Origin of the sequence: Rossellomorea oryzaecorticis (assembly GCF_038405515.1) — a bacterium.
GTDB lineage: Bacteria > Bacillota > Bacilli > Bacillales > Bacillaceae_B > Rossellomorea > Rossellomorea oryzaecorticis_A.
In genome coordinates, this window is record NZ_JBBYAF010000025.1 from 1 (window position 1) to 57,671 (window position 57,671).

Here is a 57,671-nt window from a genome sequence, read left to right on the forward strand (position 1 = left end):
TTTCGTTTACTCATTTTGGCTCCTCCTTTGATACTTCTATCTTAATATCTTTAGAAGTAGGTGTCCAAAAGAGTAAAGGGGCTAAATAGATAAAAATGAAAAACGGCAGATATAATGAAATAATGGCAGATATCTCTGCCGCAAAGTGGAGCCAAGCCAAATCAGCCGTGAGCCAGCCAAGCTCAAAAAGCTGAAGTCGGGCAAAGTCGGGCCTGACTCCAATAAAAAGAATCTAGCCAGGCACAAATTCGCGATGATCAAAGCAAGTTCAAGCATCCCGTAATTTAACACGAGTAATCTCACTCAGGTTGGGGTATCACAAGTATAAGAGTTAAAATGGTTTGATGCTTTTGTAATACTGCCCTTTTTCGGCATATTCTCTTGAAATGCGTGTCATTTCACTAATATCATGGTCGTTCAGCTCCCTCACCACTTTTGCGGGGCGGCCAAAGGCAAGGCTGTTTGGAGGGATGATTTTTCCCTGGGGAACAAGGCTTCCGGCTCCGATGAAAGCACCTTCACCGATTTCGGCGTTATCTAGTATGATCGATCCCATCCCTATGAGGGCTTTTTTTCTGATTTTACAGCTGTGTAAGATGACTCCGTGGCCGACCGTTACTTCATCTTCAAGGATAAGGGGATTTTCAGGACTTTGGTGAAGGATGGAATTGTCCTGAACGTTCACTTTCCGGCCAATCCTGGTAGGTGCCACGTCCCCCCTGATGACGGTATTGAACCAGATGCTGGATTCTTCTCCGATTTCGACATCCCCAGAAATCGTTACATAATCGGCGATATAAGCAGATTCTGCAATAATAGGTTTTTTATCATGATATGGATAGAGCATTTTTCACTACCCCTTTCAATATTATTTACTATAATAATGGTAGCAGATGCGGACCATTAGAGAAACATTTAAGGAGGATTTGCCATGTGGAAATGGGAAACAGAGCAAGAGGCAAAGGCAGTCATCGTCATTATTCATGGAGCAATGGAACATCATGGCCGATACGGCTGGCTCATTGAAATGTGGCGTGCATCAGGTTTTCATGTCATCATGGGGGATTTGCCCGGTCAGGGAATGACGTCGAGGAGACAAAGAGGACATATTGATTCGTTTGACGAATATATTATCGAGGTAAAGGACTGGGTTCAGGCTGCCTATCAATTTGAACTGCCTGTATTTGTTCTTGGTCACAGCATGGGCGGCCTGATTGCCGTGCGCATGCTTCAGGAGTCACATGTCAATTTGGCAGGGGTCATTCTGTCTTCTCCCTGCCTGGGGCTGGTGGACGGACCTTCGAAGCCAATCGAATGGCTTTCTTACGGGTTGAATAAAATCGCACCGATGGTCAAGTTCCCTTCAGGATTAACGATCGATATGGCGACCCGTAACGCCGATGTCCGGGAAATCGACAGCAATGATACCCTTTATATTACAAAAGTTTCTGTCCGCTGGTACAGGGAACTTGCGCAGGCAATCAAGCTGGCTACAGTAAATTTAAATAAGCTGCCGGATGTTCCGCTTCTGGTGCTGCAAGCGGGGGATGATCGCATTGTCGATAAAAGTGCGGTAAAGAAATGGTTCAACGAGCTGTCTCTTTCTGAAATGCACTATAAGGAATGGCCGAAATGCTACCATGAGATTTATAACGAACCCGAAAGAGAAGAGATCTTTGAATACTCAAAACTCTTTATAGAGAGCCGGCTGAAGGCGCTGGGATACATTTTATAAACGAGGTGGTTAAGCTTGTCAGTACCTGCAAGTCCTTTTTCATTAATGACAAAAGTATATCGGGATATTTTCCCCCTTGTCCATCAAGAGCTGAATTACTGGAAACAGAGGGCCGATGAGATCCCTAATGAAGAATTAAGAAAACAGGCTTTAGCGAGTATTGAGCATAAAACCTTTCATTGTGAAGGGGGTTCGATTCTTTCGATTCTTTCATTGAAGAAGAAAAAGGAAACGATCCGCTTCACGGTGGCTTATCAAACGATCAGTGACTATCTGGATAATCTTTGTGATCGCAGTACGTCGCTTGACCCTGCCGATTTCGAGCTTCTCCATCAATCGATGAAAGATTCGCTGACCGCAGGGGCTGTCCCTGTTAACTACTATGCTTTGAGGGAAGACCAGGATGACGGCGGGTATTTGCGCGACCTGGTTTTGGCATGTCAGGAATCACTGGCCGGAATTCCCCACTATCAAAGTATTCAAAGAGAGCTTTTGGAACTATGTGCGTATTATTGTGATTTGCAAATACATAAACATGTGAAGGTGGAAGAAAGAGAAAGCAGACTGCAGACATGGTTTGAAGGACACCGCTCGGGACTTCCGGAGATGGATTGGTACGAGTTTTCAGCATGCTCGGGGTCAACACTTGGAATCTTTTGCCTGGTGGCTTACGCAAGCCGCCACGACTTTCATCCAGCTTACACTGAGAAAATCAAGTCGGGGTATTTCCCTTACATACAAGGTCTGCATATTCTGCTCGATTATTTTATCGACCAGGAAGAGGACTTTGATGGAGGGGACTTGAATTTCTGTTTTTATTATGAAAATGATGAACATCTAAAAGAGAGACTCATTCATTTTTTGCGTAAAGCGGATGAACATACGAAGGAACTCCCGCACTCCGGCTTTCACCGGTTGATCAATAAAGGATTGATCGGGGTCTACCTGTCTGATGAAAAAGCCCGCCGACAAAAAAGGGTGCAGGCTTTTTCAAAAGAATTCCTGGGAGAAGCAGGATGGGTGACAAAATTCTTCTTTTGGAACGGAAAAATGTATCGGAAATTGAAAAAATTCAAATAAACAGGGTGGTTATTTCGTACTACGAAATAAAATAGTCCCATCTAAAAAGCTGGACCTATTACCATAGGTCCAGCTTTTTGTCGTTTTTTAACATTTTTTATTAGTTAAATATTCCCTTGTAAAAATTTTTCATAGGAGGAAATAATCGATTTATGTCTGAATATATGGATTTTTCTGAAAAATCTAGTATATTGTAATTAGTTGTAAAAATATAGTACATATTAAGGGGGAATGACGTGTTGAAAACACGTAAAGTATTATCTATGGCTCTTACTGCTGCCTTGGGTATCGGCACATTTGCTGGATCGGCATCAGCGGGGACTGTAGTACCAGAGAATGTGTTGTCAAAGCCAACGGTAAAGCATGAACATCATCACGGTGGTCCATTTGACCTCGGAATCGCAAATGACGAGCGTTTGATCGAGATGTTAAAGAAAGAAGGTAAAATCTCTGAGAATGCGACTCAAGCACAGGCTGAAAAAGCGTTGAATAAGTTTTTACAGGAGAAATCTGAAGCTGCTGAAAAAGTGAGCGGAGATCTTCATGAAGATGAAGCAAAGACGAAGGCAAAGCTGCAAAAGGATATAAAGAATAATGACTTAACAGCCGGTAAAGGAAATAAATTAGGACAGGCGAAGAAGAACTCACCTGGATCTGTAAAAGAGGAAGCCTGGGACGGTGAAAAACGTACGGATAAGGTTTTGGTCCTTCTTGTAGATTATCCGGACAAACCTCATAACTCCATGACGGCAGACGAAACCGATATGTATTACGAAGATGAAGATGCTTACTCCCGTGCACATTATCAAGATATGCTGTTTGGAGATGGCGGCTGGACGGGTCCAGATGGAAAAACGTATGTGTCCATGAAGCAATATTATGAACAGCAATCCGGCGGAAGCTATTCCGTTGAAGGAGATGTTGCGGGCTGGTATACAGCTAGTAAACCTGCTGCAGCTTATGGCGGCAACTATCCAACTGAAGATGGAAGTGATGCAGATGCCAGAGGACTTGTTAAAGAAGCTTTAGCTTTAGCAGCAGCAGATCCGAATGTTAACATTGCTGACTATGATAAGTGGGATCGCTATGACCTTGACGGAGATGGAAATTACCTTGAACCAGATGGACTTGTTGACCACTTGATGGTCATTCATTCCGGAGTAGGGGAAGAAGCAGGGGGAGGTTCTCTTGGCTCTGACGCTATCTGGTCACATCGCTGGAATCTTGGAGGCGTTTTCAAGCTTCCTGGTACGAATGCCACTGTCCCTTATTGGGGAGGAGCAATGGCAGCTTATGACTACACGATTGAGCCAGAAGATGGTGCAGTCGGTGTAATGGCCCATGAATTTGGTCACGACCTTGGATTGCCGGACGAATATGATACTCAATACACTGGTGCTGGTGAGCCGGTCAGTTACTGGTCGATTATGTCAAGCGGAAGCTGGGCTGGTGATATCCCTGGAACGATGCCGACAGGTTTCAGCCCGTATATGAAGGAAATGCTGCAAGCATCTGCTGTCGTTGACAATGAAGGGACTCAAGGGAACTGGTTGACCGGTTCGGAAATCAATGTAGACGAGGTCACTTCAAAAGGTGTTGAAGCCCTTTTAGACCAGGCAAACACAAAAGGAACGAACAATGACGTTGTGAAAGTAACTCTTCCACAAAAAGAGACAGTAATCAATGAACCGGCAAGCGGTGAGTATGAGTACTTCTCAGGAAGTGCTGATGACTTGCACAATGCATTATCCACTACAGTGGACTTGACGAATGCGACGTCTGCAGAGTTTAACTTTAAGGCTTGGTATGATATCGAAGTAGATTGGGATTATGCATATGTAACAGTGAACGGTGACCCAGTTGCAAGTGATATCACTACTGATACGAACCCACATGGTTCTAACCTTGGAAACGGGATTACAGGTTCTTCGAATGGATGGATTGATGCATCATTCGATCTTTCTGAATATGCAGGTCAAGAAGTGGAAGTTGCGATTGAATATGTAACGGATGCTGCAGTATCCAATCCAGGTTTCTATGCTGATGACCTATCTCTTGTAGTCGACGGAGAACAAGTGCTATTTGATGATGCTGAAGGTGACCCTAAATTCACATTAGACGGATTCACGAAAAATGATGGTATTAAACGTTCCGATCACTACTACCTCCTTGAATGGCGCAGCCACAACGGTGTCGATGAAGGTCTTGCCAACATCCGCCGCGGTGCAAGCTTGATGCAATTCAATAAAGGTCTAGTGGTATGGTATGTGGACAAGCAGTTCAGCGAAAACTGGACAGGAATCCATCCGGGAGAAGGATTTGTAGGAGTAGTCGATGCCGATCAAAGCACAAACTACTGGAGTGACGGAGCGGTTGGCTCAACTCGTTACCAGGTACATGATGCGGCATTCAGCCTGAATAAATCAGAAAAAATGTTCCTAGATTATTCTCAGCTGTTAGGCGTGACGATGAAGGATAATCAAACTGCTCAGACACCACTATTTGATGATAGTCTGGACTACAGCAACAAGGGTCTTGTAGATGCAGGACGTGATGTTCCGGACTACGGATTGAAATTCCGTGTGACTGGTGAAAGTGCAGACGGTACTGTAGGTAAGGTATTGATCTTCAAATAAGAATGATTTTGTAAAGGGTGACGGCTTTAGGGCCGTCACCCTTTAAGCATGTTATTGGACATTTTTTATTGAGGAATTGATAATAATACTCACATCAATTAAAGGAGATGTCCAATTTTGGCTATCAAATTAAGTGTGTTAGATCAGTCACCGATTTCAGAAGGAATGAGTCCCCAAGAGGCTTTGAATAATACAGTAGAACTTGCACAGTTTGTTGAAAAGCTTGGTTTCACCCGCTTCTGGGTATCGGAGCACCATGATTCACCGAGCCTTGCCGGATCATCACCGGAGGTATTGATCGCCCATCTGGCGCAGAACACGTCGAAGATCCGTGTCGGGTCAGGCGGGGTTATGCTGCCGCATTACAGTTCGTATAAAGTAGCTGAAAATTTCAGGCTGCTTGAAGGATTGAATCCTGACCGGATTGATTTGGGTCTGGGCAGGGCACCGGGTGGAATGCCAATGGCTTCGATGGCCCTTAGTGAGGGAAAGCACCGCGATGTTCATCGTTATCCCGAGCAGATTGATGAACTGTTGGGATACCTCACAGATTCCCTTCCCGATTCACATCCATACCAGGGATTGACTGCAGCTCCCATGATCGAAACGAAGCCTGATGTTTGGCTGCTTGGATCCAGCCCTTCAAGTGCCATGCTTGCGGCACAAAAAGGACTCCCTTATACGTTTGCACAATTTATCAATGGCGAAGGGGGCCCCCAATATACAGAGGCTTATCGTAATAATTTTGTACCGTCCCAGTATCTGGATAAGCCAAAAAATACGGTGGCAGTCTTCACAATCTGTGCAGAAACGGATGAGGAAGCTGAAAGGGTTGCATCAAGTATAGATTTGTCATTGATCATGCTGGAACAGGGCATGCGTTCTAACGGAACCCCAAGTCCGGAAAAAGCGGCAGCCTATCAATATAGTTCGTTTGAGGCTGCGCGCGTGAGAGAAAATCGAAAACGAATGATTGTCGGAAATCCTGAAAAAGTGAAAAGGGAAATCCTGCAGCTCAGTGAACAATACCAAACCGACGAAATCATGCTCGTCAGCATCACATACGATTTCAAGGACAAACTAAAATCATTCCAGCTCATCGCCGATGCACTGCTTTAAAGCAGTGAGGGACGGGCCTTTAGAATGCTAAAGGCCCGTCCCTGTTATTTTATCTTTTCTCTAATGCAAGGATAAATGGAGGGTTATTGAGTTGGTTCATGAATTGATAGCGCAGGACATGTACGTAATTCTGATCTAATTTCTCTACATAACGGAGCAGATAGTCCCGTTCGACGGCTCCTTCGTGGTGACCGTGGTAAATGACGAGGATAAGGATCCCCTCAGGCGCCAGCATTTCCAGGATTTGATTCATTGCCGATATGGTTGTCCTTGGCCGGGTGACGATTGTTTTGTCCCCGCCGGGAAGGTAACCAAGGTTGAAGATGGCTCCAGTAATCTTTCCGTGATGAACGGGAGGGATTACGTTCATGACCGTCTCGTGTCCCTGATGGAACAGGGTCACCCGGTGAGCGAGATCATGAGTGGAAAGTTGATCTTTAGTATTCTCGACGGCTTCCTCTTGGATATCAAAACCGTAAACCCGTCCGTTTTCTCCGACGAGCTGTGCCAGAAACAATGTATCGTGGCCGTTGCCGAGTGTTGCATCTATTGTAATATCGCCCGGTTTTACCGCATTTTCCAAAAGCTTTCGGGCAAATGGTAAGATTCGTTCCAGTTTCATTCTTTCACATCCACACTATAATATTTTCCTTGCCAGCTGTTTCGATTCTTCAATTCCTGATCAATGGCATTCAACACATTCCACTTATTCACACTCCACATCGGTCCCACCATGATTTCTATCGGACCGTCCCCTGTAATTCTGTGGATGATCATTTCAGGAGGAAGAATCTCCAATTGATCACAGACAAGGTTAACGTATTCATCAAAATCCATAAATTCAAGAAGTCCCTTCTCGTACTGTTTGACCATTGGTGTCCCTTTCAATAAATGAAGAAGATGAATCTTAATTCCCTGTACATCCAGCTTTGCCACCTCACGTGCAGTTTCCATCATCATGGCTGCATTTTCCTGAGGCAGGCCGTTAATAATATGGGAGCATACACGGATCCCGTGTTTTCTAAGCTTGTTTACACCTTCTAGATAGCATTGATAGTCGTGTGCACGATTAATCAAATCCGAGGTCTTTTCATGGATGGTCTGAAGTCCGAGTTCCACCCAGAGGTAAGTCCGCTTATTGAGTTCGGCAAGATACTCGACCACGTCATCCGGGAGGCAGTCAGGACGCGTGGCGATTGAGATCCCGACGACACCTTCCTGTTTTAAAACAGACTCATACTTTTCCCTCAAAACCTCTACAGGCGCATGCGTGTTTGTAAATTCCTGGAAATAGGCCATGTATTTTCCGTCTTTCCACTTATTATGCATTTTGTCTTTAATATCATTGAATTGCTTTTCGAGCGGGTCCACACGTGCGCCTGCGAAATCGCCTGACCCTGCTGCACTGCAGAATGTACAACCGCCATGAGCGACGGTGCCGTCACGATTCGGGCAGTCAAAACCGCCATCAAGTGCGACTTTGAACACTTTATGACCAAAATGATTGCGTAAATGGTAATTCCATGTATGATATCGTTTGTTATCTGCTGCGTACGGGAACGGGTGTGCCACGATGACAAACACCTCCTAATTTCTTTCATCTAAGTATGTATAAACCCTCATCAAAAAGATTTTAACATGAATGGGGACATGAAAGTATCTTCCCTGTGTAAATAGGCGAAGATTACCACTTCTGAATGCGGTCTGGAGGTTAAAACTAATGAAGAAGAAGAGCTGGCATATTCTCTTCTTTAAACAAAAAGAGAGCAGGAGGTAGTCGACATGGCAACAAGACAATCCATTGAAGACTGTATTCAGAAATGTGAAGATGCCATTCGTTACGCTCAAGAGCAATATAAATCAGGTATGGAGCAAGAGCATTATCACGATCAGGAATACACGAAAGCGATGCAGCAGATTGAAGAAGCGGTCAATGATGTCGCTGACCTGGCGCACAGTGCGAATGCCCAGCAGCGTGAACAGCTGCACAGAATGAGACTTCAGCTGCAAAATCTGCAAAATGAGATGATTTTATTAGAACACGATCCGACTGTAGTGGGAGGAAAATTACATTGAAAAAACGTTCTAAACAAAATAATCCTGAACAAAAAACAAGAAGCGACTTCCGTAATCTGGATACAGAATTCGGTGCAGAACAGAACACTGTGAAAACAGCAAAGAAAAAGTATGAAAAACAGGGTCAGCCGGTCAAATCAAAACAGAATAACGGGAAATGATTTTAGAAACTAGGTGCTTTAATGGTGCCTAGTTTTTTTGTTGGTTTGGCTGGTAAGGTGATGGAGAGAGTTCCGAGAAAAATCATAAAAATAGTTCTTGCTACACCAGATTAAAAAGAGTAAAATTCTTTTGGGACTCGAAATAAATGGGTGGAAAGGAAGCAGAAAATGCCTAAATCTTTATGGTTGCTTGTTATCGGGATGATGGTGAATGTCACTGGTTCTTCCTTCTTGTGGCCGCTCAATACGATCTATCTGCATGAACATCTCGATAAGTCATTATCGGTTGCCGGGCTGGTACTGATGATCAATGCAGCGGCAAGTGTCATCGGGAATCTGATCGGCGGAAGCCTTTTTGATAAATTGGGGGGCTACCGCTCCATATTGCTTGGAATCAGTATTACATTAGCAGCGCTGATTGGGATGAATCTGTGGCAGGGCTGGCCTTATTATGTTGTATTTTTGACTGTGATCGGATTTGGTTCGGGGATTGTATTCCCTTCTATGTATGCCATGGCTGGTTCGGTTTGGCCTGAAGGCGGGCGGAAGGCATTCAATTCCGTTTATGTCGCTCAAAACATCGGTGTAGCAGTCGGCGCAGCTTTAGGCGGATTAGTGGCATCTTTTTCATTCAGCTATATATTCCTCGCGAATTTGCTGATGTATATCGTATTTTTCTTCATCGCTCTTTTGGGTTACCGCCATATTTCGGTGGATTCAGGAAGACAGACATCTGTCTTGAACGAGAAAAAAGTGATTCGGAACAAATCAAAGCTTACTGCTCTTCTCATCATCTGTGCGGCATATTTATTATGCTGGGTCGGTTATGTTCAATGGCAGTCGACCATAGCCACCTACACACAGGAAATCAATATCAGTTTGAAGCAGTACAGCCTGCTTTGGACCATTAACGGTGCATTGATCGTGCTCGCTCAGCCAATTTTATCAAAAGCGATCAAACGGTTTGAAGACAATCTTAAGCTGCAGATCATGATTGGAACGGTCATCTTTATGGTTTCATTTGGAGTGGCTTCTGTATCGGGAAATTTTGAGTGGTTTGCCATCTCTATGATTATCCTGACAATCGGGGAAATGCTGATATGGCCGGCAGTGCCAACGATAGCGAATTCTCTTGCACCCAAGGGACGTGAAGGTTTCTATCAAGGGATTGTTAACAGCACCGCAACCGGGGGAAGAATGATTGGGCCATTTATCGGGGGAGTGCTGGTTGATTTGTTCAGCATGCAGGTATTATTCATGACGCTGGTCGGATTCTTCATCGTCTCACTGACGTTAGCAAGCCTTTATGATCGTCCGTTGAAAAAGGAAGCAGCCTTATCATTACCTATACATTAAAAAAGCCAATGACATTGCTTATTGGCTTTTTCTATACGGAAATTGTCCAGCTCCGGCGGCTTTTGAATGGGCCGGGAAGGTGCTTTTTGCCTTCTTGGACCATTTAGCTTATGACCTCGAAGGGCTAGCCTCTTATGCTTGTCGGGGCTGGGCGAGCCGCCTCCGCTTTTCTCTATTGTCCAGCTCCGGCGCCTAGAGGCTCGAGGTCATAAGTTAAACCTACCAAAAAGGCAAAGAGCGCCTTTCCGGTAGGTTCACCTTATGCTTGTCACCTCTGAGCAAGGCGCCTCCGCTTTTCTATATAAAAAGGGCTCCCATTTCCTATGGAAGCCCACTTGCAAAAAATTGAGGCGGATGATCAGCAAACTCCACATAGTCTGTTGCCATTAAGGCATGATCACCGACTTACACAATTCAGCTCATCGCTTGTATAGAATAACACGGAATGAATCCAAACACAATCTTTTCTTTTGTATATGAATTGGAACATTTTTACTCGGTTACTTTTTTAATGTTTTGCAGCCAGTATTTATTAACCGGACCCTTGTCACCATATACAGGATCAAATTCGGGCAGAGGTACATTTTTGATGTCGATGAGGACTTGAGGGCGTTCTTTTATAGACCCTTCCTTCATATTATAATCAGTTCCGTCAGGATAGGCACCGACCACTTTGAAGTCGGAAGTGGAGGATAACTTTTTATGGCCGGTCCCTGCAGGCAGTAAGATGACATCACCTTTTTGAAGGGAGACTTCCATGCCCTTCTTACCGCCAAGTTGAACGTTTCCTTCGCCTTCCATGACCCCAAGCACTTCGTGTGAATTGCTGTGATAATGGTGATAATCATGGATACCGTTCACCCAGCTGTTCAGCCACTTATTATCATTAAAGATTCTTTCCATCTCATCTGTATTTTCCACTGCATTCCGGTAGATGAGAACAGGGAGATCCGGATTGTTTGGGATGATTCCATCATCTTCTAAATAATAGATTTTTAAACGATCAACTTCCATTCCATCACCTCCTCGTATTTATATAGAGAGATTCCCTCTCCCTTCAATTCATAAACCCGATTCTTCCTGTTTTATATATTTTGGAAATACCCCTCGGTTTTCAATCGATATGCTACTATAATAGTAAGGATTATTTTGAATAGATAGACGATTCTATATAGATCATACAGCAAGAAAGCAGGGGATTAGGATGAGCAGTCTGTTAAAAAAAGTTTCTGCCGAGATGATTGAAATCATCTTGGAGAATGCCTTTGAATGGCTGGTTGTAGTCGATAAAGAGGGTCACATCATTTATATCAATGAAAACTATTGCAAGTTTCTCGAAGTGGACAGGGATAAAGCGATCGGTACCCATGTAACCAATGTGATTGAGAATACAAGGATGCATAAGGTCGTGGAGAGCGGAAAAGATGAAGTGGCCGATCTGCAGTACATCAAGGGGAACTATATGATTGCAAACCGTATCCCGATCGTTGTGGACGGGGAAGTGATCGGGGCTTTCGGCAGTGTCATCTTTCGCGATACAAGTGAATGGATGCAAATGAGTTCACATGTAAAAAACATGATGTCCAAGATACAAAGCTACATACAGGATATCAATTCAGGCGTGAAGTACAGTTTGAATGACATTATCGGGGAATCGGAAAGCATCAGGGAACTGAAAGATAAGGCGCAAATGATTGCACCCAGCGATATCTCAATATTGATCAGGGGGGAAAGCGGAACAGGTAAGGAACTATTTGCACACAGCATACACCAGCTTAGTGAAAGAAGCGGTCAGCCCTTCATTAAAGTGAATTGTGCTGCGATTCCGGAACAGCTTCTGGAGTCAGAGTTATTCGGATATGAAGAAGGTGCGTTTACCGGAGCCAAAAAAGGCGGGAAAAAAGGGAAATTTCAGCTTGCGCATAAGGGGACTCTTTTTCTGGATGAAATAGGGGACATGCCGCTTAACATGCAGGCAAAACTTCTGAGGGTACTGCAGGAAGGAGAAGTGGAAGCGGTGGGGTCGTCACGGGTGCACCAAGTGAATGTCAGGATCATTGCTGCCACCAACAGACCACTCGAAAAGATGATGGAAGAAAAAAGATTCAGGAGTGATCTCTATTATCGAATCAATGTCGTGCCATTTGTCATTCCCCCTTTGCGGGAAAGAAAAGATGACATCGCCCCGCTTGCTCAATTCTTTTTAGAAAAATCCACGAAGGCTTCAGGTAAAAGGATTCATGGATTTCAGCAGGAAGTGATGGATGTCTTCACTTCATACAGCTGGCCGGGTAATTTAAGGGAATTAGAGAATATGATAAATGCATCAACTTATTTATCGAACGAAAATCAAATTCCATTGAGTTCCTTACCAGAGTACATGAAGGCGGGTACGCTTTATAATGTAGAATCGAAAACATTGAAAGAAATCATAGATGATACGGAAAGAAGCGTTTTGGAACAAAGTCTGAAAAAATTTCAGTATGACCGGAAAAAGATGGCGGAGGCACTCGGTATAAGCAAATCGACAATGTATGAAAAATTAAATAAATATGAGCTTCTGGATTAGTCCGGAAAACTGGAATTAAGTCCGGCTTTCCGGACTTTTTGTTTCTTGTATTTAATTGTGTACATCCTGTGAATGATTTCTTTGGATAGTCCGAATTTCCGGACTGACGTGCCCCGCAGGATACTGGTTTTATTAATCTGAAAGTTGGCACAATTATTGCATGTCTATTAGTGAACGCTTTGTACAGAAAGGAGCAGACAATTAACAAACATAAAAATGTAAACGATTGCAACAACAGGACAGGAGAAAAATTTCAGTTGAAAAAAGGGGGATAACAATATGTTAAGTATGATTGGTCTCATTGGAGGACTTATATTATTAATCTTTTTAACAATGCGGGGCATGAATATTTTAATTGTCGGACCGATTTCTGCATTATTTGTAGCTGTATTAAGCGGTATGCCGCTATTTCCGCAGCTTGCTGCAGAAGGAGAGGCGAATCTGGTCTCTAACTATATGTCGGGCTTTACCAGCTTCGTAGCCGCATGGTATTTAATGTTCTTGCTTGGAGCCATTTTCGGTAAGGTGATGGAGGATAGCGGGGCGGCAGACAGTGTATCGCGTTTTGTCGTTGATAAATTGGGGATGAAATATGCAGTATTTGCAATTGTTTTGGCCTGTGCCGTTTTGACTTATGGCGGGGTAAGCTTATTCGTCGTAGCATTCTCTGTATATCCAATGGCAGTCAGCCTTTTTAAACAGGCAGATTTGCCCCGGCGATTCATACCGGCTTCACTTGCCTTCGGATCTGTAACTTTTACGATGACGTCAGCCGGATCGCCTGAAATCCAAAACTGGATTCCGATTGAATATTTAGGGACAACGCCATACGCCGGCTGGGAAGTCAGCTTGATTGTCGCAGTGTTCATGGCAGTGTTCGGCTACTGGTGGTTAAAGCGAATGATCGCCAAAGCGGTCAACAAAGGAGAAAGATTCCAATCACGTGAAGAAGACCCTGTCATTGATGAAGGCAGACCTTTGCCAAATCCATTAATGGGTCTGATCCCGTTATTGGTCGTTCTGATTCTTTCGTTTATTTTCCACGATTCTTTAAAGCAGTCGGCACTGATCATTGCGTTATTAGGCGGGGTCATTTCTGCATACGCTTTAAATCGAAAATATTTCAAAGGATTTTGGAGTGCGGTTTCAGAGGGTACGATCGGTGCCCTGATCGCAATCGGGAATACGGCCGCGGTGGTTGGATTCGGAGGAGTGGCGAAAGCTGTTCCGGCATTTGAAACGGCTGTAGCTGTCATGACGAATATTCCAGGATCGCCTCTTATCGGGGGAGCAATTGCAGTAAGTGTCATTGCAGGTATGACAGGATCTGCATCCGGCGGCCAGGCAATCGCCCTGCCTATCCTGGCTCCTCATTATGTCGATATGGGTGTTAATCCTGAAGCCCTTCACCGGACTGTGGCGATTTCTTCAGGTGCATTGGATTCCCTTCCGCATAACGGATATGTTGTAACGACGATCCGGTCGATCTGTAATGAATCCCACGGGGAAGCTTACGGTGCAGTCGGGGCATTGACCGTCATTGTGCCGTTGATCGGATTGGCGATGGCGATCATTTTATTCAGCTTGGGAGTAGGTATATAAGAAAGGAGTATCATCATGGTTGAAAATAAAGTCGTATTTGTAACGGGTGCAGCACAGGGAATCGGTTATGAAATCGGCAAGGAATTCGCTGCGAACGGGGCAAAAGTTGTTCTAACAGATTTGAAAGAAGATGGGGTGCAGGAAGCTGCCCTCGCTTTGAAGAAAGAAGGGTATGACGCTCTTGGCATCCGCTGTGATGTTACTTCAGAGGAAGATTTAAAAGAAGCGATTGCCTCGACGGTGAATCATTATGGCACACTGGATGTCCTGATTAATAATGCAGGCCTTCAGCATGTGTCGCCTATCGAAGATTTCCCGACAGAGAAATTTGAGTTTTTAGTGAAGGTTATGCTCACTGCTCCTTTTGTGGCAATCAAACATGCATTGCCCATCATGAAAGAGCAGGGATTTGGAAGAATCATCAATATGGCGTCCATTAATGGACTGGTGGGATTTGCCGGCAAAGCAGCCTATAATTCCGCAAAACACGGCGTCATCGGCTTGACGAAGGTGGCAGCACTTGAAGGTGCAGCACATGGTGTCACTGTGAATGCTGTGTGCCCGGGTTATGTCGATACTCCGCTGGTGCAGAATCAGCTTGGTGATCTGGCTAAGACGCGAAATGTTCCACTAGAGAAGGTGTTGGAAGAAGTCATCTACCCGCTGGTACCGCAAAAAAGGCTTCTGGAAGTAAAGGAGATCGCGGATTATACAATGTTCCTGTGCAGTGACGCAGCGAAAGGCGTGACTGGGCAGGCAGTGGTGCTGGACGGGGGATATACGGTTCAGTGATGTATGTATGGAGAAAGCTGAGACAAACGTGTTCTAGATAAGGTTGACCCGAATTAATATGCGTTTTCAAAGGCAAATTAGTTCGGGTTTTTGGTTTAATATGCAGTTAGAATTTAGCTGTTTCCAGCGATTGATTGGAGTGCAAGACGAAGACTCCTGCGGGAAGAGTAGCTTATTAGAAAAGCGGAAGGGTTTTGTTCAGAGGCTTATGACATTTGCCTCTAAACCCTGCAGCTAGACATGTGAGACCCCGGAGGCAAAGCCGAGGAGGCTCACGAACTACCCGCGGAAAGCGAAGTCTTGCACGGAAATCAATAGCGGTATTTAGAACCTACTCCTCTTTAGACAGTGGTATTTATAGTTTTTCCCAGCCTTTTCATTTTTATGGTTATCTATTTTAAAATCAAAAATTGAGCTGCTCTGTCAAAAACGGCTTCAAATTTATTAAATTCCTTAACATTAGGCTTGCGCTCCTGAATATTTTCTCCTAAAATAGTGAATATATATAAAGATTCTATATTGTAAACGTTGATCAGGAGTAGTAGTGAATGTTTTCTGTCTTAGAGAGTTGACGGGTGGTGGAAGTCAACCGGAAGCATCATGAACTCGCCTGCTGAGTTGCAAGTGTGAACATCACAGTAAGACTTGCCGTTTTCCGCGTTAAGGATGAATGAAGCTGAGTGCGCGTACACTAATGTGGGTGGTACCGCGGGAGAATGTAAATACAACTCTCGTCCCAAATATTTATTTGGGATGAGAGTTTTTTTATTTTTAAAAAGAAAAGAGGCTGTAACGGTACCTTTTCTACCATCAAGTTAAAGGAGGATCTCAATATGAGTTTTAATCATAGAAGTGTTGAGACGAAATGGCAAAAGTATTGGGAAGAGAATAAAACGTTTAAAACGACCGAAGACGAGTCGAAAAAGAATTTCTACGCGCTGGATATGTTCCCGTATCCATCAGGCGCCGGGCTTCACGTCGGTCATCCTGAAGGATATACAGCGACAGATATCCTTTCAAGAATGAAACGTATGCAGGGCTATAATGTCCTTCATCCGATGGGATGGGATGCGTTCGGTCTTCCTGCTGAGCAATATGCGCTTGATACAGGAAACGATCCTGCAGAATTCACCCAACAAAATATTGATAATTTCCGCCGCCAGATCAAGGCGCTTGGATTCTCTTATGATTGGGACCGTGAAGTGAATACGACAGATCCTGGTTACTACAAATGGACGCAGTGGATTTTCCTTAAGCTTTATGAAAAGGGCCTGGCTTATATTGATGAAGTAGCGGTGAACTGGTGCCCGGCACTTGGGACGGTGCTGGCGAATGAAGAAGTCATCGATGGCAAGAGTGAACGCGGAGGTCATCCGGTCGAGCGCCGCCCGATGAAACAGTGGATGTTGAAGATCACGGCTTATGCGGACCGTCTTCTTGAAGATCTTGAAGATGTCGATTGGCCTGAAAGCATCAAGGATATGCAGCGCAACTGGATCGGCCGTTCTGAAGGGGCGGAGCTCGTCTTTACTATTGACGGACATGACGCCTCATTCGATGTATTCACTACGCGTCCTGACACGATCTTCGGTGCCACGTATGCAGTGCTTGCCCCTGAACATGATCTTGTTGAAAAGATCACAACACCGGAACAAAAAGAGCAGGTAGAAGCGTACCTTGATAAAGTGAAAACCAAGAGCGACCTTGAACGTACCGACCTTGCAAAAGAAAAAACAGGTGTGTTCACTGGGGCCTATGCGATCAACCCGGCAAACGGCAGCAAAATGCCGATCTGGATTGCAGACTACGTTCTTGTAAGCTACGGATCCGGAGCGATCATGGCCGTACCTGCCCATGATGAAAGAGACTACGAATTTGCTAAACAATTCGACCTGCCGATCGTTGAAGTGGTTGCCGGCGGGGACGTTGAAAAAGAAGCATACACCGGTGACGGGGAGCACGTTAACTCTGATTTCCTGAATGGACTTGGAAAAGAAGAAGCAATCACAAAAGCGATCTCCTGGCTTGAAGAAAAAGAAATCGGTACGAAGAAAGTCACATACCGCCTTCGCGACTGGCTGTTCAGCCGTCAGCGCTACTGGGGCGAGCCGATTCCGGTCATTCATTGGGAAGATGGCACGACATCCGGTGTTCCGGAAAGTGAGCTTCCTCTTGTTCTTCCTAAAACAACTGAAATCAAACCGTCCGGTACAGGTGAATCACCACTTGCCAACATCAGCGACTGGGTGAATGTCGAAGACCCTGAAACAGGCAAAAAAGGACGCCGTGAAACAAACACGATGCCGCAATGGGCGGGAAGCTGCTGGTATTACCTTCGCTACATCGATCCTCATAACGAGGAAGCACTTGCAGATGCGAAGAAAATGGATGACTGGCTTCCGGTCGATATGTACATCGGTGGAGCAGAGCACGCGGTACTTCACCTGCTGTACGCACGTTTCTGGCACAAATTCCTTTATGACATCGGGGTAGTCCCTACGAAAGAGCCGTTCCAAAAGCTTTTCAACCAGGGGATGATCCTTGGTGAAAACAATGAGAAGATGAGTAAATCAAAAGGAAACGTCGTAAACCCGGATGAGATTGTAGAGTCTCACGGTGCGGATACGCTTCGCCTGTATGAAATGTTCATGGGGCCGCTTGAAGCATCCGTTGCATGGAGCACAAATGGACTTGATGGAGCCCGTCGCTTCTTGGACCGTGTGTGGCGCCTTCTTGTTGAAGAAGATGGTTCCCTATCTAGCAAAGTCGCAGACACTGCCAACCCCGGCCTTGATAAAATCTACAACCAAACAGTCAAGAAAGTAACTGAAGACTATGAAGGGCTGCGATTCAACACCGGAATCTCCCAGCTGATGGTCTTTATCAATGAAGCGTATAAAGCTGAGACCCTTCCGAAAGCGTACGTGGAAGGTTTCGTGAAGATTCTTGCCCCGATCGCCCCACATACCACAGAAGAGCTGTGGGAGAAGCTTGGACATGAAGATTCCATCACTTACGTGGAGTGGCCGGCATTCGATGAGTCAAAGCTTGTTGATAACGAAGTGGAAATCGTCCTGCAAGTGAACGGTAAAGTGAAAGCGAAAGTGATGATCCCCCGCGATATGAACAAAGATGATCTTGAAAAAACAGCTATGGAAAACGAAGACATCAAGAGTCAAATCGAAGGGAAAACAGTACGCAAAGTGATTGCCGTACCAGGCAAGCTTGTGAATATTGTGGCGAACTGATCGTGAATGAATAAGGGGACGGACCTTTTTAAAGGGTCCGTTCCTTTTTTAATAATTTGAGCCAGGCACAAATGGACTGTATTGAGCCAGGCACAAAAGGACTGTATTGAGCCAGGCACAAAAGGACTGTTTTGAGCCAGGCACAAAAGGACTGTTTTGAGCCAGGCACATCCCGTTTCCCAAATAAAAATACCTGCACACCACAGCCTCTCAAAAAATACCCCTGAGCGTTTAAACTTTTTGTGAATGGGAATACCTTTGATATAATCAATATTGATAATCATGAAAGGGTGAAGTAAATGTCTGAAATCAAAACAATCACAACAGATGAATTGAACACGAAACTTAAAAATGGTGAAGACCTGTTATTAGTCGACGTACGTGAAGATGAAGAAGTAGAAGAGGGTATGATTCCGGGTGCCCGCCACATCAAAATGGGTGATATCCCTGAGTCACTTGACAAATTTGATAAAGATAAAGAATATATTTTTATCTGCCGCTCAGGCAACCGCAGTGGAAATGTAGCGCATTATATGAAGGATCAAGGTTACAAAGTGGTAAACATGGAAGGCGGCATGATGAACTGGGCAGGGGAAACAGCGCCCAAAAAATAATGTCATTGCTAGAAAACACATTCCTGTAGAGGGAGTGTGTTTTTTTTATGGTTAATTGTTTGAAAATTTAAATATCTGACAATACTAGTGATAGTTTCCAGAAAGGCGGGGTTCGGAATGATTCAGGTGAAGGTGTTTGATTATGAGCACGAGAAGGATTTGGAGCAGGATATGAATCAATTTCTGAGTAAAGTGGATGAGAAGAAAATCGTCGATATTAAATATCATATCGCTGCGTTGTCAGAAGAAATGGAAGAGCAGATTTACTGTTTCTCCGCAATGGTCATTTATCGAAAATAAAAAGGTTGATACGTCTCGTGGATAAGACGATCAACCTTTCTTTTTTTATACTTTTGCTGCATTATAGCCTGCAAGACGGCCAGTCACAAGGGCACTCGTGATGTTATAGCCGCCTGTGTATCCGTGGATATCCAGTACTTCCCCGCAGAAAAACAGACCGTGCATCTTTTTTGAAGCCATCGTTTTCGGCTCGATTTCCTTAACCGACACGCCGCCGCCCGTAACGAATGCTTTTTCAATCGACAGGGTGCCGTTCACAGTAAATGTGAATTGCTTTAACAGCTTAACAAACTGGCGGACTTTCTCCGAAGAGAGGTGGTCTCCTTTTTCATCTGGATCCATTCCTGCTTGATCGAGTAAGAATAATAGATACCTTTCCGGCACCAGGCCTTTGAAGATATTTTTGGCCGCTTTCTTTCCTTCTTCTTTTACCTGCTTGTAAAGTGATTGGAAGAGCTGTTCTTCATTTTTATCCGGAAGGGAGTCGACGACCATCGTCACATGGGTCAGGTTCCATTTCTTCATCGCTTTCACGACATACTGACTGGAGCGGAGAACAGCCGGACCTGATATGCCTAAATGAGTGAAAATCATGTCCATCTTATGGGTGATCAGCTTCTTCCCTTTAGGGTTCAGCACGCTCAGTTCAACGTCCCGGAGCGACAATCCCTGTAAGGCTTTCTGCTTGATGAATGGTTCATCGGACGTCAATGGAACCTCAGTCGGGAATAATTCAGTGATCGTGTGGCCGGCTTTTCTGGCCCAGGGGTATCCGTCACCGGTTGAGCCGGTATGAGGGACTGACTTTCCGCCTACTGCAATGACCACGGCTTTTGAATGGATCACTTCTCCATTCATTAATCGGATTCCCTTTGTTTCGCCATCCGCATAAATCACTTCTTCAACCGCCGTACTCGTTCTTGTCTCCACCCGTAATTCTTTCATTCTGTTTAAAAGAGCCTCTACAACATCCAGCGCCCGGTTCGAGACCGGAAACATCCGGCCGTGGTCTTCTTCTTTTAATTGAATTCCCAGGTTTTCAAAGAAAGAAATGATGTCTTCATTATTGAACTCGGAAAAAGCGCTGTACAAGAAGCGGCCGTTGCCGGGGATGTGTTTGATGATCTCATCGATCGGCAGGCGGTTTGTCACATTACACCGGCCGCCACCTGAAATCGCAAGCTTTTTCCCGAGCTTTGTTCCTTTATCTACAAGAAGGACCCTGGCACCGTTCTCGCCGGAAGCGATGCTCGCCATTAATCCCGATGGTCCTCCGCCTATAACAATTACGTCATATGCTGACATTTTTTCACCAACTTTATAGTTTAACTTCTCAACACTTAATATTAACAAAAACGCCCGTACTTAAAAAGTTTATCTTTCTGTGTTAGTTAAGTACGTCTTCAGGGTAGTCTATTTACTACGTCGAAAAAAATTGTCATTCGATACGTACAGTAGTAAACTACTGATAGTGTGTAAATTTTCGAGTAAGATATACAGGTACAATCGCACACTTCTAAATATGGAATTGTGCTTTTCTAGAGAGGGATACTATGTCATCTAAATTGATAAAAGGAACGTTTATCTTAACGTTAGGGACCTTTATTTCTAAGTTTTTGGGTCTTTTTTATGTTATACCGTTTGATGAGTTATTGAAAGGGAATGAAGAAGGGGCATCGCTCTATCAATATGGATATGTGCCATATACGATCTTTTTGACTGTGGCGACCGCAGGGGTTCCACTCGCTGTTTCGAAGTTTGTCTCGAAATATAATGCAATCGGGGAATACGCCGTCGGGCGGAAGCTGTTTAAGTCGGGATTGCTGTTAATGACGTTAACAGGAATTCTCTCATTTCTGGTTATGTACATCTTTGCTCCGGTATTTGCAGAGATGACCATTAAAAGTGATGAACAGGTCATTTCAGTGGCCCAGGTAACGACGGTCATCCGTGCGGTCAGCTTTGCATTGATCATCATTCCTTTCATGAGTCTGATACGCGGGTTTTTCCAGGGACATCAATCGATGGGGCCGACAGCCGTTTCACAGGTGATTGAACAGATAGTCCGAATCGTCTTTTTACTCGGCGGGATTTACGTGGTACTGCATATTATGGACGGATCGGTTACAACTGCGATCAGTGTAGCCACGTTTGCTGCATTTGTCGGAGGAGTCGCCAGTCTGGGTGTGCTCATTTGGTATTGGTTTAAACGGAAGCCTCATCTAGATGAGCTTTTGGAAGAAGACCGGGGGCAAGAAGAGGTTTCCCTGCCAAAGATGTACAAAGAAATCATTGCTTATTCGATTCCATTCATTTTTGTGGGACTGGCCAATCCATTGTTCCAACTTGTGGATCAAATCACCTTTAACACAGCAATGGCTGAAATTGGAAACGCTAAGATTTCCGACCATGCTTTCGCAATATTAAACTTTTATACTCATAAGCTTGTGATTATTCCGGTATCTTTGGCAACAGCTTTTTCCATGACCTTGATTCCGCTTATCACGACTTCGTACACAAGCGGTGACAGGAAAACAATGCGCCGGAATATCGACCAATCTTTTCAGATTCTGCTGTTTCTAACCGTTCCTGCATCTATCGGAATCGCCCTTTTGGCAGAACCTACTTACACAATGTTTTATCATAGTGACGACCTAGGTACTTCGATTCTTAGAACATATGCGCCGGTGGCAATATTATTTGCTCTTTATGCTGTAACGGCAGCGATCCTTCAAGGAATCGATGAGCAGAAATTCACGATCTTCGGTTTGCTTGTCGGCCTTTTGGTGAAGATGGTGCTGAACATTCCACTGATCAAGCTTTTTGAAACACAGGGAGCTGTCATTGCAACAACGATCGGTTATGCGGCTGCAATCGCCATTAACCTTTATGTTATTAAAAAATATGCCCGTTACAAATTCGAGCTTATCATCAGGAGAACGGTGGCCATCGGTATCATGAATGCAGTGATGGCCGCGGTTGTGCTGATTTTGTACGGCATTCTAAAACAATTCTTAAATCCTGCTTCCGGTTTCCAATCGGTCATCCTCGTAGCAGTCTGCGGCGGAGCGGGGGCCCTTGTCTATTTTTACTTGAGCCTGAGAAGCAAGCTAGCAGATAAGTTGTTTGGAGAAAGAGTCAATAAGATTCGGAGCCGATTGCGGATAGGATAATAAAAAAGGGGATGACGCATCGAGTCCATCCCCTTTTTTCTTTTACTGATTATAGTAACCAAGCTGCCTTTCAAGCCTTTCCACTTGTCTTTGAAGGCGGTCCACCCTGCGGTCCAAACGCTGATATTGTCTTTCTAAACGATCCAGACGGTCGTTGAAGCCTCCGCCACCGCCTCCCGGATAACCTGGATAACCGGGATATTGCTGTCCGCCGCCGGGAAAGGGAATCGGAATTAAAATGCCGCCGCTTCCTTGTTGTCGATAAGGATACATTCTTTTCACCTCGAGTTTAAGATAGGTTTCTTGCTTATCGTTAATAGCCTATGTATAAAATAGGATAATGAATGGGCGGTTTGCCTAAGTGGAATAAACGAATTATTGAACGGCATTTATTAAACACAATAGGAGTGTAATCATGAGAATTGATAAATTACTTGCAAACATGGGCTATGGAAGCCGAAAAGAAGTGAAGAAACTGCTGAAGGATGGAGGTCTGCAGGTGAACGGGGAGGTCGTCAAGGATGGAAAAGTCCACGTCGACACGGAAAAGGATACCGTTATGCTGTACGGTGATAAGGTGGAATATCGTGAATTCATCTATCTGATGATGAACAAGCCGCCTGGCCTGATTTCAGCGACAGAGGATGCCAATGAAGAAACCGTCATCGATATCCTTCAGATGGAAGACCAGATCTTCAATCCATTTCCTGTAGGAAGGCTCGACAAAGATACGGAAGGCTTGCTGCTTATCACAAACGATGGGCAATTGTCACACCAGCTCCTTTCTCCAAAACGGCATGTGCCGAAAACTTATTTTGCGGTGATTGAGGGAGAAGTGACTGAACGTGATATAGAAGCCTTTAAAGAGGGTGTGACGCTCGAGGACGGATATCATACAAAGCCGGGTAACCTTGTGATTTTAAAATCGGGCATTACATCTGATATCGAGTTGACGATCACGGAAGGCAAGTTCCATCAGGTGAAGCGGATGTTTGAAAGTGTAGGGAAGCGCGTTGTTTATTTGAAGCGTTTGTCGATGGGGCCTTTAAAGCTGGATGAGGACCTGGAACTTGGAGAATATCGTGAGTTGACGGATGAAGAAGTGGAGATGCTGAAGGAGTATCGTCCTTGATTTAGTAAATTAGTTAGAAAAAGCCTGGAACTACTATTAAAAGTTGGTTTTCAGGTTTTTTATGAAAAGTGGCAGCCTGGTTTTTGAGCATAGGGCGGATTTTTGCTCGAAATCTATAAATATATGCTCGATTTCTCTGTTTTTTTGCGCGGAAACTCTTAATTAGTGCTCGAAATTCTGGATATATGCTCGTTTTGTCGAATTTTCTACATAGAGGAATCAGCCCTCTTGATATTAGCAAGAGGTTATAACTGAAAAATCCCCAAAGGCAAAAAGCCGCCTTTCCGGCCGACTCGTCTTATGCTTGTCGGGCCAGAGCAGTCGGCTCCGCTTTTCTCTTGTCCAGCTACAGCGCCTAGAGGCTCGAGGTCATAAGTTAAACCTACCAAAAAGGCAAAGAGCGCCTTTCCGGTAGGTTTATCTTATGCTTGTCGCCTCTAAGCAAGGCGCTTCCGCTTTTCTTTCTATGAAGACATCTTTACTTTCTTCTCTGTTGTTGTCCATTGGCCGCGACTTGGGCTTTGTACCAAGTCATTATACGCTAACACGTTGAGATCCCTTTGAATGGTGCGAGGAGTAATGCCAAATTCGTCAACGAGATCTTGAGTTGTTACAGTACCTTTCTTGTTAATGTACATGTATACAGCTTTTATTCTTGTTAGCATACGATTGGTTGAAGGTTTCAAAGAACCACTCCCTCATCATTTTTCCAAAGTCAAAGACTACATCGTCATTTGTGCACCTCACGTGCCCTTATGTACCATGCGCTTTAGACAACCCTTTTCCTTTTTGATTGTTTACTCATAAGATGTCTGACAATTATATTGTACCCTTAATTCTACAAAAATTCTATAATATTGTCTAAATTTACAAACAATTAACGTTAGGCACTTTTGTTATCCCTATTTTTATGAGGTTTCACAGAAAAAAATGAATAATTCCAAAAATTAAACACGCAAACATTTTTTATAGGTCCCCCCTCCTTGTTTGGATTTCACCAGCAAACAGTATAAAATGGAGGGGAATGAGATTAAATACATAATGAGCAGGTGTTAGAGATGAATTGGACCCAGGAAGTAGAGAAGCGAAAAGATGATTTACTAAAAGATTTACAGAATTTCTTGAAAATTAAAAGTGTGTTGGATGAAGAAAATGCAACAGAAGATGCCCCGCTTGGAAAAGGGGTAAAGGAAGCTCTGGATTATTTATTGATGCTTGGTGAAAAAGATGGCTTTACCCCTAAGAATGTCGACCATCTTGCGGGTCATCTTGAATTCGGTGAAGGAGAAGATCTTCTTGGTATTCTTTGCCACGTGGATGTCGTTCCTGAAGGCGACGGCTGGAGTGTGGATCCATACGGCGGGGAAATCAAGGACGGAAAGATTTATGCGCGCGGAGCGATTGATGATAAGGGACCAACGATGGCTGCTTATTATGCCATGAAAATCGTAAAAGAACTGAAGCCGGATTTCACGAAACGAGTACGTATGATCATCGGAACGGATGAAGAAAGTGATTGGAGATGTGTCGATCACTATTTCAAGAAAGAGGAAATGCCTTCGATGGGATTTGCCCCTGACGCTGACTTCCCTATCATTTATGCAGAGAAAGGGATTGCCGACTATGATCTTGTTCAGAAAATGAAAAGGGAAGGGAACGAAGAAGGCAATATAGTGGTTTCCTTCGAATCAGGGCGCCGTTATAACATGGTTCCGGACTATGCAAAGGCTGTTGTCCATCTGGAGGAAGATCATACGAAATGGGTACAGCAATTTGAAATATTCACGAAAAAAGAAGAAATCAAGGGCAGCTACTACATTGAAAATGGAGACGTGATTTTTGAAGTCGAAGGTGTCTCAGCTCATGGGATGGAACCTGATAACGGAAAAAATGCCGGGTTATATCTTGCCTCTTTCTTGACAGAGCTTCCTCTGGATTCACAGGCAGAAGCATTCTTTGCTTTTACGAAAGAGAACTTCTTCAAAGATTCCCGCGGAGTAAAGCTTGGTGTGAGCCATTGTGATGAAATCACAGGTGACCTGACGATTAACGTAGGGAAACTGCGTTATTCGAAAGATGAAGGAGGTCGTCTGGGTCTCAATATGCGTTACGGGGTCCATTACGAAATAGAACAAGCGAAGAAGACTCTTCAGGCCATTGAAGGATTTACGGTTGAAAAATTCACCGACAGCAAGCCGCACCATGTATCAGCGGATGATGAGCTGGTGCAAACACTGAAAAAAGTATATGAAGAGCAGACAGGAGAAAAAGGTGAGCTCATCACAATCGGGGGCGGAACCTATGCAAGAAGCCTTGAAGCAGGGGTCGCATTTGGACCGTTATTCCCGGGAAGAGAAGATATTGCCCACCAAAAGGATGAATATATGTATATAGAGGATCTCCTCAAAGCGACGGCGATTTACGCTCAGGCCATTTATGAATTAGCATGTAAATCATAAGAATCAGGAGGAGAGAGGGAAATGACGAATGAAACGGTTTTTCTTAATGGGGAATTTGTAAAGAGAAAACATGCAAAAGTAGATATTGAAGACCGCGGCTATCAATTCGGAGATGGAATCTATGAAGTCATCCGTGTGTACGGCGGGGATGTTTTTACAATGAACGAACACATGGAGCGACTGTATCAAAGTGCAGAGAAGATGAAGCTGAAGATTCCATTTGACCTTCAGGAACTCACTTCCATCGTATTCAAGCTGATTGAAGCGAATGAGGTAAATGAGGGCATTGTCTATATGCAGGTTTCAAGAGGAATTTCACCGAGGCAGCACCACTTTCCGGGAGAAGACGTATCCGGCAGTGTGATCGCTTATACAAAAGAAATCCCCCGTCCGTTAAAGGAAATGCAAGAAGGGGTAACAGCCACGCTTGTAGAGGATATCAGATGGCTGCGCTGTGATATTAAGAGTTTGAATCTCTTAGGAAATATCCTGGCGAAAGAAGAAGCGTCTTCCAAAGGACATTTCGAAGCGATCCAGCATCGCGGGGAAACGGTGACGGAAGGGTCTTCTTCAAACGCCTTTATCGTAAAAGATGGCACGGTCTTTACACATCCTGCCACGAACCTTATTCTAAATGGCATTACGAGAAGGGTCATCAAGGATATGGCAGATAAAAATGGGGTACCATTTGTAGAACAGATATTCACGGTGGATGAGCTGCTTTCAGCAGATGAAATCTTCATTGCGAGCACAACGTCAGAAGTGATGCCGGTCATAAAGGTGAATGATGTGACAATCGGCCAAGGCATGCCGGGACCTGTAACAACGAAATTACAAGAATGGTTTACTGCCAGCATCAAGTCAGAGTGCAAGATTCAACAAGGTTAACGGAGGAAGCGGGATGAAATTGATCTGTTCACAAGCTTACATGAAACAGGAACGTCTCATTGAAGACAATCAGCAGTATACGGTGGAAACGGAAGAATATTTATACTTGTATACTGATAAAATCGTGACGCCAAAACGGAGCTTTACAATGCAGCAGGTGTGGGATGTAACGAAAAAACATCTTTCTTCTCACTACACGTTTCTCTACCTTCACACCATTGAAGGGGTCCTGACGTTCATAGTGAAGTCTTCACCCGATCATTTCATCTCGAATTACCGCAAAGTTAAAGAAAAAATATAAAAGAAGGCCCGTCACTTCACTGCATTAAAGCAGCGAGGGACGGGCCTTCTGATGTTAGAATCGGAATAAATCACTAGAGAGGTATCTTTCCCCGGTATCACATGCAATGCATACAACTACATCGTCTGGGGATAATGTTTTGGCGACTTCAATGGCTGCGTAGCATGCCGCACCCGATGACGGGCCGACAAGGATTCCTTCTTCGCTTGCCATTCTTCTTGCGATATCATAAGCCTGTTCATCTTCTATCTTGTGAATTTTATCGTAGACCTCAGTATTAAGCGTATCCGGAACAAAGCCGGGACTTGTGCCGACCAGTTTATGCTTTCCTGGTTTTCCCCCGGATAGGACAGGCGATCCTGCCGGTTCCACGACATGCACCTGAATGTCAGGATAATGCTCCTTCAAAACTTCTCCTGTTCCAGTAATCGTTCCGCCTGTACCGGCCGTTGCGACGAAAGCTGAGAGGGGCTTGCCGATTTGCTCCATGGCTTCCACAATTTCAAGTGCCGTTGTTTTTCGATGGGCGTTTGGATTGGCTGCATTTTCGAACTGCATCGGCATAAAGCTGTTTGGGATCTCTTTTGTCAGTTCTTTTGCTTTATTGATCGCACCTGGCATCTTCTCATCGCCGGGAGTCAATACGACCTCTGCTCCGTATGCTTTCAGCAGGTTAATCCGCTCCTGGGTCATCGTGTCAGGCATGACGAGAATGGAGCGGTAACCTCTTGCTGCAGCATTCATGGCAAGTCCGATTCCTGTATTTCCGCTCGTCGGTTCAATGATCGTCGAACCTTCTTTCAGCAGCCCTTCTTTCTCAGCTTCCACGATCATCTGGAAAGCTGCACGATCTTTTACACTCTTGCTTGGGTTATAAAATTCAAGTTTTACATATACATCCGCGCCATCAGAAGGATTCAGGCGATTTAGTTTAACAAGGGGCGTGTCCCCGATCAATTCAGCGATATTCTGTACTACTTTCATGGTCAACTTCCTTTCCTTCACTGTCTAATTCTATGGTACTCATTCATATAAATCTTATCAACTAAATTGGCTTTGTATTTCATTTTTATTGCATTTTCCATCAGTGATTCTTTCTCTTAGCACATTTTGCTAAAATAGAGATAAATAAGTCAAAGTTAGTTCCTTTGAATACCGCTGTTGATTTCCGAGCAAGACTTCGCTTTCCGCGGGCGGTTGGTGAGCCTCCTCGTCGCTCTGCTCCTGCAGGGTCTCACCTAACACAATCAACAGCTGGAACAAGCTGAATGAACAATCACCATACTCTCTAACAAAGCCAAACACAAAGGAATGGGATGTTATGTTAAAGACACACTATTTTTTTGCATTATCATTACCAAAAGAATTGAAGAATGAAATACATGAGTTGACCGCCACTTTCAGGGAGGAGGGGTCTTTTAAAAAGTGGGTTCATCCAGAAGACTACCATATTACCCTGGCCTTTTTAGGTGATGCTTCACAAGAAGATCTGGATGTGGCAATTGATACTGTCACACATTCTTTACATAACCTTGGCAGTTTTCCGTTATCACTCAAGCAATTTGGCACGTTCGGGAAAAGTGATGAACCAAGGATTTTCTGGATGGGTGTGAACCCGTCATCAAGTCTTCACCAAATTCGAGAGAAAGTATACGAAGCCTGCGAGGAAGCGGGATTTCGTCTGGAATCAAGGCCTTTCACCCCTCATATTACGATTGGGCGCAAGTGGAACAAGAACTATTCATTTTCGAAGGAATGGCTGAATGAATTCAATCCCTGCGAAACTCCAAGCCACCGCATATCAGAAGTCGTTTTGTATCAAACGCACATGGACCGTTCTCCGAAATATGAAGCGATCCACACCATACAATTGAATGACCTGCCCTAAACCATACTTGAAAGGAAGGACTCCGGATGGCGCAGTTAATTAAACTCCAAGATTATGTTTCAAGGTATGAAACCGATTTATATAGATATCCTTCCCAATTTGTAAGATTAAAAAAGCAGCAATGGGAAAAAATGAAACTTCATTGGGAAAGCGGAGATACGTTTGCCTCTCTTGAAAAAGAAGAAGTAGAAGAAAAAGAAAAACCATCTGTGACCAATAAGTTTATGTCTTTTTTTAAAAAGAAAGATGATGGTGGACCGGCAGAGAGCGAGTTTCTCAATCAGAAAGATGATGACGAAATCGAGATTGAAATGAGCTCGCACTCTGATATTTCAACAGAAGAAGAGCTGAAGAAGCATTTCCTGGATTCCATCTTCGGTTTTCAATTAAGGTGGGCGAGTTCGACGATTTCAGAAAAGTCCTATGTGGATAACAGTTACTATTATGATGAGCGTCTGAAATATTTGCTGCAGCGATTTCCTGATAACACACTGGTTCTATATTACCCGGTTCTTAAAATAAAGAATGCACCTGTTGAGTTGGAGGTTGTCCTTATAACGCCGACAGGTATATGGTGCTTATCATTTCTTGAATTTGAGGATGGGACGGCCTATATAGGTTCCGGGGATCGTTTCTGGGAGAAAAAATGGGGAGAGACCGAAACAAGAGTTCTGAACCCGTTGATTTCCTTAAGAAGAATGGAACGCATCATTCAGCAAATTGTTGAATATGCGGGGATTGAATTGCCGGTCCATAAAGCTGTCATCTCGAGAAACGGCTATATCGATTACCCTCAGGCACCTGCCGGATATCGATTTATTGATAAGCGGATGCATGAGAGCTGGTTCAATCAGCAGCGTTCAATCCGTTCACCGATTAAAAGTGTCCAATTGAAAGCAGCGAAAGTCATTTTGGATTTTTGTCAGACGACTTCCTTCAAGCGGATGCATTATCAGCATGAGACATTAAAGGAGTGGAATCAAGCAGCTGAAGAGGACTCTCAATGAAGACAATCTTCATCGTGAATCCATCTGCAAGGAACGATCATTCAATTTCTTCCTGGAGAAGGTTTCAGAAGAACATCACCATTCCCCACATGCTGTATATCACAGAGCATCCTGACGATGTGAAAGGCATCGTGGGGGAGCTTGTCCGAAATCATCCCCATGAGACGTTATACATAATCGGAGTAGGCGGTGATGGGACGATGAACTCCATCATCACAGGCACGGCGGGTTTCGAAAATATTGCCATTGGGTATATGCCGGGAGGAAGCGGAAATGATTTTGCACGGGGGTTTCATTGGCCCGCCAATCAAAATGAAGCATACAACCTGATTAAAGAAACAGCATCTTCCCAAGAGCCGATTTCACTGGATGCAGGACTTTTCTCTATCGGAGAAGGACCAAAGCGATATTTTGTGAATAATATAGGTGTAGGTTTCGATGCTTTAATCGCCAAAAAGGCAAATGCATCCCTTCTAAAGAAAAAACTTAACCGATGGTCATTGGGGAAGTTGATCTATCCAATCCTTCTTTGCAGGGAAACATTGAGCTTCACCCCATTTCAAATGACGATCGAGGCTGACGGTGCAACTCAGACCCTGGATCGGGTATGGTTTATCACGATTTCGAATCAGCCGTATTTCGGCGGAGGGATGAAAATAGCGCCAGAAGCATGTCCGAATGATGGAGAGCTTGATTTGACCATTGTATCGGGACTTTCAAAATGGAAACTTTTGTTTTTGTTTATTTCCGTCTTTTTCGGTAAACATACTGAATTAAAAGAAGTCCATACATTAAGAGGAAGAAGTATCACAATCAGAAGCGGGGAGGGGGTTCCTGTCCATGCAGATGGCGATTTTACAGGAGTCATCGATGGAGACAGAGAACTGTACATAAAGGTTCTTCCCGACAGCTGGAAAATGTTAAATAGAAGCAGGTGGCAGAAGTGTTAGTCATTAGTCGGCAGTACGAAGCATTCCTGGATACATTTCATACAATTACATTCATTCTCCCTTATACGTATCATGGCGGTCAGTCCAATCGATTTTCCTTAATTAAAGACGGGAACGAAATTGCACTCGAACTGAAGGAAAAGATCCCGTTGGATGATGCAATGAAATACACTGCATCCCTGCCGGAGAGACTGGAGCTTGGAAAAACCTACACCATCGTTGACGAACACAATACGGAAACGGACCTGCAAATCGGTGCAGTCATCCGGACAGAAGAATTCGATCAGCATTTTTATTATGAGGGGGATGACCTTGGAGTCACCTTTCTTGAAGATGCTGCCGTTTTTAAAGTGTGGTCCCCGACCTCTACCGAAGTGAAGCTTAAATTAAAGTCCCCCCATGAAGAAAAGGCCGTTCAATATCCTATGAAAAGAAACGGGAACGGAGTCTGGGAGCTGACGATCGCTGCAGACATTGAAGGGTATTATTATACATTTCTGACATGCATCAATTTGATCTGGAATGAGCTTGTCGATCCATATGCGAAAGCTGTTTCCTATAACAGTGAATGGGGATGCGCTGTGAATCCGGATCGAATCAAACCGGGATGTTCTTCATTGGAACCTCTGCCGTCCCCAACGGATGCAGTCATCTATGAATTGAATATAAGGGACTTTTCGAATGCCAGGGAAAGCGGCATGAAGTTCAAAGGAAAGTATCTTGCTTTTACGGAGAAAGATACCCGCACGCCGAATGGATTTTCAAGCGGCATTCAATACTTGAAGGAACTGGGTATCACACATGTGGAACTGCTTCCCGTGAATGATTTCGACGGTGTATCGGACGATCCGGCTGATAACCGTTATAACTGGGGATACAACCCTTTATACTTTAACGCTCCTGAAGGCAGCTACAGTATGAAGCCCGATGATCCTGCAGAACGGATACACGAACTGAAATCTGTGATTCACTCCCTGCATGAAGAAAATATAAGGGTCATTCTGGATGTCGTCTATAACCACGTTTATATTAGGGAAACATCGTCTTTTGAAAAACTTGTCCCTGGATATTTTTTCAGACATGATGAAAACGGACTGCCCTCAAATGGAACAGGAGTCGGGAATGATTTTGCTTCTGAGCGTTTGATGGCAAGGAAATTCATCAAGGATTCAATTCTATACTGGATGAGAACCTACGGAGTGGACGGATTCAGGTTCGATCTGATGGGTATCCTGGATATCGCGACGATGAACGAAATCCGTGAAGAAGTAAACAGAGTCCTGCCTGATGCAATCCTGATCGGTGAAGGGTGGGATCTGAACACACCTCTCCCGTTCAATAGTAAAGCAAACCTTCGAAATGCAAACAGTCTTATTGGAATCGGGCAGTTCAATGATTGTTTCCGCGATACCATCAAGGGGAGTACTTTCAATCTGCACGATAAAGGGTTTGCACTCGGCCACGGGAAATTGGAGGAGAAAGTGGAACAGGTGCTCACGGGAAGCGTGGGCACCCCTAACGGAGAACGGGGCATTTTCATTGAGCCGGTTCAATCCGTCAACTATGTCGAGTCACATGATAATCATACGCTTTGGGATAAAATGAAAGCCTGCCTTGAGGAAGACGATGAAATCTTAAAGAAAAGGCAGAAGCTTGCAACTTCGATGGTGCTGCTTTCTCAAGGTATCCCATTCATCCATGCTGGCCAGGAATTTTTCCGGACAAAGCAGGGAATCGAAAACAGCTATAATTCGCCCGCAGCAATAAACCAGCTTGATTGGCTGAAAAGAGAAAAGCATGATGAAGATATCGAATATGTCAGGGGCTTGATTGCAATCAGGAAAAGTCACGGGGCATTTCGTTTCAGGCAATCAAACCTCATCCGGAAATATGCTTCTGTCTCACATCCAGCAGAAAATCTGGTAATGGTCCATTATCAAGATGTTCATCCGTACGGTCCCTGGAATGAGCTTATTCTGCTTTTCCATTCGGGAAGCAGCGATAAGGTGAGAGTTCCCTTGCCAAAAGGAAAGACTTGGATTATCCTGGCAGACGGAAATCAGGCGAATGTGAATGGATTATGTGAGCTGAACGGAGGCTCCATAGAGGTTGAAGGACTATCCTCCTATTTGATTGTCCGCTGACACATCGTTCCAATGCTTGACGAAATGAGAAGATGACGATAAAATCAAAAACAGATGGCTATTGATTGATCTGCCCAATAGCTGTCTTTTTTGTTTTATGAAGACTTTTAATTGATAAAATGTGTTTAAAGAATAACTTTAATTGACGATAACAAAAGTACGTACGATAGAAACGAACATGACTAAGGACCAATAGAAGGTGAATATATTGGAACACTTATTTGACCAAGATTGGGAAATAGTCCCCGCAGGCGGCGCTACCGGAGAAGCTTTTTTTGCTCAGTATCAGGAGCAGAAGCTATTTCTGAAACGCAACTCTTCTCCATTTGTAGCCGTATTATCGGCAGAAGGCATCGTGCCAAAGCTGGTATGGACAAAGCGAATGGAAAATGGGGACGTTATAACAGCACAGCACTGGTTAAATGGAAGAGAATTAGATCCTGAAGAAATGAAGAATGAACGGGTAGCCAGACTGCTCAAGAAAATACACTCTTCAAAGCCTCTGTCCACGATGCTTGAGAGATTGGGTCAAGAACCTTTTCAACCGGAGCATATGCTGACAGAAGTAGAAACAGGGCTCGAATTCGATCTTCTATCACTGCCGGTTGTCAGGCAAGCGTTATTATTTCTCCAAAAAGAACTGGAAGATGTGCGCCAGGATGAATATGTGGTCTGTCACGGAGATGTCAACCATAACAACTGGCTGCTTTCTGACTTCAACCAGCTGTACTTAATTGATTGGGACGGTGCAATGATAGCCGACCCCGCTTTCGATGTCGGAATGCTGTTATACTGGTACATTCCCGAAGAAGAGTGGACTGAATGGCTCACCCAATATGGCGTGGAGTTAACAGACAATTTAAGATTGAGAATGAAGTGGTATGTAGTGGCTCAAACAATCCTTTCCATTCAATGGCATAAAGGGAAAGGACGTTTTCATGAAATGAACCACTGGATCGAGTATTTGCATAAGATTGTTTGATCAGGAGAACTGATCCATATCCGTCACCCATTGGGACAGGTTCTGTCTATTGCTCGTAATATGAGAGCCAAGGTCAGAGCTGCCTGCTCCACTTTGACTGTATTGATAAATTTCCTGCAGGACCGGCTTAATGTTTTCATTAATATCGGCATTGACCATCAACGATTTCACTAATCGTTCGACTTGCTCACATTCAGATACTGAACCGCAGCAATCTGTTTGATGATTCGATAATATATCTTTCAATAACTGCATTTGATAATGGGAATCCAACGGCATACCGTAACACCCTTTCATATAAAGATCTTACATCGTTTTCATTCTTGAAAACAAAAAAGGAATTCACATTTAGTGTGTGAATTCCTTTTTTTATTATTCGTGTGATTTTTTTGAATGCGTCTATTAAACACCGCTGTTGATTTCCGTGCAAGACTTCGCTTTCCGCGGGCGGCCGGTGAGCCTCCTCGTCGCTCTGCTCCTGCGGGTCAGAAAAGCGGAGGCGGCTTGTTCAAAGGCGACAAGCATAAGCCAGGGTAGCCATAAAGGCGTTTTTTGCCTTTTTGGATGGCATGGCTTATGTCTCGAGCCTTTAGCCGCCAGAGCTAGACAAGTCACTCCTGTCTCGCTTTTCCCGCAGGAGTCTTCGTCTTGCACTCCAATCAACAGCTAGATTCGGTTAGCATTAAGAATTAAATTTATTGTTGCAGTGAGTTCTCACATCTGTTATTGTTTTTTTCGGTAGAGCTGTTTTCATATGAATTGTTTATGAAAAAACGTCTTATATGAAAACCGCTTTAAAATTATCAAATGAGGTGTCACATCATGCGTTTAAGACATAAACCATGGGCTTCTGAAAAAATCAGCGAAAATCCACAGTATGTGGTTGCCCAGCCCGAAGAGAAAAAAGGAAAATGGGATAAGGAATTTGGAAATGACAATCCGATTCATATAGAAGTTGGAACTGGAAAAGGTCAATTCGTCACGGAAATGGCAAGAGCGAATCCAGATGTCAATTACATCGGGATCGAATTATATGAAAGTGTCATCGTAACGGCTCTGGATCGATTGATTGAAGCAGAGCTCCCTAATGTGAAGCTGCTGAACGTAGATGCGCGCAACTTAACAGACTTCTTCGCGAGTGGGGAAGTGGGCAGAGTATATCTCAACTTCTCTGATCCTTGGCCGAAGAACCGTCACGAAAAGCGCCGTCTCACATACGAAAATTTCCTTAAGCTTTATGAGGATATCTTGATCAAGGGTGGAGAAATCCACTTTAAGACCGACAACCAGGGCTTGTTCGAATACTCCTTGAAGAGTTTTTCATGGTACGGTTTGCATTTGAAATTCTTGAGCCTCGACCTTCATAACAGTGATTTTGAAGGAAATATCATGACCGAATACGAAGAAAAGTTTTCTGCTAAAGGCCAGCGTATTTATAGGGTGGAAGCACAGTATCAGAATCAATAATATTATAGTAGAAGTGTCCTGGATTGATGATTCGGGACGCTTTTTTTTGTTGGAATAGAGGTTAAGCGGGAGAGAGCTGTGGAATGCGGGGGGTTTTTTGAATAATAAATTGGTATTTGAAAAAATATCACAGGTTTTTGAAAAAAAAGTGATGGATTTTGAAAAAAATATCACTCTGGAGGCATGTTTGATAAGGATTTTTTTAATTTCGTACTTTAGATTAATCACTCCAAAGGTCATCCCCACAATAATTGCGCCGGTTTCCAAGTAATTGCGCCACTTTTTCAATAATCGTGCCACTTACAAAATAATTGCGCAAGAATATCAGTAATTGCGCCTGTTGTCGAATTTTCTTTCTTTCTTTATTTATAAACGTGGTTAAGCAATCACAGCTGTTTATCGGGGTACAAGACGAAGACTACATCTCTTAATATCACCTCATGCTTATCTGTGTAAGTTGTCCATAAATTCTGATAAAATAAAAATCGTACGAACAAAGGAGGAATAAGACATGAAGGAATCATTGAAGATAGGGGACTTAACAATCCATTGGCTTAATGGGGGAGTCACGCACATGGACGGGGGAGCGATGTTTGGAGTCGTTCCGAGACCTCTTTGGTCAAAAAAATATGCAGTCAATGAATTGAACCAAATCGAGCTGAGAACCGATCCTCTCTTTTTTCAATATCAAGGGAAAAACGTTTTGATTGAATCAGGTATCGGAAAAGGGAAACTTAATGATAAGCAAAAACGTAACTATGGTGTTCATGAGGAATCATCGGTAGAATCATCGTTAGAACAGCTTGGATTGACCACTTCAGATATTGATGTCGTTTTAATGACTCATATGCATTTCGATCATGCATGCGGATTGACCAAGTATGAGGGTGAGAGCCTTGTTCCAGTGTTTCCAAATGCAAAGATCTATACTTCGAAGGTCGAATGGGATGAAATGAGAGAGCCGAATATCAGGTCTCGTAATACATATTGGAAAGAAAACTGGGAAAGCATCACTCATCAGGTGGAAACATTTGAAGAGGAATTGGAGGTGCTGCCGGGACTTCGCATGATTCATACAGGGGGCCACAGTGACGGTCATTCAATCATTGTCCTCGAGCATGCTGGTGAGACGTTCATTCACATGGCAGATATCATGCCGACCCACGCTCATAAAAATCCGCTATGGGTCCTTGCTTATGACGATTATCCAATGACATCCATCCAAGCAAAACACAAGTGGATCAATCAGGCGTTAGACAATGAGTATTGGTTCCTCTTCTATCACGATGCCGTATACAGAGCGCTTAAATGGAACAAGAACGGAGAAATCATTGAAGAGGTGCCGAGAATTTTATAAATGAAAAAGGACGGCACCTGGGTGCTATCCATTTTACCGCCCTATTCGAACTGGACATAAATGAAAAAGGATGGCACCTGGGTGCCATCCTATTAATACCGTTATTGAGAAAGTGGATAAACATCGATCACGGTGCCGGTATATGCATCAGCCAAAAATTCATACTGTTCCAATCGGCCTGCACTCCGGCGGGAAACTCCGCCTTTATAAACTTTGGTGGATAAGGAATGCTTCTGATAATCTTCTGGTTTCATGGCGATCCAAGAGCCATCTACTCTTCCTTCTTTCTTAAATGAGAGCTTTACATCCTTTAACACTTTTTCGGCAGATACAAAGCTTGCATCTTTCAGCTTATCACTTAGTAATATGCCGCCTGCAGCACCGATTCCGATTCCCAAAATGAATGACTTCCAATTCATATTAATCCCTCCACAGCCATGATTACAAACAAGTATATAGGTACATTCTAACAAAGATTCAGAAAAAAAGAGAACTGCTTTTGCCTTAATTGGTGGTAAGACGTGAGAAAGTTCTGTAAAATAAAAACTATACATAAACAGATACTAAATAAAAAGGGGAAGAATATATGAAACAAGATACAATGGATTTATTTAAAACGTTAACAGAGTTGCCTGGAGCACCAGGGAATGAACATGCTGTACGTCAATTCATGAAGGAACAACTGGCTGAGTATTCCGATGAAGTGGTCCAGGACCGTCTTGGTGGAGTATTCGGTGTTAGAAGGGGTAAATCGGAAGATCCGGTTGTCATGGTTGCAGGGCACATGGATGAAGTAGGCTTCATGGTCACTTCCATCACAGACAATGGAATGCTTCGTTTTCAAACGCTTGGAGGCTGGTGGAGTCAGGTCCTCCTTGCTCAGCGTGTACAAATCATTACCGACAACGGACCTGTAATCGGAGTCATCGGCAGTATCCCTCCGCACCTCCTAGGCGAGGAACAGCGCAGAAAGCCGATGGATATGAAAAATATGCTCATCGATATCGGTGCAGATAATAAGGAAAATGCACTGGAAATCGGAATCAAGCCAGGTCAGCAGATCGTTCCGATTTGTCCGTTTACTCCAATGGCTAATGAAAAGAAGATTCTTGCCAAAGCTTGGGATAACCGCTATGGCTGCGGATTAGCCATTGAGCTTTTAAAAGAACTTCAAGGTACAGAATTGTCGAGCACCCTTTATTCAGGTGCTACTGTGCAGGAGGAAGTTGGTCTTCGTGGAGCCCAGACCGCTGCAAATATGATCAACCCTGACGTTTTCTTTGCGTTAGATGCAAGTCCTGCGAATGATATGTCCGGTGATAAAAATGAGTTTGGTCAATTAGGCAAAGGGGCACTCCTTCGCATTCTTGACCGTTCCATGGTAACGCATAAAGGAATCAGGGAATTCATCCTGGATACTGCAGAGTCCAATGACATCCCTTATCAATACTTTGTATCTCAAGGCGGGACGGATGCAGGAAGGGTGCATATCTCGAATGAAGGTGTACCAAGTGCGGTAGTTGGAATCTGTTCACGCTACATCCATACACATGCATCCATGATCCATGTGGACGATTATGCAGCTGCTAAAGAGCTTATTGTAAAATTGGTCAAACAATGTGACCGCTCCACAATCGAAACCATCAAACATAACGGATAGTCGATTATTTGAGCTAAGATAGAGAAAACATAGTAATTGAGAACTGTCTCCCCGGAGGCAGTTTTTTTAGGGAACAGACTTAAAGCAAAGAGGATGGAGTCAAGCTAATCCTCAATACCATGCACTGTTGGAAAAGAGGTATTCAATTTGTTGAAAATAACAATCGGGACACAGAACAAAGCAAAAGTTGAGGCTATACAAAAGGGGTTTCAGGAGCATTATGAGAATATACGTTTCGAATGCCTGAAAACCGAATCAAATGTGAGTGAACAGCCTTTTTCAGATCAGGAAACGATTGAAGGGGCTTTAAATCGGGCAAAAAACGTATTAAGGATGACGGAAGCCGACATTGGAATCGGTCTTGAAGGTGGCGTGACAGAAACTCTTTACGGTATGTTTTTATGCAACTGGGGAGGGCTCGTAGATCGAAAAGGCAATGAAATTATCGCCGGAGGGGCGAGAATATCGCTGCCTGCAGAAATTGGCAGGGGTTTACGGCAAGGCAGGGAACTTGGCCCGCTCATGGATGAATACACCCACAGGACAGGCATCAGGCAAAGTGAAGGGGCTGTAGGGATTTTTACCGATGGGGTTGTCACCCGGGATGCCATGTTCCATCATGTTGTACAGTTATTGATCGGACAGCTGAAATATAGAGAAAAACAAAACGGATAGGAAGCATTTATTCATCTTCCTCCTACTTGGCCCATACCAAACTAACTGCCTCTTCATACGATAAACTATATCAGAGTTTAGTATCTGATAATTTATTGCAGGGAGGTTTGGTAAATGGGATGCAGAAATGATGATCGTGTTGGCGGGCGTCGTGACGACTGTTGGGACGACCTTTTATTTGGCAGCCGCAGAAGACGTCGCAGAAGAGATGACGACGTTCTTGGTGCAGGAGACGACCGCAGAAGAAAACGCAGAAGAGATGACGATGTTCTTGGAGCGGGGGACAATCACTGTGGATGCCGCCATAGGAGAGATGACAATGTCCTTGGTGCAAGAGACGACCGCAGAGGATGCCGTAGAGATGGTGTCCTTGGAGCGGAAGATAATCGCAGAAGAAGACGCAGAAACTGCTGCTGGTTCTGGTAAAGGGGGAAAAGGCTCCGCGTGTATGCGCGGGTCTTTTTTTGCATAAAAAAACCCTCTGAACTTCATCAGAGGGTCATGAACTTATTTATTTTATACCTTTCATAAACACTTGAATCTTCGGTGCAAGAAGGAAAAGGATGATACTTAATACGATTGCAGCTCCTCCAATGGAACCAAAGTAAAGCATTTCTGAATCAGCTGAATAGAATCTTACAAGCTGTGCATTCAAGGCCTGAGCTCCGGCAGATGCAAGGAACCAAAGACTCATTGTCTGAGCTGAGAATGCTTCTGGTGCAAGTTTGGTTGTTGCTGACAGACCTACCGGTGAAATCATCAATTCACCAAGTACTACGATAAAGTAACTTAGTACTAACCACAGCGGACTTACTAATGCATCTTCTCCTGTGAAATAACCAGGCAGCAGGATGACAAGGAATGATAAACCTGCAAATAGAAGACCAAGAGAGAATTTTTGAGGGATCGTCGGCTGACGATCGCCCAGTTTTACCCACATACCGGCAAACATCGGTGCTAAGATGATAATGAATAGCGGGTTAAGAGATTGGAACCATGCAGGTGAAATCTCAAGTCCTAAAAAGTCCAGTTGAGTACGTTTATCTGCATAAGCAGCCAGGATTGTTGAACCTTGTTCCTGGATGGCCCAGAACATGACTGCAGCAATGAATAATGGAATATAAGCAATGACACGTGAACGTTCTGTTGCTGTTGTTTTAGGACTCTTGTACATGACGATGAAATAAATCGTTGGTGCCAAGATACCGAAGATTCCGACTAGATTGATAAATAAATCCAAGGTGAACCAGCCGTTAGGAATCGTAATTCCAAGTACGATGGCAACTGCAACCAAAACAAGTGCAGCGATGGAACCGTATTTTTTCTTTTCAGCAGCATTAAGCGGGTTTGGCACATATGTACCAGCTAGACCCAGGCTCTTCTTCTTTGTCACCATGAAGACGACTAGTCCGAAGAACATACCGATTGCAGCAAGTGCGAATCCCCAGTGGAATCCGTAGCTTTTCATAAGAGCGCCTGTAAGGAGTGGTGCAAGGAATGCTCCTAAGTTGATACCCATATAGAAGATACTGAATGCAGCATCGCGGCGAGTATCATTTTCTGCGTACATTTCACCGACTACAGTCGATACGTTTGGTTTTAATAAACCAGTACCGATAACGATTAATACCATTGAAACGAAAAACATGGACAAGCTGCCCGGGAATGATAAAGCGATATGCCCGAACATGATCAATATTCCTCCGTAGAAAACGGCTTTTGATGTACCGAATAATCTATCTGCGAGCCAGCCTCCGATGACACCGGACATATAAACTAGTGATCCATAAATAGACATGATTGCTAAAGCTGTGCCTTCTTCTAGTCCAAGACCGCCTTTTGAAACCTCGTAGTACATATAGTACACAAGGATTGCGCGCATTCCGTAGTAAGAAAAGCGCTCCCAAAATTCTGTGAAGAATAGCGTGAATAGTCCCTTAGGGTGTCCAAAAAATCCCTTCTGGGGCACACTATCCACAATTTTCTGTTTATTGATTGACGACATATTACAACCTCCTTAGTTCTTTTACTATAATATTTTAATATTTTCATAAAGTCAAAAAAACTTTAAAAACTAGTAATTATATCATAAAATATTTTTATTTTGACAACATTTTATTATTTTAGAATAGTAAGACAATTCAGGTATGATGGCTGTGTTTACATACAAAAAAACATGCCGAGGATTATTATACCGGCATGTTTAAATTAAATTAAAGATTAAATTACTGTCAGTAAAAGAATAATCTGGTTATTTCGATTCGAAAATGTACGAAAGCACTTTCGTTGCCTGCTCGATCGTTGTACAGGTTACATTCGCTTTATTCGACAGTTCTTTTAGAGGGTGGTGCAGTTCTTCCGGGCGGATGAGGATCACTGGTTTATTCATGGCAAGGGCAGTACTTGCATCCATGGCTGTATTCCATTGTTTATACTTCTCTCCAAATAATGCAACGACCAGGTCTGATTTCTTCATAAGCAATTCGGTGCGAAGGTTATTGATGGCGGACGCAGCTTCATCACGCAGGATCTTATCAGGTTGTCCGCCGAGGATTTCTTCCCCGACGAAATCAGAGCGGTCATGATTTTCCATGGGTCCGACAAAGGATAAAGGCAAGTCCATCTGTTTCGCTTGCTGCTTTATTTCTTCTCTCCAGCTGCTATGTATTTCCCCTGCAAGGTATACAGTAAATTCCATACGGCATCTCTCCTTTTTTTAGTCATTTTATCATATATACCCTGCGCTGGTGAAAAGTAACCTGAATTGCCATGAAGTTAATGTTTTTTCTTGATGAAAGGGTTGTCAATGGTACTTTGTGACGGTATTATTAGCATAGGTCCAAAGTGAGGAAATGAAGGCGGATCTCCGCCTAAGCCGGAAAAGGGAGGATAAGCAAGGATGAAAACAAAGATTTCGATCGTTTTCTTCTTTCTTGTGCTTATATTGGCTGGATGCAATACAACCATTGATGAAGAGAAAGAACAGACAGCCAAAACCGTGGAAGAAACGTTCAAAAAAACAAAGAAGGACGATAAAGAAGAAGCTGGGAACTTAAGCTTTTATCTTCCGTTTGGAGCCAAGATTGAAAAGGAATCTTCCAATAATATTATTATTACAGAAGGCTCAGATACGTTTATTCTTTTTGCAAACACTGAAGAAGAAAAGAACAGTGAGCTTCTATATAAAATGGCAATCAGCGATGATAAAAACATTGTTCAGCACAATACGTTCAAAGAAGACAATCGTTTAGGATATTATGTCATAAAGAAATTACCTGATACAGAAGAATATGAATTGATCGTAGGGGTGGGAGGAACTAAGTTGACCACTCAGTCCCATTTAGAAGATCTTTCTGATAATGCCGAAATGATGATGGAAATAGCCAGCTCGGTAAAACATAAATAACGATATCGACCGATTTTTTACTTAATAGTAGAAAATCGGTTTTTTTTATTCCCATGGGAGCCCCTTTGTCCATGAATCCTGCAGTATCCACATGGACAGATTATTAGTCAAAGGCAGTTTGGAAATTAAATATAGACAAAATCAACATGTGTCTTTACACTAGTAAATGTGAGTTCCTTAGTATAGAGAAAAGGGGAATGTAAATGAAAAACTATATGGAGAGTAAAGGGGTCAAGTTCTCTGCAAAAGTTTATTTTATAGATGCTCTAAGTTATATGGCATTAGGTCTTTTCAGCTCGTTGATTATCGGGTTGATCATTAAGACAATCGGAGAGCAGGCGACATTTCTGCCAATGCCGGTGCAAACCTTTTTTATCGATATGGGTGCCCTTGCCATCAGTCTGATGGGTCCCGCCATAGGTGCCGCCATTGCATACGGCCTGGGTGCCCCGCCGCTTGTTTTATTCGCTGCAGTCGTGACGGGTGCGGCAGGTGCATCACTCGGAGGGCCGGCAGGTGCCTATCTGGCAGCAGTGGTATCCACTGAAATTGGAAAGCTTGTGAGTAAAACGACGAAAGTGGATATTATCGTCACTCCATTTATGACGATTTTGGCTGGTTTTTCTGTGGCTTATTTTGTGGGTCCGCAAATAGGGGACTTTATGACAATGTTCGGAAGCTGGATCAGCTGGGCGACGGAACAGAGGCCGGTCATTATGGGAATCCTGGTAGCGGCGCTCATGGGGCTTGCTTTAACGGCACCTATATCCAGTGCTGCCATTGCGCTGATGCTTGATTTGAGCGGCGTGGCTGCAGGGGCTGCAACGATCGGATGCGCTGCTCAAATGGTTGGATTTGCCGTGATCAGCTACCGGGAGAACAAAGTGGGCGGCCTTCTTGCTCAAGGAATCGGAACGTCCATGCTGCAAGTGCCGAATATTGTCCGGAACCCTCGCATTTTGCTTCCGCCAACGATAGCAGGGATGGTGCTTGCACCGATCGGAACAACGCTTTGGATAATGGAAAACAATGCTGCCGGAGCTGGAATGGGAACGAGCGGCCTCGTCGGTCAGATCATGACATTTAAAACGATGGGCTTCACTTGGGATACGGCACTCAAAGTTCTGCTGTTGCATTTCGTTGGACCTGCATTCATCTCCCTGTTACTATCTGAATATATGCGTAAGATAGGTTGGATCAAACCAAACCAAATGACGATTGATACAGGAGGAAAATAAAATGCGTAAGCTTGAGACGATGGAAGAATTTCATGAGTTGAAAAATAACGGGAAACATGTATTCATGTTTTCAGCCGACTGGTGTCCCGACTGCCGGGTGATCGAACCAATCCTGCCTGAAATAGAAAGTGAATTCAGCGATTACACCTTCCTATATGTGGATCGCGACCAGTTCATCGATATATGCATTGAACATGATATCTTTGGAATTCCAAGTTTCCTGGCGTATCATGACGGGCAGGAAACTGGCCGCTTTGTAAGCAAGGACCGGAAAACAAAAGAAGAGATTCAAAAGTTCATGAACAGCTTATCTAAATAATGCAAAAGGGATATTCTTTCGGGGTATCCCTTTTTCTATGAATGAGTTCTTTTGTATTCTTGTGATTTTATTGTAAAATGTTATAGGTTGCAGTTTTAATTAAAATGAACGGGAATAAACAGTTTTAAGAAGGAGGGGAACCATGGATATCAAAAAACTAAAAGGCATCCTTCAGGAACGGTTGGACAAACCGAATCGCACATTTACATATGATCGGGAAAAGGATTCCCTGCGTATAGAGAATACCGAGACAAAAAAAGGAATCACTGTTGCACTTCCGCCCATTGTCTCAAAATGGAAAGAAAATAATAAGTCGATCATCGATGAAGTCGTTTATTATGTAGAAGAAGCATTGAATGTAATGGGTACCAAATCGGACATGGGAAGCAAGGAGAAAAACGTATTCCCGGTCATCAGATCCACATCATTTGCAACCGAATCAAATGACGGCATCCCGCTCGTGACCGACGATCATACAGCTGAAACCAGAATTTATTATGCAATTGATCTGGGTTCTACCTATCGTTTAATAGATGAGAATATGTTGAAAGAAGAAGGCTGGTCCCATGAGCAGATGAAAGAAACAGCCTTATTCAACGTAAGGGGTTTACCGACACAGATGAAGAAAGATGAAGTGGCCGGCAATATTTATTATTTCTTGAATAATAATGACGGCTACGATGCAAGCCGGATATTAAATGATGCTTTCTTAAAGAAGATGAGCGCTGATATACAAGGTGAAATGACAGTTTCCGTTCCGCATCAGGACGTGCTTGTGATAGGTGATATCCGCAACGAAACGGGCTATGATGTCCTGGCGCAGTTAACGATGAGTTTTTTCACCACAGGCAATGTTCCAATTACAGCCTTATCATTTGTTTATGAAGATGGAGAACTGGAACCAGTCTTCATCCTCGCTAAAAACCGTAAAAAGTGAAGGGAGAAAAAGAAATGAACGTATTTTACAATCTTGAAGGGATCGGGGATACCCTTATCATCACGCTACAACCTGGATTTGAAGGGAAAGTGGAGCATGAAGGAAAAGGAGACGCTGTCCGCATCTTCGATAAAGAATCGGGAAAAACAGTCGGCTTTAATTTGTTCTGTGCCTCAAATTATATGGAGTTGAATGAAAAAGGGCAGGTTGAAATGAATGACGACAAGCTGGGGCAAATCAATGAAGCCCTTAAGAAAAACGGGTTTGAAGTAGTATTGGAAGCAGACTTCTCCCCTAAATTTGTTGTAGGGTTTGTTGCGGAAAAAGAAAAGCATCCTAACGCCGACAAACTAAATATCTGTAAAGTGGATGTAGGCGGAGAAACTCTGCAAATCGTATGCGGTGCACCGAATGTCGACCAGGGACAGAAAGTGGTCGTTGCAAAAGTGGGAGCCGTCATGCCAAGCGGAATGCTCATCAAAGACGCCGAACTGCGCGGAGTCCCTTCATCAGGCATGATCTGCTCAGCAAAAGAACTCGACCTGCCGGATGCTCCAAAAGAAAAAGGAATATTAGTACTTGAAGACAGCTATGAAGTTGGACAGCCATTTAAAGGATAAATTTACAAAAGATAAGCCTGGAGTCAAATGACTTCGGGTTTTTTAATGTTTTAATTAGAGGGTGATTTCTCTACGACCAGTATTTTTAGAATGAAAGATCTGAGAATGGACGAGTTTTTTTAGGAGGAATCCAAAGTTTCAGTCCGTCTCCATCAGGTGATTGGAATGAAACAAGAAGAATGGAGAAGTGTTGATGTGAAGGTTTTCGAAGTGTGTCCAAGTTTTATGGATGAAAATAGCTCTTTACCTTAATATCGAAAGTTGAATTAGTATAAGCCTATTCTTATTCAAAAACGTTTCCAGCGGTTGATTGGAGTGCAAGACGAAGACTCCTGCGGGAAAAGCTTGTTAGGTGAGACCCCGCAGGAGCTTTAGCGACGAGGAGGCTCACCAACCGCCCGCGGAAAGCGAAGTCTTCCACGGAAATCAACAGCGGTAATGAAAGACAGTTCTAATTCTTTATTCTAACTTTTCCCACCAAAACAATATTACACCAATGTTGCTTTCGACACATTTCTTTAACAATTCTCTAATTCTAGCGAAATAACTCGAATTTTTCTCTTTACCTGCTAAAATAAAAGATAAGTATCAAGGAAAGAGTGATAATTGTGAGTTGGATTAAAAAAATAATGAACAAACTATCCGATCAAGATGAGCCGATTGAAGAATATCTTGAAGAAGAAGTGGAAGAGAGAGAGAAAGAGCCACGGTCTGAAAAACGTATATTTAATAATAGAGTCTTAAATCATTCAAGAGACGTAGAAGCGAGAATGACCTATCAATATCCAAAAGGGAACTTCCGATTCCCGCTCATCTCCGACGGGGAAAACGTGAATGACACCCGCCCGCAGAGAAAACGGAGAGAGCCCGAACAAAAAGACAAACAAGAGCCGCATCGCGACGAAGTGCGAGGAATCGAACGGAAATCGCGTAAAACCCAGCTGCAAAAGGCATCTTATTCAGAAACCGTATCGTCTGAGCTCCAAAGTGAAAAAGGTGACAAAAAGCCGAAGACAAAGAAAGTTGGAAAAGGAAACAGCCGGCCGTTTCGTCCGACAGAAATCCCTTCCCCGATATACGGTTTCAGAACGAGGCCGGTTAAACCAGCTCTAAAAGGTGAAGTGGAAAATCAACTGAATGAGTTCTTACATAATGGGGAAGCAGTGAAGGAAGAAAAGCTTGATGTGTATCCACCGGAGATCAAAGAAGTCAGAGAAGTGATAGATGAAGAACACAGCCTGAACAAACCAGGTGTAGAAGCTTCTTTGGTGGGGAATGAATTTTCGTTCACGGAAAATGGGTATCAGGAAGAATCAGAGCCTCAGAACAACCAGGAACCTGAGGTGTTAGAAGAATCAAATGAAACGGACATGTATGCAGTTTCACAGCAAGATTATGCAGCTGCTGCATCCGTTGAACCCGGGACTCTTGAAGTGACGGAAGAAGTGACAGAAGAAAATACAGAATCATCATTGCATGAAGAGGGAACACCAGATATATCTTACATCGAAAAAGAAGACATTCAGAATCATGAAGAACCTGCACCTCTTTTGCCGGAAGAAGCAGAAACCAATTCTAAAAATGAACCGGAAGAACCTGTTGAAAAACAAGAATTAAACCAGAAGCTGGAAACGATCCAGAATCGGGAAGTAGAACCAAAGAAGAAAAAAAGATCGCATCTTCCTTTTAATGTTTTGATGTTGAAGCAGGACAAACGGCAGATGAATCAGCGCCACAGAACAAATGGTGCGCCGGAAAGACAACCGGTTTATTCTGCGCCCCAAAATCGTGAGGAAAGAGTGGATGCATCTCCTGTTCAACCGGTACAGCAGCATCATTCAGAAGCACGGGTTGAGTTTAGTCAGTCTGATGCCGTACAGGGGGAAGAAGCCGCTAAAAGCTATAGTGAACTTGCATCTTCGGTGAAAAGTTCTAAAGGATATACGTTTCCGGAAATGGATTATTTGATGCCTCCCGTCTCAAAGAAGCTGAGCGGGGAATGGCTTGAATCCCAACAAAGCCTGCTGGATGAAACGCTTCATAACTTTAATGTAAGGGCGAAAGTGGTCAATGTCACCCAGGGACCGTCTGTTACGCGATTCGAAGTGCAGCCGGAGCCAGGGGTGAAGGTAAACAAAATCACGAATCTAGCAGATGATATTAAGCTCAGCCTTGCAGCGAAAGATATCCGCATCGAGGCGCCTATACCAGGGAAGCATACAATCGGGATCGAGGTGCCGAACCGGGAAAGCCGCCCCGTCTGCATCAGTGAGGTGATTGCAAGTCCTTCATTCCAAGAGTCCGAATCGGCGCTGACTGCCGCACTCGGCCTCGATATATCTGGTCAGCCGATCGTGACGGATTTGAGTAAGATGCCTCATGGGCTGATCGCCGGTGCCACTGGTTCAGGAAAAAGCGTATGCATCAATTCAATCCTGGTAAGTCTTTTGTATAAAGCATCACCGGATGAATTGAAGCTTCTACTCATCGATCCGAAGATGGTGGAACTGGCACCATATAACCGTATCCCGCATCTTGTAAGCCCGGTCATCACTGACGTGAAAGCTGCCACAGCTGCTTTGAAGTGGGCTGTCGAGGAGATGGAAAGACGGTATGAATTGTTTGCCCATACGGGTGTGAGGGATATCAAGCGCTTCAATGAACTGGCGAAGAGGAACAAACAATACAATGATATGCTTCCATACCTTGTCATCGTTATTGATGAGCTGGCGGACCTCATGATGATGTCGCCTGCAGATGTAGAAGAAGCGATCTGCCGTATCGCACAGAAGGCACGTGCCTGCGGAATTCACTTGATCATTGCAACACAGCGGCCATCGGTTGATGTCATCACAGGATTAATTAAAGCGAATGTGCCGACAAGGGTTGCATTCTCCGTTTCCTCAGGTGTTGATTCCAGAACAATCATTGATGGAAGTGGAGCTGAACGTCTGCTGGGGAAAGGGGACATGCTTTTCCTTGAAAATGGATCTTCAAAACCTGTGAGACTGCAGGGCACATTTGTTTCCGATGATGAGATTGATGAAATCATCAATCATGTGCGGGAGCAAAGAGAGCCTGATTATCTTTTTCAGCAGGATGAACTGATCAAGAAAGCTCAGGTCACGGAAGAAGAAGATGAACTGTTCTTCGAAGCATGTGAATTTGTCATCGACCAGGGAGGGGCTTCTGCTTCCAGCCTGCAAAGACGGTTCAGAATCGGTTATAACCGTGCGGCAAGATTGATGGAAATGATGGAAAAGAGTGGGGTCATCTCAGAATCAAGAGGCAGTAAACCAAGGGATGTCCTTATTTCGGAGAGCGAATTGGAGACATTGGCATAGACTAGTACAAACATTTAATACATGGTATTCTGTTTATGATGTAAACAGAATACCTATTTTTTTGGGAAGCCATAAGGAGCTTTATGATGAAAGAAATTGAATTGAAACTTCAAGGGAAAATCAAGCGATTAACGAATCATACATTTAAATTTGACGAACGCATCAAGGAAGGCTGGTTTTCTGCAGTCTACTTTTTAAAAACGAAAGAAATCGCGCGGAAATATAAACCTGACGCCGTCGTGACGATGCAATTTTTCCAAAAGGATCACTCTGTACTATGCGGAACAGATGAAGTCATTGCTCTTCTACATACGTTTGCAGATCAGCCTGAGAATCTTGACATCCACTCTTTGAAGGATGGAGATCAAATTTCTCCATTTGAAACTGTACTGACGATAACAGGGCGTTACCAGGATTTCGGTTACCTGGAGGGGATCATTGATGGGATTCTCGCAAGAAGAACATCCGTTGCAACAAGTGTTTATAACGTGATGAAAGCAGCTGCCCTTTCCGGTGAACAGAAGCCGGTCATTTTCATGGGTGACCGAGATGACCACTACACCCAGCAGGCTGGAGACGGGTATGCCGCCTTTATCGGTGGATCTACCGCCCAGGCAACCCATGCAATGAATGAATGGTGGGGTAAACAGGGGATGGGCACGATGCCTCATGCCTTGATCCAGTTATTTAATGGAGATATCGTGGAAGCAGCCAAGGCTTATCAGGAAACCTTCCCTGAGGATGAGCTGATTGCGCTGGTCGATTACAACAATGATGTGATTACCGATGCATTGAATGTTGCCAGGGAGTTTGGTTCTGATCTAAAAGGGGTACGAGTAGATACGTCCCGGATGATGATCGATAAATACTTCCTTCGCAATCAGCATGTGCTCGGAACGTTCGATCCGCGGGGAGTGAACAGTGAATTGATTTTTGCACTCAGAAAAGCCTTGGATGAAGAAGGATATCAACATGTGAAGATTGTGGTAACGGGAGGCTTCAACGAGAAGAGGATCCGTGAATTTGAAGAGAACAGGGTGCCGGTTGATGTGTATGGGATCGGCAGCAGCCTGCTTAAAATCCACGTCGCCTTTACAGGTGATAACGTCACGCTTGACGGTGTACACCAAGCAAAAGCCGGCAGGAAGCTTCGTCCTAATGCAAGGCTTGAAAAAGTTGAATTCGAATAGGTGAGAGCATGCAGGATAAGGAACTCTTGGATTTAAGTCAATATCGTATAAAGAAACAGCGCATTGCAGAAGAGCAAATCGATGAATTATATCAACAAGCATTTCAATACTCGTTAAAAGAAACCAATATACGTGAAAAAGTACGAGCTAAGATGTTATTTGCAAAACGGTTTCAATTGAAGGAACCATCGATGGTGTCGAAGAAAGCCGAAGATGTTTTTCACCAATGGTTTCTTTTTGATTATAAAACAATTAAAGGACAAACATTATTCTTTCAGTTTTTGCAGTCCCGAAAGCTGAGCGCACCTGTTAAAATGATGGGCGCGCTGCTGCTGACGGCTCCCCCTGAACCATTGATGGTCACGGACATCCATTCAGGAGATAATGAAGTTTTAATCACAGCTGAACACATCATTCATGACCAGAAAGAATGCGTAAAAACAACCGGTGAGCGGGTAAGCGAAGAAATACAGCCTGGTTCCCTTTCTTTTATGAGAAAAGTCCCTCTCGTAACAGATCAGTGGCTCATAGGACCTGTATTTCAGGCAGGAAGCAATGATGTACAGGCAGAGATAAAAAAACATTACCATCAAAAGAATCATGAAACTGGAGTATTATGGAGGACATTTCTAAAAGAAGAAGCTCCGTCATATATCCTTAAGGGTCAATCCTAGGCTGTTCATGGTCAGTGGGGTTAAAAAGTGATATAATGTTCAAGTTGAAAGAAACAAGTAATCTTTCAGAAAGGTTGGCAAAAGTAGCCATTCTCCTTGAACTCCCTTATACTTAGAAAGACAGCGGCAGTCTGCCGCAGGATATTTCAAATTATAAGAAAGTTTACCTGAAATTTGAGGGATGGCCAGCGCCCAGCCCCTCGAGACGTTTCGGTCCGCCCTGAAGCGTTTGTCTGGGCTGAACAAGGCACTTGCGCTTTTCTCGGTATCTCATGTCCATAGCCATACGGATAGCAAAAAAATATACATTTCATATAATGCTTTAGATAGATGATTGTTGGAGGTTCTATTATGACTATATATCATTTCGTAGGAATCAAGGGTTCGGGTATGAGTGCATTAGCCCAAATACTCCACGATATGGACTACGAGGTCCAAGGATCTGATGTAGATAAATATTTCTTTACTCAAAAGTCTTTAGATGAATCAAATATAAAAATCCTTCCTTTCCAGAAAGAAAATATCGGAGGGGATATGCATGTGATAGCAGGAAATGCATTTCCTGATACACATGAGGAAATTGAAGCGGCAATCGAACAAGGAGTGCCGATCACGCGATATCATAAATTCCTTGGGGACTTTATGCAGAAGTTTACAAGCGTAGCGGTGACAGGGGCGCATGGGAAAACATCCACAACAGGCCTTCTGGCGCACGTGATCAGCGGTGCGAAGCCTACTTCGTATCTGATCGGTGACGGTACAGGTAAGGGGGAAGTGGATGCTCAATATTTTGTTTTTGAAGCATGCGAATATCGTCGTCATTTCTTATCCTATTATCCTGACTATGCGATCATGACGAATATCGATTTTGATCACCCTGACTATTTTGCCAATGTCGATGATGTCTTCTCTGCATTCCAGGAGATGGCGATGCAAGTGAAAAAAGGCATTATTGCTTGCGGCGATGATGAACAATTACAGAAGATACAAGCTCAGGTACCGGTCGTCTTTTATGGTTTCGCTGAAGAAAATGATTTTCAGGCAAGAAACGTGAACCGTGACCGCGAAGGTACTTCCTTCGATGTATTTGTACGTAATGAATTCTATGCAAGCTTTAAAATCCCTACATTTGGCGATCACAATATCATGAATGCATTGTCCGTGATTGCGATTTGCCACTACGAAGAGCTTGATACTGCCGTGGTGCAGGAAAGATTGAGCAGCTTCAAAGGTGTAAAACGCCGTTTCTCTGAAAAGGAAATCGGATCTCAAATCCTGATTGATGACTATGCTCATCATCCTACGGAGATCAAGGCTACGGTGGATTCCGCGCGACAAAAATATCCGGAGAAGGATATCATCGCTGTATTCCAGCCGCATACTTTCACCCGTACTCAAACCTTCCTTTCAGAGTTTGCAGAAAGCCTGGATATGGCAGATAAAGTGTATCTATGTGAGATTTTCGGTTCAGCAAGGGAAAATCATGGCAAGCTGTCGATTCAAGATCTGCAAAGTAAAATTGAAGGATCCGAGATTATCGATGAACACGATACTACGCCTCTATTGGTGCATGAGAACAGTGTCCTGATCTTCATGGGAGCGGGAGATGTTCAAAAGTTCCAAGAAGCATACGAAACGACACTAAAAGAGAAATTAGCAGAAAACTAATCATATAAAGCCGGCCCTAATGCGGTCGGCTTCCAATTTAAAGGCCCGTCCCTCATCGCTTTAAACGATGAGGGACGGGCCTTTAATTTTGATTTCTAGCTCCGGTGGCTAGAGGCTCGAGGTCATAAGCTAAATGGTCCATGAAGGCAAAGAGCGCCTTCCCGGCCCATTCATCTTGTGCTTGTCGCCTTTAAGCGAGCCGCCTCCGGATTTCTTGTTACTTCAAGTTTTCCGGATTCAGTACTTCGAGTTCCGGAAGGACGAATTTACCGTCTTTGCGAATCAGTACATCGTCGAAGTAGATTTCTCCTCCTCCGTATTCAGGTCGTTGAATCATGACCATGTCCCAGTGGATATTGGAGTGATTTCCATTATACGCATCTTCATAGCACTCACCCGGAGTGAAGTGGAAGCTCCCGTCGATTTTTTCATCAAACAAGATGTCCTGCATCGGGTGCTGGATATACGGGTTGACCCCGATTGCAAATTCTCCCACATATCTCGCCCCTTCATCCGTATCGAATATTTTATTGATTCTTTCACTATCATTGGCAGACGCTTCGACAATCTTGCCGTCTTTGAATGTAAGCTTTACATTCTCAAACGTAAAGCCATTATATGGTGATGGAGTATTGTAAGAAATGATTCCATTTACAGAATCTTTCACTGGTGCCGAGTAGACTTCCCCGTCCGGGATGTTTAATCGTCCCGCACATTTAACGGCAGGTATATCCTTGATGGAGAATGTAAGGTCTGTACCTTCTCCCGTCATGCGGACTTTGTCCGTTTTATTCATAAGTTCAACGAGGTTGTCCATTGCCTTGTCCATTTTACTGTAATCAAGGTTGCAGACATTAAAGTAAAAGTCTTCAAATGCTTCGGTGCTCATTTTTGCCAGCTGGGCCATTGATGCATTAGGATAGCGCAGGACCACCCATTTCTTCTTAGGAACGCGGATTTCCCTATGTACTTTCTTGCCGATCGTATTTCCATGTATCTTCATTTTTTCATCTGGAACATCCGATTGCTCACTGATATTCTCACCAGAACGGAGTCCGATATATGCGTCCATATCCTTCATGACATTCGCTTCGAAATCAGCCATCATATTGTATTGTTCTTCCTTGGCCCCCATTAATAGTGCGCGGTCCACCGAGTGATCTTTAATCGCTACAAACGGGAAGCCGCCTGCATTATATGCTTCTTTAACGAGTGCAGTGACCAATTCACGCTGTAAACCGAAGTTTTCAATCAGAACTTTTTCACCAGGCTGTAATTGGACTGAATACTGAATTAAATTACGGGCCAGTTTTTCAATACGCGGATCTTTCATTTGTTTAACCCCCTATATATAAATATCAATCCTTATTGTACCCCAAATTTTACCGGGATGATTAAAAAGAAAATTAGAAAAGATAAAAAAGTATTTTTAATATTAAGCAGGAATTTACCTTTCAAAGGAAGAAATCCTAGTATAATGTTTAATTTGTGTATAAGGTGGGTAAAGAATTTTTATATATGGAGGTGTACTATATGGAAATAATTCTTTATCTAAGTGTAGCTGTCATAGCAATTGCTTTCTTCATTTTAGTAATCAGCGTTATGAAAACCTTGAAATCCATGGGAACGACACTCGACAGTGTATCCACTACGCTGAACGGTCTTGAATCCCAGCTTCAGGGAGTGACGAAAGAGTCTACTGAATTACTACATAAAACAAATTTGTTAGCCGAGGATATCCAGCGTAAGTCTGAGGATTTAAACACCGTTGTTTATGCAGTAAAGGATGTAGGTCATTCCATTCAAAATCTTAATAACTCGGTAAAGAAAGTGAGCACATCCATTTCTACTGAACTTGAAAAGAACCAGGGTAAGATTTCACAAGTGGTTCAGTGGGGGAATGCGATTATCGAGCTAAAGGACAAATGGAAGCAAAAAAAGGGACAACAGCAGAGTCTTTCTGATAAAGCTGTTCATAATCAAACCAAAACCACACCAGAAGAAGTTCAATCTCGTGAAAAATTGATTAAAAGAGCAAGATCTTATAACAATTAGGAGAGGGGAATTTTTAAATGACACAAAACCAAAATCAAAACCAAAACCAGCAAACAAACGACAGCAATAACATCAACTCAAAGGACTTTATGATCGGTACATTGATCGGAGGGATTGTCGGAGCGGCAACAGCGCTTTTACTGGCTCCTAAATCTGGTAAGGATTTACGCAACGACCTTAATGAACAGGCTGTTGTGATTAAAGAAAAATCCGGTCAATGGAAAGATACAGCGGTTGAGAAGAGCAATGAGTTAGCTGCTGTAGCCAAGGAAAAATCTGCTGCACTTTCCAAGACTGTGCAGGAACAATCCAATACAGTGAAAGATAAGTTCAATTCTTACCGTTCAAAGAACAATACTGAAAATGTAAATGACGAACTTCAGGAAGTACCTGTGGGAGATGCAACGCCTGTTCAGGAAACTGATAATGTGAACCAAAAGCTTGAGGAAACGAAAAAAGCTTTTGATCAAACAGAAAAAACATATAATCAATAATATTTGTCCTGACGAGCGGTGAAGTGATATGATTACTTCGCCGCTTTTTAGTGCAGGCTATTCTTGACCACAAAAACCAACTGTAAAAGGAATTGTGAAAGAAAGGATGAATATTGAAGATGCAAAAGATCGAAACCGTTCAGCAATTTGAGCAACTTGCAGAAACGAAGCCGCGTTTTTTCTTTATGAAGCACAGTTTAACTTGTCCGATCAGTTCAAATGCATTTACTGATTATCAAGCGTTCCTAAACAATAATAGAGAAGAAGAGGGCTTTTATCTGGCGGTCCAGGAATCCAGGGAACTCTCCAATCACATTGCCGAAAAATACGGAATCAGACACGAATCCCCCCAAGTATTCCTATTCATCGACGGCAAACCAGGCTGGAACGCCTCCCACTGGCATATCACCGAAAAGGAACTTAGTAAATTATAAAAAGAATCTGCAATGTGCAGGTTCTTTTTTATTTCTTTAGATTTTCCTGAACTTTGTTTGGAATTGGTACTTCTATTGAGATGTTAATTGTATTGCTCAGGGAAATAGTAGTGGGTATTTTACATTATTTATTTCAGGTGGTTCCAGCTTTTGATTGGAGTGGAAGACGAAGACTCCTGCGGGAATAGCGAGTTAGGTGAGACCCCGCAGGAGCTTTAGCGACGAGGAGGCTCACCAACCGCCCGCGGAAAGCGGAGTCTTCCACGGAAATCAAAAGCGGTGTTCAAAGTGTATCTCTATACTTATCAGTAAAAAAACAAACCAACATCGGTAATAATAGGAATTTCCCCAATAAAAGTTTATTTGCACCGGGAAGGGGAATTAAACGTAATAACAAACCAATAAAACTATAGGAGGATCAATTAATATGGTACAGTCTTACCAAAGTCAAACTACTGAAACAAACAATGTAAATCAAATCCCTACCGTAAAGGATAAGAGAAGCGGCAAGCTTGTAAAAGGAATCGTACTCGGAGCTGTCGTGGGCGGAGCGGTAGCCATGATGGACAAGAATACAAGAAAGAAGATTTCAACAAATACGAGTTCCGTAAAGGATTCCACAATGGGCATGGTCTCAAAAGTGAAAGAAAATCCCTCAGGAGTCATGAATGACTGGCAGGAGCGAATCAAGTCGGCTTCTTCTGTATTGAAAGAAGCGATCAATGACGCTCAAAAGCTTTACGAAAAAGTAAACGGGGACGTCATCGATCAAGTGAACCAGGTAAAAGATGACTCTTCTGAAATAATCGCGACAACAAAAGAGGCTGCTGAGGATCTTAAGGATATCGGCAGTAAAGTAAAGGAAGCAGGTGAAGAAGTGACGTCTGAACCTTCACAAACTTCATCTACATCGACGTCAACTCCATCCTCGAGCAACGAAAATGTCCACAGTACGAATAAGCCGAGCAGTGTCCCTGGACAGATTGGATCATAACATAAAAAACTGGCGTTTACGCCAGTTTTTTATGTCTTATTTTTTATAAGCATTTGTCCATCGTATTTCGAGACTGTCTCCAGCTTGTATTTCTTCATAAAAAGTTGTTTCTTCTCCATTCCTCACTAGCTGAAAGGAGGCATTTCCGCTTGCAGGCATGGCGACTTCCACATGATTAAAGACATCCTGAAAGATGAAAGAATGACCCGTTTTTTCTTCAATTGTCAGCGTATCTCCAGAATTCACGGTATCATCCGGATTCAATGGCCTGCCTTCTTTGAAAACCTTGGCTTCTTGTTTCAGGATCACCGGAGAGCCGTTGAACATGACCTCGATCGAGCTTTCCCTGAATTCACTTCTTTTCATGAGTAATTGTTTCACTGTAGGCTTCTCAGGATCTTTTAGTGTAATTTTGTCATTATGAGAAAATATTGCAGAAGGTTTAGCTTCCATCCCATTCACAAACACCTTTCCGCTAAATGATGGTATGAATGTTTCTTTTCCGTTGATGGTAAGGCGGAACGGCTTCCATTTATCCAGCCACGTTTCATAACCGAGCTTTTTTAATGCATCTGCAATTGTTTCTCTGGCCTCATAGTGAATGGTGTCGCCATCTAGGATCTTTTCTTCGAGTGAAACATTCTTTCCATTCCTTAATAGCATCGGTGAAATGGTATGCGGTTTATCATTGATTAAGAGATTCTTAACCGGAAGGTCATCCACTAACTCTGCTATTTTTACAGAAGGGGAGGTCCCGTCTTCTCCTTTAATGACGGTTACCCTGTCATGGTTTCTCAGTTTGTCGTCCACCGAGGCTTCTTTCCCGTTTTTAGTAATCACAGGAGGGAGTCCGTAGCCTCCGGGAAGAGTGATTTCCTGGCCATTGACGGTGATGAAATAGGCATTTCCCGGCTTTCCGTAAAGCTT

General features: G+C 43.6%; 55 protein-coding genes and 1 other annotated feature (1 of these 56 running past the window's edge). Of the genes, 41 read left to right on the forward strand and 14 right to left on the reverse strand.

The window, feature by feature from the left end:
* Window positions 1–331: 331 nt before the first annotated feature.
* Window positions 332–847 (reverse strand): gamma carbonic anhydrase family protein, encoded by a 516-nt coding sequence (locus tag AAEO50_RS13070; RefSeq protein ID WP_341984326.1) that lies wholly within the window; start codon window positions 845–847, stop codon window positions 332–334.
* An 84-nt stretch (window positions 848–931) separates the two neighbouring features.
* Here AAEO50_RS13070 and AAEO50_RS13075 point away from each other — a divergent pair, with 84 nt between their 5' ends.
* The 4 genes from AAEO50_RS13075 (at window position 932) to AAEO50_RS13090 (ending at window position 6,570) form a co-directional block, all read left to right on the forward strand.
* Window positions 932–1,735: an alpha/beta hydrolase gene (locus AAEO50_RS13075; RefSeq protein WP_341984328.1), complete on the forward strand. Its 804-nt coding sequence runs from the start codon at window positions 932–934 to the stop codon at window positions 1,733–1,735.
* A 15-nt stretch (window positions 1,736–1,750) separates the two neighbouring features.
* A complete protein-coding gene (locus AAEO50_RS13080) occupies window positions 1,751–2,815 on the forward strand; it encodes a tetraprenyl-beta-curcumene synthase family protein (RefSeq protein ID WP_341984330.1) in 1,065 nt (354 codons plus the stop codon).
* 263 nt (window positions 2,816–3,078) lie between these two features.
* Window positions 3,079–5,451, forward strand: a complete 2,373-nt coding sequence (locus AAEO50_RS13085) for an immune inhibitor A domain-containing protein (RefSeq protein ID WP_425383199.1) — start codon at window positions 3,079–3,081, stop codon at window positions 5,449–5,451.
* A 117-nt stretch (window positions 5,452–5,568) separates the two neighbouring features.
* Window positions 5,569–6,570, forward strand: coding sequence for an LLM class flavin-dependent oxidoreductase (locus tag AAEO50_RS13090; RefSeq protein ID WP_341984334.1), 1,002 nt, complete (start codon window positions 5,569–5,571; stop codon window positions 6,568–6,570).
* A 49-nt stretch (window positions 6,571–6,619) separates the two neighbouring features.
* Here the strand turns inward: AAEO50_RS13090 and AAEO50_RS13095 are convergent, their stop codons facing one another.
* Together AAEO50_RS13095 and AAEO50_RS13100 are read right to left on the reverse strand one after the other, a co-directional pair.
* The gene (locus tag AAEO50_RS13095; RefSeq protein ID WP_341984336.1) at window positions 6,620–7,192 is read right to left on the reverse strand and encodes a class I SAM-dependent methyltransferase; all 573 of its coding nucleotides are present in this window, start codon (window positions 7,190–7,192) and stop codon (window positions 6,620–6,622) included.
* Window positions 7,189–8,154, reverse strand: a complete 966-nt coding sequence (locus AAEO50_RS13100; RefSeq protein WP_341984337.1) for a TIGR01212 family radical SAM protein — start codon at window positions 8,152–8,154, stop codon at window positions 7,189–7,191. The genes AAEO50_RS13095 and AAEO50_RS13100 overlap by 4 nt, the downstream gene beginning before the upstream one ends.
* Window positions 8,155–8,352: 198 nt before the next feature.
* On the opposite strand from AAEO50_RS13100, the gene AAEO50_RS13105 reads away from it, so the two are divergent.
* From AAEO50_RS13105 to AAEO50_RS13115, 3 genes are all read left to right on the forward strand, one after another.
* Window positions 8,353–8,646: a YtzC family protein gene (locus AAEO50_RS13105; RefSeq protein WP_341984339.1), complete on the forward strand. Its 294-nt coding sequence runs from the start codon at window positions 8,353–8,355 to the stop codon at window positions 8,644–8,646.
* The gene (locus tag AAEO50_RS13110; protein WP_341984341.1) at window positions 8,643–8,807 is read left to right on the forward strand and encodes a glycogen biosynthesis protein GlgD; all 165 of its coding nucleotides are present in this window, start codon (window positions 8,643–8,645) and stop codon (window positions 8,805–8,807) included. Before AAEO50_RS13105 ends, AAEO50_RS13110 begins: the two co-directional genes overlap by 4 nt.
* A gap of 168 nt (window positions 8,808–8,975) precedes the next feature.
* Window positions 8,976–10,163 carry an MFS transporter gene (locus AAEO50_RS13115; RefSeq protein WP_341984343.1) on the forward strand — a complete coding sequence of 396 codons (1,188 nt, stop codon included), beginning with the start codon at window positions 8,976–8,978 and terminating at the stop codon, window positions 10,161–10,163.
* Between the two features lie 492 nt (window positions 10,164–10,655).
* Here the strand turns inward: AAEO50_RS13115 and AAEO50_RS13120 are convergent, their stop codons facing one another.
* Window positions 10,656–11,177: a cupin domain-containing protein gene (locus AAEO50_RS13120; protein ID WP_341984346.1), complete on the reverse strand. Its 522-nt coding sequence runs from the start codon at window positions 11,175–11,177 to the stop codon at window positions 10,656–10,658.
* A gap of 190 nt (window positions 11,178–11,367) precedes the next feature.
* Between AAEO50_RS13120 and AAEO50_RS13125 the strand changes: the two genes are divergently transcribed.
* From AAEO50_RS13125 to AAEO50_RS13150, 6 genes are all read left to right on the forward strand, one after another.
* Complete coding sequence (locus AAEO50_RS13125) at window positions 11,368–12,732, forward strand: sigma-54 interaction domain-containing protein (protein ID WP_341984348.1); 1,365 nt, start codon at window positions 11,368–11,370, stop codon at window positions 12,730–12,732.
* Between the two features lie 279 nt (window positions 12,733–13,011).
* Window positions 13,012–14,334, forward strand: a complete 1,323-nt coding sequence (locus tag AAEO50_RS13130; RefSeq protein WP_341984350.1) for a GntP family permease — start codon at window positions 13,012–13,014, stop codon at window positions 14,332–14,334.
* Window positions 14,335–14,349: 15 nt separating this feature from the next.
* The gene (locus AAEO50_RS13135; protein WP_341984353.1) at window positions 14,350–15,126 is read left to right on the forward strand and encodes a 3-hydroxybutyrate dehydrogenase; all 777 of its coding nucleotides are present in this window, start codon (window positions 14,350–14,352) and stop codon (window positions 15,124–15,126) included.
* A 519-nt stretch (window positions 15,127–15,645) separates the two neighbouring features.
* Window positions 15,646–15,868: a binding site (T-box leader), on the forward strand.
* Window positions 15,869–15,959: 91 nt separating this feature from the next.
* Complete coding sequence (gene leuS / locus AAEO50_RS13140) at window positions 15,960–18,374, forward strand: leucine--tRNA ligase (protein ID WP_341984356.1); 2,415 nt, start codon at window positions 15,960–15,962, stop codon at window positions 18,372–18,374.
* A 299-nt stretch (window positions 18,375–18,673) separates the two neighbouring features.
* On the forward strand, window positions 18,674–18,988 hold the full coding sequence (locus tag AAEO50_RS13145) for a rhodanese-like domain-containing protein (RefSeq protein ID WP_341984358.1): 315 nt from the start codon (window positions 18,674–18,676) through the stop codon (window positions 18,986–18,988).
* Between the two features lie 117 nt (window positions 18,989–19,105).
* Window positions 19,106–19,288 carry a sporulation protein Cse60 gene (locus AAEO50_RS13150; protein ID WP_341984360.1) on the forward strand — a complete coding sequence of 61 codons (183 nt, stop codon included), beginning with the start codon at window positions 19,106–19,108 and terminating at the stop codon, window positions 19,286–19,288.
* A 45-nt stretch (window positions 19,289–19,333) separates the two neighbouring features.
* On the opposite strand, the gene AAEO50_RS13155 is transcribed toward AAEO50_RS13150, so the two are convergent.
* Complete coding sequence (locus tag AAEO50_RS13155) at window positions 19,334–20,593, reverse strand: NAD(P)/FAD-dependent oxidoreductase (protein WP_341984362.1); 1,260 nt, start codon at window positions 20,591–20,593, stop codon at window positions 19,334–19,336.
* A gap of 248 nt (window positions 20,594–20,841) precedes the next feature.
* On the opposite strand from AAEO50_RS13155, the gene AAEO50_RS13160 reads away from it, so the two are divergent.
* Entirely contained in the window at window positions 20,842–22,461 is a 1,620-nt protein-coding gene (locus tag AAEO50_RS13160; RefSeq protein WP_341984364.1) for a polysaccharide biosynthesis protein, read from the forward strand.
* A 42-nt stretch (window positions 22,462–22,503) separates the two neighbouring features.
* Here the strand turns inward: AAEO50_RS13160 and AAEO50_RS13165 are convergent, their stop codons facing one another.
* A complete protein-coding gene (locus tag AAEO50_RS13165) occupies window positions 22,504–22,734 on the reverse strand; it encodes a hypothetical protein (RefSeq protein WP_341984366.1) in 231 nt (76 codons plus the stop codon).
* A 142-nt stretch (window positions 22,735–22,876) separates the two neighbouring features.
* Here AAEO50_RS13165 and AAEO50_RS13170 point away from each other — a divergent pair, with 142 nt between their 5' ends.
* On the forward strand, window positions 22,877–23,593 hold the full coding sequence (locus AAEO50_RS13170) for a pseudouridine synthase (RefSeq protein WP_341984368.1): 717 nt from the start codon (window positions 22,877–22,879) through the stop codon (window positions 23,591–23,593).
* A gap of 464 nt (window positions 23,594–24,057) precedes the next feature.
* Here the strand turns inward: AAEO50_RS13170 and AAEO50_RS13175 are convergent, their stop codons facing one another.
* Entirely contained in the window at window positions 24,058–24,279 is a 222-nt protein-coding gene (locus tag AAEO50_RS13175; RefSeq protein ID WP_032087291.1) for a DeoR family transcriptional regulator, read from the reverse strand.
* Window positions 24,280–24,651: 372 nt separating this feature from the next.
* Between AAEO50_RS13175 and pepV the strand changes: the two genes are divergently transcribed.
* Genes pepV through AAEO50_RS13190 form a run of 3 tightly spaced genes read left to right on the forward strand, consistent with a single transcriptional unit; the run spans window position 24,652 to window position 27,241 of the window.
* Window positions 24,652–26,052 carry a dipeptidase PepV gene (pepV, locus tag AAEO50_RS13180; RefSeq protein WP_425383198.1) on the forward strand — a complete coding sequence of 467 codons (1,401 nt, stop codon included), beginning with the start codon at window positions 24,652–24,654 and terminating at the stop codon, window positions 26,050–26,052.
* Window positions 26,053–26,073: 21 nt separating this feature from the next.
* Window positions 26,074–26,940 (forward strand): D-amino-acid transaminase, encoded by an 867-nt coding sequence (gene dat, locus AAEO50_RS13185; protein ID WP_341984374.1) that lies wholly within the window; start codon window positions 26,074–26,076, stop codon window positions 26,938–26,940.
* Between the two features lie 13 nt (window positions 26,941–26,953).
* Window positions 26,954–27,241: a hypothetical protein gene (locus AAEO50_RS13190; RefSeq protein ID WP_341984376.1), complete on the forward strand. Its 288-nt coding sequence runs from the start codon at window positions 26,954–26,956 to the stop codon at window positions 27,239–27,241.
* 54 nt (window positions 27,242–27,295) lie between these two features.
* Here the strand turns inward: AAEO50_RS13190 and cysK are convergent, their stop codons facing one another.
* Window positions 27,296–28,225, reverse strand: a complete 930-nt coding sequence (cysK, locus tag AAEO50_RS13195; protein ID WP_341984378.1) for a cysteine synthase A — start codon at window positions 28,223–28,225, stop codon at window positions 27,296–27,298.
* 337 nt (window positions 28,226–28,562) lie between these two features.
* On the opposite strand from cysK, the gene thpR reads away from it, so the two are divergent.
* From thpR to AAEO50_RS13220, 5 genes are all read left to right on the forward strand, one after another.
* Window positions 28,563–29,129, forward strand: a complete 567-nt coding sequence (gene thpR / locus AAEO50_RS13200; RefSeq protein ID WP_341984380.1) for an RNA 2',3'-cyclic phosphodiesterase — start codon at window positions 28,563–28,565, stop codon at window positions 29,127–29,129.
* Between the two features lie 26 nt (window positions 29,130–29,155).
* Window positions 29,156–30,136, forward strand: coding sequence for a nuclease-related domain-containing protein (locus AAEO50_RS13205; RefSeq protein ID WP_341984382.1), 981 nt, complete (start codon window positions 29,156–29,158; stop codon window positions 30,134–30,136).
* Complete coding sequence (locus AAEO50_RS13210; RefSeq protein ID WP_341984384.1) at window positions 30,133–31,086, forward strand: diacylglycerol kinase family protein; 954 nt, start codon at window positions 30,133–30,135, stop codon at window positions 31,084–31,086. Before AAEO50_RS13205 ends, AAEO50_RS13210 begins: the two co-directional genes overlap by 4 nt.
* The gene (gene pulA / locus AAEO50_RS13215; protein WP_341984386.1) at window positions 31,080–33,230 is read left to right on the forward strand and encodes a type I pullulanase; all 2,151 of its coding nucleotides are present in this window, start codon (window positions 31,080–31,082) and stop codon (window positions 33,228–33,230) included. The genes AAEO50_RS13210 and pulA overlap by 7 nt, the downstream gene beginning before the upstream one ends.
* A 208-nt stretch (window positions 33,231–33,438) precedes the next feature.
* Entirely contained in the window at window positions 33,439–34,212 is a 774-nt protein-coding gene (locus AAEO50_RS13220) for a phosphotransferase family protein (protein ID WP_341984388.1), read from the forward strand.
* Here AAEO50_RS13220 and AAEO50_RS13225 read toward each other — a convergent pair whose 3' ends face one another.
* The gene (locus AAEO50_RS13225; protein ID WP_341984390.1) at window positions 34,213–34,491 is read right to left on the reverse strand and encodes a YtzH-like family protein; all 279 of its coding nucleotides are present in this window, start codon (window positions 34,489–34,491) and stop codon (window positions 34,213–34,215) included.
* A 543-nt stretch (window positions 34,492–35,034) separates the two neighbouring features.
* Between AAEO50_RS13225 and trmB the strand changes: the two genes are divergently transcribed.
* Together trmB and AAEO50_RS13235 are read left to right on the forward strand one after the other, a co-directional pair.
* Window positions 35,035–35,679 (forward strand): tRNA (guanosine(46)-N7)-methyltransferase TrmB, encoded by a 645-nt coding sequence (trmB, locus tag AAEO50_RS13230; protein WP_341984392.1) that lies wholly within the window; start codon window positions 35,035–35,037, stop codon window positions 35,677–35,679.
* Between the two features lie 511 nt (window positions 35,680–36,190).
* Window positions 36,191–37,036: a YtnP family quorum-quenching lactonase gene (locus AAEO50_RS13235; RefSeq protein WP_341984394.1), complete on the forward strand. Its 846-nt coding sequence runs from the start codon at window positions 36,191–36,193 to the stop codon at window positions 37,034–37,036.
* Between the two features lie 101 nt (window positions 37,037–37,137).
* Here the strand turns inward: AAEO50_RS13235 and AAEO50_RS13240 are convergent, their stop codons facing one another.
* Entirely contained in the window at window positions 37,138–37,455 is a 318-nt protein-coding gene (locus tag AAEO50_RS13240; protein ID WP_341984396.1) for a PepSY domain-containing protein, read from the reverse strand.
* Window positions 37,456–37,622: 167 nt separating this feature from the next.
* Here AAEO50_RS13240 and AAEO50_RS13245 point away from each other — a divergent pair, with 167 nt between their 5' ends.
* From AAEO50_RS13245 to AAEO50_RS13255, 3 genes are all read left to right on the forward strand, one after another.
* The gene (locus tag AAEO50_RS13245; RefSeq protein WP_341984398.1) at window positions 37,623–38,696 is read left to right on the forward strand and encodes a M42 family metallopeptidase; all 1,074 of its coding nucleotides are present in this window, start codon (window positions 37,623–37,625) and stop codon (window positions 38,694–38,696) included.
* A gap of 147 nt (window positions 38,697–38,843) precedes the next feature.
* Window positions 38,844–39,371 carry a DUF84 family protein gene (locus AAEO50_RS13250; RefSeq protein WP_341984400.1) on the forward strand — a complete coding sequence of 176 codons (528 nt, stop codon included), beginning with the start codon at window positions 38,844–38,846 and terminating at the stop codon, window positions 39,369–39,371.
* A gap of 127 nt (window positions 39,372–39,498) precedes the next feature.
* Window positions 39,499–39,843, forward strand: coding sequence for a hypothetical protein (locus tag AAEO50_RS13255; RefSeq protein WP_341984402.1), 345 nt, complete (start codon window positions 39,499–39,501; stop codon window positions 39,841–39,843).
* Window positions 39,844–39,882: 39 nt separating this feature from the next.
* Here the strand turns inward: AAEO50_RS13255 and AAEO50_RS13260 are convergent, their stop codons facing one another.
* Window positions 39,883–41,376: a peptide MFS transporter gene (locus AAEO50_RS13260; protein WP_341984404.1), complete on the reverse strand. Its 1,494-nt coding sequence runs from the start codon at window positions 41,374–41,376 to the stop codon at window positions 39,883–39,885.
* A gap of 246 nt (window positions 41,377–41,622) precedes the next feature.
* Window positions 41,623–42,069, reverse strand: a complete 447-nt coding sequence (locus tag AAEO50_RS13265; protein ID WP_341984406.1) for a YtoQ family protein — start codon at window positions 42,067–42,069, stop codon at window positions 41,623–41,625.
* A gap of 201 nt (window positions 42,070–42,270) precedes the next feature.
* Between AAEO50_RS13265 and AAEO50_RS13270 the strand changes: the two genes are divergently transcribed.
* The 9 genes from AAEO50_RS13270 to murC all read left to right on the forward strand — a co-directional run bounded on the left by AAEO50_RS13270 (window position 42,271) and on the right by murC (window position 52,767).
* Complete coding sequence (locus AAEO50_RS13270; RefSeq protein WP_341984407.1) at window positions 42,271–42,777, forward strand: hypothetical protein; 507 nt, start codon at window positions 42,271–42,273, stop codon at window positions 42,775–42,777.
* A gap of 203 nt (window positions 42,778–42,980) precedes the next feature.
* Entirely contained in the window at window positions 42,981–44,015 is a 1,035-nt protein-coding gene (locus AAEO50_RS13275) for a PTS sugar transporter subunit IIC (protein WP_341984409.1), read from the forward strand.
* A 1-nt stretch (window position 44,016) separates the two neighbouring features.
* On the forward strand, window positions 44,017–44,334 hold the full coding sequence (locus tag AAEO50_RS13280; protein ID WP_341984411.1) for a thioredoxin family protein: 318 nt from the start codon (window positions 44,017–44,019) through the stop codon (window positions 44,332–44,334).
* Window positions 44,335–44,476: 142 nt separating this feature from the next.
* The gene (locus AAEO50_RS13285; protein ID WP_341984413.1) at window positions 44,477–45,271 is read left to right on the forward strand and encodes a DUF1444 domain-containing protein; all 795 of its coding nucleotides are present in this window, start codon (window positions 44,477–44,479) and stop codon (window positions 45,269–45,271) included.
* 14 nt (window positions 45,272–45,285) lie between these two features.
* On the forward strand, window positions 45,286–45,891 hold the full coding sequence (ytpR, locus tag AAEO50_RS13290; protein WP_341984415.1) for a YtpR family tRNA-binding protein: 606 nt from the start codon (window positions 45,286–45,288) through the stop codon (window positions 45,889–45,891).
* Window positions 45,892–46,499: 608 nt separating this feature from the next.
* Window positions 46,500–49,235: a DNA translocase FtsK gene (locus tag AAEO50_RS13295; RefSeq protein ID WP_341984418.1), complete on the forward strand. Its 2,736-nt coding sequence runs from the start codon at window positions 46,500–46,502 to the stop codon at window positions 49,233–49,235.
* An 86-nt stretch (window positions 49,236–49,321) separates the two neighbouring features.
* Window positions 49,322–50,425 carry a nicotinate phosphoribosyltransferase gene (locus tag AAEO50_RS13300; RefSeq protein WP_341984420.1) on the forward strand — a complete coding sequence of 368 codons (1,104 nt, stop codon included), beginning with the start codon at window positions 49,322–49,324 and terminating at the stop codon, window positions 50,423–50,425.
* 8 nt (window positions 50,426–50,433) lie between these two features.
* A complete protein-coding gene (locus AAEO50_RS13305; RefSeq protein ID WP_341984422.1) occupies window positions 50,434–51,099 on the forward strand; it encodes a hypothetical protein in 666 nt (221 codons plus the stop codon).
* A 351-nt stretch (window positions 51,100–51,450) separates the two neighbouring features.
* On the forward strand, window positions 51,451–52,767 hold the full coding sequence (gene murC, locus AAEO50_RS13310; RefSeq protein WP_341984424.1) for a UDP-N-acetylmuramate--L-alanine ligase: 1,317 nt from the start codon (window positions 51,451–51,453) through the stop codon (window positions 52,765–52,767).
* Window positions 52,768–52,984: 217 nt separating this feature from the next.
* On the opposite strand, the gene AAEO50_RS13315 is transcribed toward murC, so the two are convergent.
* Entirely contained in the window at window positions 52,985–54,100 is a 1,116-nt protein-coding gene (locus tag AAEO50_RS13315; RefSeq protein ID WP_341984425.1) for an aminopeptidase, read from the reverse strand.
* A gap of 200 nt (window positions 54,101–54,300) precedes the next feature.
* Between AAEO50_RS13315 and AAEO50_RS13320 the strand changes: the two genes are divergently transcribed.
* From AAEO50_RS13320 to AAEO50_RS13335, 4 genes are all read left to right on the forward strand, one after another.
* On the forward strand, window positions 54,301–54,822 hold the full coding sequence (locus AAEO50_RS13320; RefSeq protein WP_341984427.1) for a DUF948 domain-containing protein: 522 nt from the start codon (window positions 54,301–54,303) through the stop codon (window positions 54,820–54,822).
* 17 nt (window positions 54,823–54,839) lie between these two features.
* Window positions 54,840–55,316: a YtxH domain-containing protein gene (locus AAEO50_RS13325; RefSeq protein WP_341984429.1), complete on the forward strand. Its 477-nt coding sequence runs from the start codon at window positions 54,840–54,842 to the stop codon at window positions 55,314–55,316.
* Window positions 55,317–55,435: 119 nt separating this feature from the next.
* A complete protein-coding gene (gene ytxJ / locus AAEO50_RS13330; protein ID WP_341984431.1) occupies window positions 55,436–55,750 on the forward strand; it encodes a bacillithiol system redox-active protein YtxJ in 315 nt (104 codons plus the stop codon).
* Window positions 55,751–56,177: 427 nt separating this feature from the next.
* On the forward strand, window positions 56,178–56,744 hold the full coding sequence (locus tag AAEO50_RS13335) for a YtxH domain-containing protein (RefSeq protein WP_341984433.1): 567 nt from the start codon (window positions 56,178–56,180) through the stop codon (window positions 56,742–56,744).
* A gap of 36 nt (window positions 56,745–56,780) precedes the next feature.
* Here AAEO50_RS13335 and AAEO50_RS13340 read toward each other — a convergent pair whose 3' ends face one another.
* Window positions 56,781–57,671, reverse strand: partial view of a cell division FtsA domain-containing protein gene (locus AAEO50_RS13340; RefSeq protein WP_341984435.1) — the 3' portion only. Its footprint extends 1,257 nt past the window's final position; only the last 891 of its 2,148 coding nucleotides appear in the window; its start codon lies beyond the right edge, outside the window; it ends in the stop codon at window positions 56,781–56,783.

What these genes read in the sequence shown, in the direction of transcription:
- AAEO50_RS13315 (WP_341984425.1), bottom strand. Translation starts at nt 54,100, where the DNA reads ATGAAAGATCCGCGTATTGAAAAACTGGCCCGTAATTTAATTCAGTAT.
- trmB (WP_341984392.1), top strand. Translation starts at nt 35,035, where the DNA reads ATGCGTTTAAGACATAAACCATGGGCTTCTGAAAAAATCAGCGAAAAT.
- AAEO50_RS13120 (WP_341984346.1), bottom strand. Translation starts at nt 11,177, where the DNA reads ATGGAAGTTGATCGTTTAAAAATCTATTATTTAGAAGATGATGGAATC.
- AAEO50_RS13170 (WP_341984368.1), top strand. Translation starts at nt 22,877, where the DNA reads ATGAGAATTGATAAATTACTTGCAAACATGGGCTATGGAAGCCGAAAA.
- AAEO50_RS13075 (WP_341984328.1), top strand. Translation starts at nt 932, where the DNA reads ATGTGGAAATGGGAAACAGAGCAAGAGGCAAAGGCAGTCATCGTCATT.
- AAEO50_RS13245 (WP_341984398.1), top strand. Translation starts at nt 37,623, where the DNA reads ATGAAACAAGATACAATGGATTTATTTAAAACGTTAACAGAGTTGCCT.
- AAEO50_RS13285 (WP_341984413.1), top strand. Translation starts at nt 44,477, where the DNA reads ATGGATATCAAAAAACTAAAAGGCATCCTTCAGGAACGGTTGGACAAA.
- AAEO50_RS13125 (WP_341984348.1), top strand. Translation starts at nt 11,368, where the DNA reads ATGAGCAGTCTGTTAAAAAAAGTTTCTGCCGAGATGATTGAAATCATC.
- murC (WP_341984424.1), top strand. Translation starts at nt 51,451, where the DNA reads ATGACTATATATCATTTCGTAGGAATCAAGGGTTCGGGTATGAGTGCA.
- pepV (WP_425383198.1), top strand. Translation starts at nt 24,652, where the DNA reads ATGAATTGGACCCAGGAAGTAGAGAAGCGAAAAGATGATTTACTAAAA.
- AAEO50_RS13135 (WP_341984353.1), top strand. Translation starts at nt 14,350, where the DNA reads ATGGTTGAAAATAAAGTCGTATTTGTAACGGGTGCAGCACAGGGAATC.
- AAEO50_RS13205 (WP_341984382.1), top strand. Translation starts at nt 29,156, where the DNA reads ATGGCGCAGTTAATTAAACTCCAAGATTATGTTTCAAGGTATGAAACC.
- AAEO50_RS13130 (WP_341984350.1), top strand. Translation starts at nt 13,012, where the DNA reads ATGTTAAGTATGATTGGTCTCATTGGAGGACTTATATTATTAATCTTT.
- AAEO50_RS13305 (WP_341984422.1), top strand. Translation starts at nt 50,434, where the DNA reads ATGCAGGATAAGGAACTCTTGGATTTAAGTCAATATCGTATAAAGAAA.
- AAEO50_RS13265 (WP_341984406.1), bottom strand. Translation starts at nt 42,069, where the DNA reads ATGGAATTTACTGTATACCTTGCAGGGGAAATACATAGCAGCTGGAGA.
- AAEO50_RS13160 (WP_341984364.1), top strand. Translation starts at nt 20,842, where the DNA reads ATGTCATCTAAATTGATAAAAGGAACGTTTATCTTAACGTTAGGGACC.
- AAEO50_RS13190 (WP_341984376.1), top strand. Translation starts at nt 26,954, where the DNA reads ATGAAATTGATCTGTTCACAAGCTTACATGAAACAGGAACGTCTCATT.
- AAEO50_RS13225 (WP_341984390.1), bottom strand. Translation starts at nt 34,491, where the DNA reads ATGCCGTTGGATTCCCATTATCAAATGCAGTTATTGAAAGATATATTA.
- AAEO50_RS13165 (WP_341984366.1), bottom strand. Translation starts at nt 22,734, where the DNA reads ATGTATCCTTATCGACAACAAGGAAGCGGCGGCATTTTAATTCCGATT.
- AAEO50_RS13270 (WP_341984407.1), top strand. Translation starts at nt 42,271, where the DNA reads ATGAAAACAAAGATTTCGATCGTTTTCTTCTTTCTTGTGCTTATATTG.
- leuS (WP_341984356.1), top strand. Translation starts at nt 15,960, where the DNA reads ATGAGTTTTAATCATAGAAGTGTTGAGACGAAATGGCAAAAGTATTGG.
- AAEO50_RS13235 (WP_341984394.1), top strand. Translation starts at nt 36,191, where the DNA reads ATGAAGGAATCATTGAAGATAGGGGACTTAACAATCCATTGGCTTAAT.
- AAEO50_RS13145 (WP_341984358.1), top strand. Translation starts at nt 18,674, where the DNA reads ATGTCTGAAATCAAAACAATCACAACAGATGAATTGAACACGAAACTT.
- AAEO50_RS13325 (WP_341984429.1), top strand. Translation starts at nt 54,840, where the DNA reads ATGACACAAAACCAAAATCAAAACCAAAACCAGCAAACAAACGACAGC.
- ytxJ (WP_341984431.1), top strand. Translation starts at nt 55,436, where the DNA reads ATGCAAAAGATCGAAACCGTTCAGCAATTTGAGCAACTTGCAGAAACG.
- AAEO50_RS13255 (WP_341984402.1), top strand. Translation starts at nt 39,499, where the DNA reads ATGATGATCGTGTTGGCGGGCGTCGTGACGACTGTTGGGACGACCTTT.
- AAEO50_RS13300 (WP_341984420.1), top strand. Translation starts at nt 49,322, where the DNA reads ATGAAAGAAATTGAATTGAAACTTCAAGGGAAAATCAAGCGATTAACG.
- AAEO50_RS13085 (WP_425383199.1), top strand. Translation starts at nt 3,079, where the DNA reads ATGGCTCTTACTGCTGCCTTGGGTATCGGCACATTTGCTGGATCGGCA.
- AAEO50_RS13240 (WP_341984396.1), bottom strand. Translation starts at nt 37,455, where the DNA reads ATGAATTGGAAGTCATTCATTTTGGGAATCGGAATCGGTGCTGCAGGC.
- cysK (WP_341984378.1), bottom strand. Translation starts at nt 28,225, where the DNA reads ATGAAAGTAGTACAGAATATCGCTGAATTGATCGGGGACACGCCCCTT.
- dat (WP_341984374.1), top strand. Translation starts at nt 26,074, where the DNA reads ATGACGAATGAAACGGTTTTTCTTAATGGGGAATTTGTAAAGAGAAAA.
- AAEO50_RS13095 (WP_341984336.1), bottom strand. Translation starts at nt 7,192, where the DNA reads ATGAAACTGGAACGAATCTTACCATTTGCCCGAAAGCTTTTGGAAAAT.
- AAEO50_RS13335 (WP_341984433.1), top strand. Translation starts at nt 56,178, where the DNA reads ATGGTACAGTCTTACCAAAGTCAAACTACTGAAACAAACAATGTAAAT.
- AAEO50_RS13320 (WP_341984427.1), top strand. Translation starts at nt 54,301, where the DNA reads ATGGAAATAATTCTTTATCTAAGTGTAGCTGTCATAGCAATTGCTTTC.
- AAEO50_RS13105 (WP_341984339.1), top strand. Translation starts at nt 8,353, where the DNA reads ATGGCAACAAGACAATCCATTGAAGACTGTATTCAGAAATGTGAAGAT.
- AAEO50_RS13260 (WP_341984404.1), bottom strand. Translation starts at nt 41,376, where the DNA reads ATGTCGTCAATCAATAAACAGAAAATTGTGGATAGTGTGCCCCAGAAG.
- AAEO50_RS13115 (WP_341984343.1), top strand. Translation starts at nt 8,976, where the DNA reads ATGCCTAAATCTTTATGGTTGCTTGTTATCGGGATGATGGTGAATGTC.
- AAEO50_RS13210 (WP_341984384.1), top strand. Translation starts at nt 30,133, where the DNA reads ATGAAGACAATCTTCATCGTGAATCCATCTGCAAGGAACGATCATTCA.
- AAEO50_RS13275 (WP_341984409.1), top strand. Translation starts at nt 42,981, where the DNA reads ATGAAAAACTATATGGAGAGTAAAGGGGTCAAGTTCTCTGCAAAAGTT.
- thpR (WP_341984380.1), top strand. Translation starts at nt 28,563, where the DNA reads ATGTTAAAGACACACTATTTTTTTGCATTATCATTACCAAAAGAATTG.
- AAEO50_RS13070 (WP_341984326.1), bottom strand. Translation starts at nt 847, where the DNA reads ATGCTCTATCCATATCATGATAAAAAACCTATTATTGCAGAATCTGCT.
- AAEO50_RS13155 (WP_341984362.1), bottom strand. Translation starts at nt 20,593, where the DNA reads ATGTCAGCATATGACGTAATTGTTATAGGCGGAGGACCATCGGGATTA.
- AAEO50_RS13150 (WP_341984360.1), top strand. Translation starts at nt 19,106, where the DNA reads ATGATTCAGGTGAAGGTGTTTGATTATGAGCACGAGAAGGATTTGGAG.
- ytpR (WP_341984415.1), top strand. Translation starts at nt 45,286, where the DNA reads ATGAACGTATTTTACAATCTTGAAGGGATCGGGGATACCCTTATCATC.
- AAEO50_RS13280 (WP_341984411.1), top strand. Translation starts at nt 44,017, where the DNA reads ATGCGTAAGCTTGAGACGATGGAAGAATTTCATGAGTTGAAAAATAAC.